Below are 57,671 nucleotides of genomic sequence, written 5' to 3'. Positions count from 1 at the left end.
CGACGCGTTCTCCGCCTCGTACCGCTGCTGGTAGGCGGGCACGCCGCTGGTCGGCTCGACCACGAGGTGGTACGAGGCCGTGGCGGACATGTTCGCCACCGGCACGGTGATCTCGCCGTTGGTGACGGTGTGGGTGGTGTTGGAGACAGTCGTCGGCGCGGACACGGTGGTGAAGCGCCCCGAGCCCGGCGTCGACTCCAACCGGACGCGGACGCTGCCGCCGAACCCGCCGAGGCCGGTGACGCGGACGTTGTTCGTGCCGGACTCGTCGCCGAAGACGACGTCGACGCGGCGACGGGTGCTGTCGTAGGAGGCGAAGCCGTCCAGGCCGGTCTGCGCGCGCGGGGTGGTGCGCACCATGTTGCCGGCCATGTCGCCGTACCACTTGTAGAGCCACCAGGACGCGGTCGGCTGGTTGTTGTGGGTCAGGCCGTTGACGGTGCCGTACTCGTACCAGAACGCCCGGTCGGCCGCCCAGACGCCGGCGCGCTCCAGCTTGGCGATGTAGTTGGTGACGCGGCCTGGCACGTCGATCTCGGCGGTGGTGGCGTACTCGTTGATGAAGACGCGCCGCGGGCTGATGCCCAGCGACGACTCCATGGCCCGGTACTCGGCCACGTGCGCGGCGATGCCGGAGCTGCCGGACAGCTCGTGCCAGACGACCAGGTCGGGCAGGGTGTTGGTGTTCTTGGCGTTGGTGAGGAAGGCCCTCATCCGGGTGGCGCTCCAGTAGGAGTCACCGGGGCCCGCGACGGGCGTGACGGTGTCGCGGGTCCGGATGCGCTGGACGGTGCGCGTCCACCCCGCGTTCCAGTCGCCCGCGGCGGCGGTGTTCCAGGTCCAGTCGGCCTCGTTCCAGATCTCGTAGGCGGTGATGTTGCTGACGGTGGTGGCGGCCAGGCGGTCGTTGACGATCTGGTCGACCTTGGCCAGCCAGTCGTCCCAGCCGACCCAGCGGTAGGGGAAGTCGCGGTAGATGTCGGGCATCCGGATGACCTGACCGGCGCCGACGCGGTCGGCCTGCGGCGCGACCAGGAGGGCGTCACCACCGGGCGGCTGGCCGTTGGGCGCCTGGCCGACCCGTGGCGGCGGCTGGGTCAGCGTGTGCATCTTGATGGGCAGCAGCATCGAGTCCGCGGGCCGGCTGTTCTCGGCCAACGCGTACAGGCCGCCGGACGCGACGTGCGTGACCGGCCGGAACGGCACGGCCGCGTCGACCACCAGCGTGCTGCCGGCCGCCTGGGCGGAGTGGAGGGGTATCGCCACCAGGGTGGTGGCGGCGAGGGCGGAGACCGCTATCGCGGTCCGCAGTGTCGGCTTTGGCACCGTGCACCTCGTTCGGGGTTCGGGAGAGGGATGGGTGTCATCCCGTGGTGGTGGTCGGGATCCAGACGCGCATCGGACCGGGCGACCGGTTGCCCCACAGGAAGTAGGGGACGGCGGTGAGGTCGATCGCGGCGGCGGCGTTCTCGGTGGTGCGGGTGCGGTACAGGGCGTCGTCGTCGGGCGGCACGACCACGCCGCCGGCGGTCAGCGCGACCGGGACGTCGGGCAGGTCGGTCCGCGTGCCGGACGTGGTCGGGTCGATCCGGACGTCCTCCAGCACCACGTCGGCGGGCAGGTCGGCCTGCTCCACGCAGTAGACGAGCGGGCCGCGGGCCAGCGCGACGCAGCCGCGCACGGCGTCCACGCGCGGGTGCGCGGTGACCACGCGGACCGGCATGGCCAGGTCGAGCGCGACGGTGGCGCCGGCCGACCAGTCGCGGTGCAACCGCACGTAGCCGCGGTCGGGCCGGACGTCGACCGGCACGCCGTCGACCAGCACGGACGCCTGCGCGCACCAGCCGGGCACGCGCAGCGCGAGCGTGAACGGAGCCGGCCCGGTCACGTCCAGCTCCACGCGCCCGTCCCACGGGTACTCGGTGCGCACCGTGATCTCACCGGCCGAGGTGCGCACCGCGCCCGCCGAGTACAGGTGCACCTGCACGCCCGTGTCGTCGGTGGTGGCGGCGTAGCCGTGCAGGGACGCGACGAGCCGGGCCAGGTTCGGCGGGCAGCACGCGCACGAGTACCACGGCAGGCGCTGTGACGGCGCGTCCTCGTGCGAGCCGTCGTGACCGGTGCGCAGGTGCAAGGGGTTGGAGTAGAAGAAGTGCGTGCCGTCCGACGACGTCGAGCCCGCCACCGCGTTGTACAGCGCGCGTTCGAGCTCGTCGGCGTAGCGGGACTCGCCGGTGGCCAGCAGCATCCGCCAGTTCCACTGCACGCTCGCGATCGCCGCGCACGTCTCGCCGTACGCCCGGTCGGCCGGCAGCTCGTACGGGTCGCCGAACGCCTCGTCGCGGTGCCGTGAGCCCTGCGCGCCGGTGAGGTAGGTCTTGCGCCCGAACGCGTCGTCCCACAGCCGGCGCGCGGCGGCGAACAGCTCGTCGTCCCCGGTCTCCACCGCGACGTCCACCATGCCCGCCAGCAGGTACAGCTGCCGCACGACGTGCCCGGCCACCTCGTCGGCCTCCCGCACCGGGACGTGGTCGACCAGGTAGGACGAGCCGAAGCGGTCGCCGTCGAGCAGGCCGTGCCCGCGCGCGTCGAGCATGCGCGCCGCCAGGTCCAGGTACGGCCGGTGCCCCGTGACCCGGTACAGCTCGACCAGCGCCGTCTCGATGCCGGGGTGCCCGTCGAGCGGGGTGGGCCCGTCCGGCGCGCCGAAGCGGTCCACCACCAGGTCGGCCACGCGGCGGGCGACCGCGACCAGCTCGGCGCCGACACCCGCCCGCGCGGCGGCGACGGCCGCCTGGATCAGGTGCCCGGCGACGTACAGCTCGTGGCTGTAGTGCAGTTCCCGCCAGCGCAGTTCCGGCTTCACCGCGGTGTAGTAGGAGTTCAGGTAGCCGTCGTCGCCCTGTGCCTTCGCCAGCAGCTCGGCGGTCGCGTCGACGAACGCCCGCAGCCGCTCGTCGTCCGGGTCCGAGGTGAGCTGCCACGCGGCGGCTTCCAGCGTCTTGTGCACGTCGGAGTCGGCGAACCACATGTTGCGGAACTCGCCGGTCGTCTCGCCGGTGACGAGCCGCAGGTTGTCCAGCGCGCCGGAGACCTCCAACTGCTCGACGCAGTGCGGCAGGGTGCCGGTGGCGTTGCGGCGCTGCCACCGGCCGAGGAAGCCGTCGGCGGCGAAGGCGACGCCGTCGAGGGCGACGGGGCGCAGCGCGGTGGTGGCGGTCGGGGTCGGCTGGACGGGGCCTTGGTGCGCAGTCATGGGTGGGGTGTTCCTTCCGAGCCCGTGAGATCAGCCCTTGAGGGCGCCAGAGGTGAAACCGCGTACGTAATGCCGTTGCAGCAGCAGGAAGACGACGACGCACGGCAGCGCCGACGTGACCACGCCCGCTTGCAACGCCTCGAAGTCGACCGACCCGAGGCTGCCGGACTGGAGGTTGAACAGCGCGACCGGCAGCGTGAACTTCGCGCCGTCGGTCAGGAAGATCAGCGGCGCGACGAACTCGTTCCAGGCGGCGAGGAACGAGAACAGGCCGACCGTGACGACGCCGGGCAGCACGCCCCGCAGCAGCACCCGCCACAACGCGCTGCCGGGCGTGCAGCCGTCGATCAGCGCCGCCTCCTCCAGCTCGCGCGGCAGCGCCTCGAACGAGCTGCGCATCATGAACAGCCCGAACGGCAGCTGGAACATCGCCAGCACCAGCCCGAGGCCGACCAGCGAGTTCTGCAGGCCGATCCAGCCGAGCAGGATGTAGAGCGGCACCAGGATGGTGGTGTAGGGCACCATCAGGATCGCCAGCGTGACGATGAACAGCAGGTTGTGGCCGGGGAACCGCAGCCGTGCCAGCGCGTACCCGCCCAGCGTGGTGGCCACCACGGTGACCGCGACCGCGACCACCGCCACCACCAGCGTGTTGACCAGGTACGTGCCCAGACCGCTGCCGTACTCGGCCAGCCGCTCGTAGTTGTCCAACCCCCAGCCCGGCTCGCCGTCGGCCGCACGCCTGCTGTTGACCGACGAGTACAGCGTCCACAGCATCGGCAGCAGGAACAGCACGGCCAAGGCCGCGCCCGTGACGTGGAAACCGGCCGTGCGCGCGCGTGACATGGCGCCCAATCTCCTTGCGGTGGGAACGATCACCGGCCGCGGCGCAGCAGCCGCAGCTGGGCGCCGTTGACGACGATGAGGACGGCGAGGATCGCCACGGACACCGCCGCGGCCCGGCCGAGGTCCTGGGACAGGAACGCCTCGCGGTAGACGCTGATGACCACGGTGGCGGTCTCGTGCCTGCCGCCGGTGAGGATGAAGAACTGGTCGAACGCCAGCAGCGAACCGGTCAGCGACAGCACCATGGTCAACGCGAGCGTCGGCCGCAGCAGCGGCAGCGTGACCCGCCACAGGATCTGCCTCCGGTTCGCGCCGTCGGCACGTGCCGCCTCGTAGAGCACCGGGTCGATGCTCTGCAGGCCGGTCATCAGGATCAGCATGTAGAAGCCGGCGAACCGCCAGGTGATCATCCCGACCGTGGACGCCAGCGCGTTGTCCGTCGAACCGAGCCAGTCGACCGGGCCGAGCCCGAGGAACCGGACCACCTCGTTCAACGGCGACGCCTCGGTGTTGAACAGCCCGTAGAACAGCAGGCTGGTGGACGCGAGCCCGACCACGCTCGGCAGGAACAACGCGGTCCGGTAGGCGCCGACGCCGGGTCGGGCCTCCTGCACCAGCAGGGCCAACCCGAACGCGACGAGACCGAGCACCACCGTCGTGACGGCCGTGTACTTCAGCGTGAACACGATCGCCCGCAGGAACAACGGGTCCTGCAACGCGCTGTAGTTCGCCACCCCGTTCGGCGCCGACGCGCCGAGCAGCGGCCAGTGGTTGAACGACATCCACACCATCAGCACCAGCGGGACGACGAACAGCACGACCACCAGCAGCGCCATCGGACTGGCGTAGAGGATGCCGAGCCTGCGCCGCGCGCCGGCGATGGTCGGACGACGTCGGTCCGGTGGCGCGGCGCGGGTCGGTGCGGGCGGCCGGGTCCGCGTGACGGTCGCCATCGTCAGCTGCCGGCCAGGGACTCGGTGATGGTGCCGTTGTGCTGCTTCAACGTGGCGCCCACGTCCTGCGAGCCGAACAGCGCGTCGGTGACCGCGGCCGTCCACGGGCCGTTGGTGTCGTTGAACGTCTTGCCGAAGTTCACCGAGATCGGCGTCTGGCCCTCGCCCGCGAGCAGGTTGAACACCCGCAGCCGGTGGTCCTGCTTGGCGTAGGCGTTGTCGGCGAGGTCGCTGCGCACGGTGATGTTCTTGTTCTTGGCCAGCACCTCGACCTGCGCCTGCTCCGACAACGTCCAGGAGATGAAGTCCCACGCCGCCGCGGCCTTGGTGGAGTTGGCGCTGATCCCCAGCACGTCACCGCCGACGAACGACGACCGCCCGCCCTTCGGCCCGGGGATCGGCGCGATGCCGATCTGCAGGTCGGGCCCTTCCTCCATGCCCTGCAACGCGGTCGCGCCCATCGGCTGGATGCCGATCTTGCCGTCGGCGAACAGCTGCGTCCACGTGGGACCGGACTCGTTCTTCGCCGAGGCGGGCACGATCCCCTCGGCGTACATCCGGCGCATCGTGCCGTAGACGTCGGCGGCGACGCCGTGGTCGAGCGTCGCGGCGGTGCCCTGCTCGTCGAGGACGGTCTCGCCGGCGGCCCAGATCATCGGCCACGTGGTGAACAGCATGCAGCCGGGGCACGCGCCGCCGAAGAAGTAGCCGTCCACGTCGCCGAGCGCGTCGACCTTCTTCGCCGCCTCGTAGAGGCCGTCCAACGTGGTCGGCGGGTTCTCCGGGTCGAGGCCGGCGCGGCTGAACAGGACCTTGTTGTAGAACACCGCGGACAGGTCGATGTCGTGCGGCACGCCGTAGACCTTGCCCTGGTGCGTCGCGGCCTCCATGTGGGCGGGCGCGAGCTTGCCCTTGAACGACAGCGTGTCCACCCGGGCCGTGAGGTCGAGGTACACGCCCTTGGCGGCGTAGTTCGGCGCGTAGACCACGTCGGCGGCGAGGATGTCGGGCAGCTGCTTCGCGCCCGTGGCGGTGCCCACCTTCTGCTGGTAGGAGTCGGCCGGGAAGACGGTCAGCTCGACCTTGTTCCGGTGGCTCGCGTTGTAGGCGTCGACCAGGGTCTGGCTGAACGTCGCCGTCGGCGACCTCGTCCACATGGTGACCGTGGTGCCGTCGTCCACGGCGGTGGTGTCGCCCGCCGACGCGGCGGGCGGGCCGCTCTGGCACGCGGTGAGGAGCAGCAGCGCCGCCGCGGCGGTGGCGAGCCTCCGGCGTGCGCGGGGCGGTGTGGGTGAACGCATCTGGCTCGTCTCCTCGTGCGACCACGCGCCCGGCTCGGGCAGGACGACGCGGTAAGGAAAATTAGGAAACCGGTTGCCTTGAGAACGTAGGGACGGCGTCGACCCGTGTCAAGAGCCGGTTTCGGGCCTGTGACGTGCTAATTCGTTGGTTGACTCAGCAGTGCGGGCAGCACGGGGTAACCTTCGCCCATGCCGCCGAGGAAAACGAAGGAAAACGCCGGGTCGCTGGGTCGCCCGGCCACGATCAGCGACGTGGCGCGGTTGGCGGGCGTCTCGGTCGGCACCGCCTCCAAGGCGCTCAACGGTCGCGGATCGCTGCGCGAGGAGACCCGGCGGCGGGTCCGGTCCGCCGCCGACGAGCTGGGCTTCCAGCCGAACACGGCCGCGCTCACGCTCAACTCCGGGCGCACCTACACCGTCGGCATGATCACCACCGACACCATCGGCCGGTTCAGCATCCCGTTGATGACCGGAGCGGAGGACTCGCTCGGCGCGGGCCGCATGTCGGTGTTCCTGTGCGACGCGCGCGACGACCCGATCCGCGAGCAGTACTACCTGCGCACGCTGCTCAGCCGCCGGGTCGACGGCATCATCGTCACCGGCCGCCGCACGCAGGCCCGCGCGCCCATCGGCGTGGACCTGCCCGTTCCGGTGGTCTACGCGTTCATCAGCTCCACCGACCCGCGGGACTGCTCGGTGGTGCCGGACGAGGCGGGCGGCGCGCGCAAGGCCGTCGACCACCTGCTGGCCCTGGGGCGGCGGCGGATCGCCCACGTCACCGGGCCCGAGCACCACCACTCGGCGGCCGTCCGGGCGTCGGCGGCGGTCCAGCGGCTGGCCGCGGCCGGGCTGGACCTGGTCGGCGCGCCGCTGTTCGGCGAGTGGAGCGAGGCGTGGGGCAGGCAGGCGACCGGCATCCTGCTCGGCGCGGCCGAGGAGTTCGACGCGGTGTTCTGCGGCAGCGACCAGATCGCCCGCGGCGTGGCCGACGCCCTGCGCGCGGCCGGTCGGCGGGTGCCCGACGACGTCGCCCTCGTCGGCTTCGACAACTGGGACGTCATGGCCCTGGCCTGCCAGCCGCCGTTGACCAGCATCGACATGGAACTGGAAGGGCTCGGGCGGACGGCGGCGGACCTCCTGCTCGCGGCCATCAACGGCGAACCCGCGCCCGGCAGGCACGTCAGCCCGTGCCGGCTGGTGCTCCGCGAGTCCACCGCCGTGTCGGTCCGGCCGGGCTCGACCAGGGTCGAGCAGGTCTAGCGCCACGGGCGCGGTCGTCTGCGCAAGCGAGTGGGCATCGTCGCCGCTCCTCGGGACGTCCGCACGGTGTGCCGTCGTGCGGGGTGACGCAGGTCTCGTCTGTTAACGTTAACAGACGCTGGTCGCTCGACTCAACCCCCCGATGGTCCTGACGCGGCGTTCCGACTCACCGCTCGTAGTCGGCGGGGTGTTAGCGATAACAGGTCACCCCCTCGTCAATGGTTGCGTCGGGCGGCGTGTCCGACCTCCGAACCGCGCGGGCGTTCGACCGGCGGGCCCATCCGAACGGGCGATTGCGACTCCGTGCAGTGGATCTTGCACGCGGAGTGGGCGAGGATGTGGCCCGACACGAGCGACGTGTCGCACCCGAGGCGGCCTGACGCCCTGGCACGAACGGCGAGCCACCATGACTTCTGTTGCGAGCACCCCGCTTCCGACGTCGGCCGACGTCGTCCCGTTCGGCCCGACGGCCGGGGACCGGGCGGCGGTGGCCGACCCCGGCGCCGGGCGCGGCCCGCGGTGGTTGGACGAGTGGCTCGACGCGAACCTCGAGCTGGTGGTGTCGTGGCGGCGCACCCTGCACGCGAACCCCGAGCTGATGCGCAAGGAGTTCCGCACCACGGCGACGATCGCGGACGTCCTGCGCTCGCTCGGCCTGCGACCGCGCGTGCTGCCGGTCGGGACCGGCGTGATCTGCGAGGTCGGCAGCGGGCCGCGGTGCGTCGCCCTGCGCGCCGACATCGACGCGCTGGCCGTGCCGGAGACCACCGGCGCGTCGTGGGCGTCGGGCGTGCCGGGCGTCTCGCACGCGTGCGGCCACGACGTGCACACCGCGATCCTGCTCGGCGCGGCGGCGGCGCTGGCGTCCGCGCCGGAGTTGCCGGGCCGGGTGCGGCTGCTGTTCCAGCCGGCGGAGGAGGAGCCGGGCGGTGCGCACGACGTGATCGCGGCGGGCGGGGTCGAGGGCGTCGAGCGGATCTTCGGCCTGCACTGCGACCCGAAGGTGCCGGTCGGCCGGGTCGGCATCAGGGTCGGACCGGTCACGTCCGCGTGCGACATGCTCGAACTGCGGGTGGGCGCGTGCGGGCCGGGCAGGCGCAACGAGCTGGACTGCGACGTCGTGCACGCGCTCGGCGTGGTGGCGACCGGGCTGCCCGCGATGCTGGCGCGTCGCGTGGACCCCCGGTCCGGGACGGTGCTGGCGTGGGGCCTCATGGACGCGCCGGAAACGCCCGACGGCACGCCGCGCGAAGGCGTGCTGCGCGGCACGCTGCGCACCGGTGACCCGGCGGTCAACGACCGGTTGCCCGCGTTGGTGCAGGAGATCGTCGGCGCGTTGCTGAAGCCGACGGGTGTGCGGTTCGCGCTCGACCACGTCCGGGCCGTGCCGGTGGTCGACAATGACCCGGAGAGCACCGCGATGGTGCAGCACGCGATCACCAGCGCGCTCGGGCCGCAGGCCGTCGCCTCGACCGGCCAGTCCACCGGCGGCGAGGACTTCGGCTGGTACCTGGAGCACGTGCCCGGCTCGTACGCGCGGCTTGGCACGTGGCCGGGCGAGGGCCCGCAGGGCGACCTGCACCAGCCGAGCTTCCACCCGGACGAACGCGCCCTGCCGGTCGGCGTGCGGACCATGGTCCACACCGCGCTCGCCGCCCTGTCGTGGCCGGTCTGAGGTCCTGGCCCGCCGCGTTCAGCGGGCGTTCAGCGTCTTGTCTGGACGTGGACTTCTCCTGTGTCGCGTCGGTCGGGGTCCGGTCAGGCCCCGGCGGGGCGGCGCGAACGGGGGGAAGCGATCGTGATGGCAGTGGATCCGGTCAGTGCCCGGAGCAGCACCGATTACGTGCTGCTGCTCAGACGCCGCAGGGAGGTCGCCGGGCTGTCCTACCGGCAGCTGGACCGGCGGGCGCGCCGGGACGGTGAGGCGTTGCCGCCGAGCACGGTGGCCACCATGCTGCGGCGGGCCACCCTGCCGGGCGTCGAGCTGGTCACGACCTACGTCCGGGCGTGCGGTGGTGACGACGCGGAGGTGGCCGCGTGGCTGGCGGCGCGGGCCCGCATCACGGTGCCCGACCCGGACGCGGGCGGCGTCGCGGCGACCGGGCCGCGCCTGCCGGTGCCGCCGCGCCAGCTGCCGCCGGGTGTCGCGGGGCTGGTCGGCCGGTGCCGGGAGTCGGTCGAGCTGGACGCGGCGACCAGCGGCCCGGAGCGCGGGCTGGTCGTGGTCACCGGTGGGCCCGGTGCGGGGAAGACCGCCTTGGCGGTGCACTGGGGCCACCGGTCCACGAGCCGGTTCCCGGACGGCCAGCTGTACGTCGACCTGCGCGGTCACGGCCCGGGTGGGCCGGTGAGCGCGGGCGCGGCGCTGGCGCACCTGCTGGTGGGGCTCGGCGTGCCGGCGGGCGCCGTGCCGACGGGTGACGAGCAGGCCGCCGCGCTGTTCCGCTCGGTGGTGGCGGACCGGCGGATCGTGCTGGTGCTCGACGACGCCGCTTCGGCCGACCAGGTGCGCCTGCTGAGACCCGGCGGGCGGGCCTCGTGCACGGTGGTGACGAGCCGCGACCGACTGGTCGGGTTGACCGTGCACGACGGCGCGCAGGTGGTCGACGTCGGCTCCCTCGACCGCGGGGACGCGGTGCGGGTGCTCGCCCAGTCGGCGGGGGAGCGGCTGGTGGCGGAGGAGCTGACGGCCGCCCGGGCGTTGGCCGACCTGTGCGACGACCTGCCGCTGGCGTTGCGGATAGCGGCCGGCGCCCTCGACCGGGACGCCCGGACGCCCATCGCGGACCTGGTCGCCGAGATGCGGGCCGACGGCGGGTTGACCGCGCTGGGCGTGCACGACGATCCGCGGGCCCGGCTGGACGTCTCGTTCGGGTACTCCTACGACGCGCTCGGCGAAGTCGAGCAGCGGCTGTTCCGCCTGCTGGCCGGCGCGACGGTGGCCGGCCTGCCCGCGTCGGTGGTGGCCGTGACGGCGGAGCTGGCGGTCGGGGCGGCGCGAGCGTCGTTGCGCCGGCTGACCGACGCGCACCTGGCGGTGCGGCTGTCGGGCGACCGCTACACCGTGCCGGGCCTGCTGGGTGAGTACGCGCGCACCCTCGGCGCGGCGAGCCACCACCTGCCCGCCAGGCAACTCCGCCACGCCGGCCCGGACGCCGCCTGACCGCCGCCTCCCGGCGGTCAGAACTCGAACCTGAACCGGTACCAGGGATCGTCGAACGGCTCGAACTTGTACCCGTCCCCCTTGGCGCTGACCGGCACGCGGTCCGGGCAGTGGGCCCATCCCGAGATCTCGCCCTCCACGGTGATCAACGTGCACCCGTCCGGCCGGTCCCCGCTGACGGTCACGGTGAACAACCCGACTTCGCGGTCCTCGATCCGCCTGCCCGGTGTCGCCTCGGCGACCACGGCTTCGAGGCCCGACCGGTGCGCGTCGAACACGGCGCGCGGCACCACGCCGGTGCCGGCCACCGCGTGGCCCGCGACCAGCACGGCCGGCGCCAGCAGGAACGGCCACAACCGCACGGCGTGCCGCAGTCGTGGCCGGGGCAGCATGATCACCGCGACACCGGCCATCGTCAGCCACGCCGTGCCCACCGCGAACACGGCCAGGTACGCCAACAGCAACGTCGAGAGGGAGCCGCCGGGTGGGATGGTCGCCCAGAACACCAGCGCCACCGGCACCGGGGACGCGACCGCGGTCCACCACGGCGACCACCACCACGACCTGCGTCCGACCATCGAACCCCCTTCGCCGATCAGGGGGACGTTCGGTGGACGCCCCCGGTTCCGCTGTCGAGGTAATCCTTGAACTGCACGGTGACCGCGTGCGTGTCCGACGGCCAGTCCGGCACCGCGATCGTCCGCGTCGCGCCGCCGCTGCCGCGCGCGGTCTGGGTGACGCGGATCGTGCCGCTGCCGTCGGCCCGCGCGGGCAGGTAGGCGTCGACACCCGTCAGGAACGGCAGCGTGGCGAACGGCGGCAGCGCGACGCCCGGCGTGGACACCTGGTCGCAGTTGTCGTCGAACGCGAACGCGGCGAGGACCTGCCGCAGCCGGGGCGAGACGGCCGGTTCGAGGACGTTGACGCCGTCGAGTTCGAGCCGGTCGCTGTCGGGCTGGTCCGACCACCACTCGCGGTTGCGGATGACGGTGAGGGCGCTGTGCGTCGGGCACCGGTCGATGTTGTCGGTGATGCCGCCGGGGCGTGACACCTGCAACCGCAGGAACCGGTCGCTGCGCTCGAACGGCTCGAAGTAGTTGTGGTAGGGCAGTTGGCCCTCGCGCAGGACCACCAGCTCGTAGTGCTTGCGGCCGTTGACGGGCAGCGGGCCGAACGCGCCGTCCGCGCCGGTCCGCACGCTGTACCGGGGCCCGCCGACCCGCGCGCCGGTGCGGCCGTCGAGTTCCCAGACCTGCACCACGCCCTCGACGCCCTCGTTCTGCGGGTAGTACGTCGCCCGGCCCGCGATCCGGACCAGCGACGGCAGCTCGGGCACCACGCGCGTGGTGAACGCGGGCCTGCCGCGCAGGAACCGGTGCATGTGGGCGAAACCGTCGGCCGACGTGGTGGTCTCGGTGTGGCCCAGGGTGGTCAGGTGGACGTTCGTCGCGCCGCCGATGGAGCCGTTGGGCTGCAGGCTGCCCCACAGCGCCAACGTCGGCACGCCGCCGGGTGGCGCGGCGCTGGACCGCCCGTCCACGTTGACGTACTTGCGCACCGCCGCGGCCCGTTCGGGCACGGACAGGTAGGCGTGCATGACCGTCGTGCCGCGCGAGTGCGCGATCACGTCCACCTGGGCCGCGCCGGTCCGGGCCCGGACGCCCGCGATGAAGGCTTCCAGGCCGGCGATGGCGTGGTCGTTGGTCGGGATGCTCGTGTCGTACTCGTAGGCGTGCAGCAGCGCGTCGGGGTAGCCGTTGCCGGAGAACCGCTTGGCGTTGGACTGCCACTGCTGCGCCGAGCCCTGCTGCCCGTGGACGAACACGATCGGGGTGAGCGCGTCGGCCCGGGCGGGCGCCGCCGCGACGGTCGACACCAGTGCGACGATCAGCGCCACCAGCGGGATCCTCATCGCGTGCCTCCCACTGCGTCGGCCAGGTTCTGCCGCGCGTCGGCGGGCTGGAGGTAGCCGGCGCGCACGTTCGCGGCGTCCGCTGTCACCACCTGCCGCACGTAGTCGGCGCGTTCGGGGTAGAGCCGGGCCAGCGTCGCCGCGTCGAAGGGCACGTGCGTGCCGAACAGGCGGCAGAACGTCTCACCGGAGTTGTCGCCGGTGTTCAACGCCCTGGGCGCGGCCAGCTGCGACAACCGGATGCCGCCGAGGGCGAGGCCGAGCGCGTCGCGCTTCTTGGTGACGCCGTCCGGTTCGAACTCCAGCGGCCGGGCGGTCGGCGGCGGCGTGCCGCGTTCGACCCAGCGGCGCAGGTGGTCGTAGGAGGCGGCGGTGACGTGGTGCATCGGGATCCGGCTGAACGGCGGCCGGTCGCAGTCGTACTGCGGCGCGCCGCCGAGGTCGCGCTCGGAGATCGGCGCGCGGTAGGCCTGGCCTTCGTAGCCCGAGTGCGCGGCGCCGGCGACCTCCCAGCGGCGGAAGCGGTCGGTGTCGGCCGGGCGTTGCGCGGTCCGCACGTCGGTCTCCGACAGCACCTGGAACACGGGTTCCGCGCCGACCCTGGTCGGGGCCGGGCCGACGATGAAGCCGTAGCCGTCGAACACCGGCTGCTGCTGCGGCAGGACCCGGTCGTACAGCACGGTCATCCGGCCGGCGGACTGCGAGGCGCCGATGGCCAGCAGCGACTTCGTGCGCAGGCCGCCCATGACCGCGCCGGAGTCGATCGCGCGGCCGGCCTGGGTGAACACGTCGTAGGACAGCTCGTCGGCGGTGAACCGGCCGCCGCCGGTCACGTCCAGCGTGCCGTACCGGGCCGGGCTCCAGGTCTTGAGCTGGTCCACGCCCACGCGCTGGGCGGACACGCCGACCCACGCGTGACCCGCGCGGACGACGGACTCGGCGTTCCACAAGGCGTCCAGGTCGTACCCGGCGGTGACGTTCTGCCACTCGACCAGCGTCGTGCCGGTGAACTTCCACGCGTGCGCGGGCCGCCGCACGACGACCCGGGTCGTGTACGGCACGCCGGTGGCGACCTTCGTGCCGTCGACCGCCCAGCCGTCGGCGGTGCCGGAGAGGTGGAACTCCTCTTCGACGTAACCGGCGGCGGCGAGGTCGTCGGGCGTGGCGAAGAACGGGTAGGTGTCCTCGATCCGCTCGGCCAGCCGGTCACCCGGCACGGTCCCGGGCAGCGGGCCGACGACGCGCGGCAGGGGACCGGGCGCGGCGGAGGCGGGGACGGACATCGGGAGGAGCAGACCGAGCGCGGCGGCGGCCAGGCCGAGGCGGCGCCAGGGGAAAGGTGACATACCGGCTCCCACAGCGATGGGGGATGGGATCATCGCCGACCGTAGCCGGCCGCGCACGGCGCGCACCAGGACGCGCGGCCATCGTGAGACCGCTGTCGCAGCAGGGGGAAATCGTCGGATCAGCGGTGTCGCAGCAGGATGGTGCGGGCCGCCGTCTCGGCCAGGTCGGGGTCCAGCGGCGCGCCGGTCAGCAGTTCGGCGTAGAGCGTGGACTCCACGATGCGCACGTAGAGGAACGCCACCTGGTCCAGGGCGGCCGTCGACCACGGGCCGTCGTCGACCTCGAGCAGGATCTCCTTCTGCGCCGAGACCGCCCGCCGGTGCACGCCGCCGGAAGCGTTGAACAGCACCCGCGCCGCCGTCTCCGGCTCACCGCGCAGGAACGCCCGGAACGGCTCGTCCGCGCGCAGTTCGGCGACGAACCGCCGCGTGACCTCCAGGACGCCCTCCACGCCGCCGTTCGTGCGCTCCTGCCGGGCACGGGCCAGCAGCCGGTCGGCCAGCACCCACAGCACGTCGGCCAGCAGCCCGTCGCGACTGCGCACGACCCGGTAGAGCGTGGCGCGGCTGATGGCGAGGCTCGTCGCCAACGCCTCCATGTCGACCCGGCCGTGCCGCCGGAAGAACCGGCAGGCGCCGCGCAGCACCTGGTCCTGGCTCACCACCCGCCGGGAGCCGGTCGCCACCACCGCCCGCCCTCGCTTCCGCCGGCTCGCCCGTCCGGCCCCATCCGCATCATCGCGCCCGGACGGGCCGTCCGCGAGACCCGTACCGGTGTGTGCGCCACGTCACTTCCGCCACCGGTCGTGGTGGACGTCCCACGCGGCGTTCGGGTCGGTGGTGGCCGCATTGCCGTCGGGCGCGCCGGAGTCGGCCTCGCCCTGATCGGCACGGCCCTGGTCCCGATGGCGGGCGGCGGCGGTCTCGGCGTGCTTGGGGCTGAGGCCTACTTCGAGGACGAGGCCGGCTCCTGGAACAGCACGGGCGGCGCGTCGTTGGCCGGGCGGGGCGCGGTCGGCTCGGGCCGGTGCGCCCACTCCTCGATGACGACCGGCTCCAGCTCGGGCGTGACCTCCTCGACCGCGGTCTCCGCGACCGGAGCGGCGGCCTGCACGGCGAGCTGCTGCTGGACCTGGCCGATCCACATCAGCCACATGGCCTCGTCGCGGTGACCGCGGTACTCGGCCTTCAGACCCGCCAACGCGCCGCGCACGCGGGCGGCGATCACGTTGTCCTCGCGCACGGCCGACCAGACGGCGCGGGCGCCGGCGTCACGGGCCTTGACCAGGAGGCGGACCTGGTCGGTCAACTCGGGCGCGGGCAGGTTCGCCCACGCCGCTGCGATTCTCTGTGCCTTGGTCACGGTGCCATCCTTGTCGAGCGGACGGCTCACGGTGGCCGTGACACGATGTTATCAACCTCTCGTTTTTCGAGGTCAGACCCAGGGCACTTGGTGACGTTCAGACACCGCTCGGATACGTCTCGGGTTCGAACACGTCGATGCGGGGCGTGTGCAGCGGTCGCAGCGCCCTGGTCTCGTCGAACCAGAGGAACGCGTCGTACCGCCTGCCGACGACCGTCGACGCGTAGTTGCCCCACCGTTCGCGCTCCGGGTGGTAGACGACGCCGATGGCGCGGTGGGGGAGCGTCGCGGTGAGCAGGTCCGGCTGATCTTCCTGCGGGAAGACGAACAGGGCCTCGCCGGGTGCGGTCCGGTGCAGCACGTCTTCCAGCGAACCGGGCCGGGCCGGGGGCACCGGCACCTCCCGCGTGCTCGCGCCCCACGCCTCACCCGCGATGACGGTGCCGCGGTGGGAGCCGAAGCCGACCAGCACCACCTGCTCGTGGCCGTAGCGCTCGCGGGCCAGTTGGCCGATGTTGACCAGCCCGGAGTCGGCCATCCCGGTGGCGCGGGCGTCGCCGACGTGGGTGTTGTGGGCCCACACGACCGCCTTCGACCCGGGCCCGTGGTGGTCGAGCAGCCGGTCGAGGGTCTCGTCCATGTGCCGGTCGCGGACGTTCCAGGACGACTGCCCGCCGACCATCGCCCGGTAGTAGCGCTCGGCACCGGCGACGACCTCGGCGTTCTGCCAGGCGGCGAACCGTCCCGCGCCGTCGCCCGCCGCCTGCCCGCGCAGCCGCACCAGCAGGTCGACCACCTCGTCCTCGCAGCCCGCGGGCACGAACCGGGTCGAGATCGCGTACTCCTGCGGGTCCTCGCCGTGCGGTTCGAAGCACCGGTAGGCGGCCAGCGCCGTCGGCACCTCCTCCGGGTCGTGCTCGCGCAGGTGGGTCAGGATCTCGCGCAGCGACTCCCAGAGCGAGTAGACGTCGAGGCCGTGGAACGCGACCCGCTCCTCTTCGGCCGACACCGCGTTGTGGGTGCGCAGCCACCGGCAGAAGTCCACGACCTCCTCGTTCGCCCACATCCACGTCGGCCACCGGTCGAACGCGGCCAGCGCGGCCCGCGGGTCCTCCGGCGCGCCGGGCAGGCCGCGCACGGACCGGTCGACCCGGTCGCACGCGGGCCAGTCGCCCTCCACGGCCACGAACGAGAAGCCCTTCTCGGTGATCAACCGGCTGGTCAGCGCCGCACGCCAGCGGTAGAACTCGTGCGTGCCGTGGCTGGCCTCGCCCAGCATCACCACCCGCGCGTCGCCGACGCGGTCCAGCAGCACGTCGAAGTCGCCCGCGTCGCGCAACGGCGCGGCCATCGCCGCGACCTCGTCCCCGTAACGGTTCATGGCTCCCTCCGCACCCGTCGGCCTACCCGACGTCCGCCGGGGCAAACCGCTCGGCGATCGCAAGGCAGTCGTCAGGTGCGGTCCGGCGGCGGGAGTGGGACGCTCGTCGGCGTGACGGCCGGCCACGACACGGTTGTCCTGGTCGTCCAGGACGAGGACGCGACCTCGCCCGAGGAGGTCGCCCGGTGGCTGCGCGAGCACCTGGCGGGCTGGTCGGCGTTCGACGTGCTGCTGATCGGCCTCGTGGTCGGCGAGCTCTACGACAACGCCCGGCGGCACGGTTCGCCGCCCTTCGTGCTCGAACTCGTGCTGGACCGGTGGCGCGAGGCGCTGGTGGTCAGCGTGCGCGACCGCGCCGTCGGCCGGGCCGCGCCGTGGCCGGCCGGGGCGGGGTTGCTCCTGGTGGACGGGCTGTCCACGCGCTGGGGCGTGCTGACCCACGCCCCGTTCACCACGGTGTGGGTCGAACTGGTCTTCGAGGGGGACGACGGCACCGGCCTACCGCCCGATCGTGACGCTTAGGTAGCCACTCGATCGGGAAAACAGGCACGGTGGAACTCCTCGGCATCGATCCCGTGCGCGTCGCCGGCGGCCTCGCCAAGGGCCTGGTCGGGCTCGCCCTGGCCCCGTTGGAGCAGACCGCCGTGCTGCGTCGTGACCGGCGCAAGGTCTGGTCGTGCCCGGGACGCCTGCACATCGAGGCGCACGGCGTGCACGGGCCGCGCGGCAAGCAGGTGGCCGGTCGGGTCGAGCGCGCCCTGGAGGGCCACCCCGGCGTGCGCTGGGCCAGGGTCAACGCGCCGTCCGCCCGGGTGATCATCGCCGTCGAGGACCCCGCGCCGCCGACGGACGACCTGATCGCGCTCGTGCGGCGGGCCGAGGCCGAGCCGGCCACCGAGGACGAGCGCCTGGTCGAGGACGAGCTGCACCACCCGGCGGACGGGCTCAAGGGCACCCGGCTGCTGCCCACGCTCGCCGCGGACGCCGTGGGCCTGGCGTTGGCCGCCATCACGAAGATCGCGCCGTGGGCGCCCGTCCCCGGCGAGCTCGGCGCGCTGATCGCCGCCGTCGACCTGCACCCCAGGCTGCGCGAGCTGGCCGCCGGGCGGTTGCAGGGCCGGGAACGCGCGGACACCGCCACGTCGGTGGTCGCCGCCCTCGTGCACGGCCTGGCCTCGCGCAGCGAAGGCACGTTGCTCGACATCGCCCAACGCGTGCAGCAGTGGCGTGAGGTTAACGCGCACGAGAAGGCGTGGTGCGCCGCCGAGGCCGACCTGATCGACGGCCCGGACGCCGCCGAGGCCGAGCCGATCGTGGTCGAACGGCCGCGCCCGTTCCCCGAAGGGCCGGCCGACCGCTACGCGCGGCGGGCGTTGGCGGCGGGTGCGGCGGCGACCGCGGGCGCGATCCCGTTCACCGGGTTGCGCCGGGCCGCCGCGCTGGGCGTCGCGAGCCTGCCCAAGGCGCCGTCGGTGGGCCAAGCCGCGTTCGCCGCGCAACTCGGCCGCGTGCTGGCCACCCGGAACGCGCTGGTGATGGACCGCTCGGTGCTGCGCCGCCTGGACGCGGTGGACGTGCTGGTGCTCGACGAGACCGCGCTCGGCTCGGGCCGATCGGTGCTCAGCGACCTCGTGCCGCTGCCGGACACGGGACCTGCGAACCCCGGCCCGGCGAACTCTGGCCCAGGGAACTCCGGCCCGGCTCACGCGGCCGAGGCGGTCGAGCGCGCGTTCGCCCTGTTCGACCCCGAGGACCCGACCGCCGCGCGCCGGGAGGGCGACTGGGCCATCGGCCCGATCGACCGCCTCGAACCGCAGGGGCGCAAGGGCGTGCGCGAACAACGCCGGCTGGCCGGTCACGCGGCGGTGCTCGGCCTGACCGAGGGCCGCCAGTTGCGAGCCGTGCTGGCGGTCGACGTCGAGACCCCGCCGGCGGTGGACGCGATCGCGTCGGCCGCACGGGAGGCCGGGTTGCGGGTGGTCGTGGCCACTGACCGCGACCACCCGCCGGTCCGGTTCGCCGACAGCGTCGTCCCGTCCGGGAAAGGCCTGGTCGGCGCGGTGCGCGAACTCCAGGGCGACGGGCACGTGGTGCTGCTCGTGTCCGACAACCGCCGCGCGCTCGGCTCGGCGGACTGCGGCGTCGGGGTACTGCGGGACGGCGGCCCGCCACCGTGGGGCGCGCACGTCGTCGCCCGTGACCTGGACGCGGCCGTGCTGCTGGTGGAGGCGGTGCCGGCCGCGCGCCGGGTCACCCGGGACGCGATCATGCTGGCCCAGGCGGCGAGCGGCATCGGCGCGGTCAGCGCGTTGAGCACGCGTGGGCCCGCGCCCGCCCGCAACGCGGCACGGGCGGTGGACGGCGCGTCCGCGCTCGCGTTCGTGGACGGCGTGTGGCGGGCGAAGCGGCTGCCCGGCGGCCGTGAGGCGGCCGCGCCGGCCACCTCGCAGCCGTGGCACCTGATGCCGGTGGCGACGGTGCTGGACCGGCTCGGCTCGGGCCGTGACGGGCTGTCCGAACGCGTGGCGCAGGGCAGGCAGCGCACGTCCGCCGGGCGGCAGGCGGTGGGCACGAGCCTGGGCAGCGCGTTCCTCACCGAGCTGGCCAACCCCCTGACACCGGTGCTCGCGGGTGGCGCGGCGGTCTCGGCGGCGGTGGGCTCGCCGGTCGACGCCGCGCTGGTGGCCGGTGTCGTCGGCGTGTCGGCGCTGATCGGCAGCGTGCAGCAGGTCGTCACGGACCGGGCGCTGGCGACCCTGCTCGGCCGGTCGGCGGTGCGCGCCACCGTGGTCCGCGACGGCCAGGACCGGGTGGTGACGGCGGACGAGCTGGTGCCCGGCGACGTGGTCCGGGTGGCCGCCGGCGACGTGGTGCCCGCCGACTGCCGCCTGCTCGACGGCGACGGGCTGGAGGTCGACGAGTCCTCCGTCACCGGCGAGTCCCTGCCCGTCACCAAGGACCCGGCCCCGGTGGTGGCCGCGGACCTGGCCGACCGGTCGTCCATGCTCTACGAGGGCACCACGATCGCCGCCGGTGAGGCGCTGGGCGTGGTCGTCGCGACCGGTGACGCCACGGAGGTCGGCCGCAGCATGGCGGCGGCCCGCCGCAACGCGCCGACCACGGGCGTGGAGGCGCGGTTGGCCGAGCTGACCCGCAAGACGCTGCCCGTCGCGCTCGGCTCGGCGGCGGCCGTGACCGGCGCGGGCCTGCTAAGGGGCGTGCCGCTGCGGCAGAGCATGGGCGCGGCGGTGAACCTCGCCGTCGCCTCGGTGCCCGAGGGCCTGCCGTTCCTGGTCAACGCCGCCCAACTGGCCGCGGCCCGGCGGCTGGCCGAGCACGGCGCGCTCGTGCGCAACCCGCGCACCATCGAGGCGCTGGGCCGGGTCGACGTGCTGTGCTTCGACAAGACCGGCACGCTGACCGAGGGCAAGCTGACCGTCAGCCGCGTGGACAACGGCCGCCGCGGCGCCGACCTCGACCAGCTGAACGACGAGCTGCGCCGGATCATGGCGGCCGCGGTCCGCGCCACGCCGGAGGCCGACGACCCGGACGACCTCGCGCACCAGACCGACCGGGCGGTGCTGACCGGCGCGCGGCAGGCCCGCGTCGGCCCCACGACCGGCGCCCGCGGCTGGAAGCTGGTCGAGGCGCTGCCGTTCGAGCCGTCCCGCGGCTACCACGCGACCGTGGGCCAGGTCGGGAAACGGCTGGTGCTGAGCGTGAAGGGCGCGCCGGAAACGGTGCTGCCGCGCTGCGACGCCGACCCGGGCGAGCTGCGCCGCCTGGGTGAGCGGGTGGAACGGCTCGCCGGCCGCGGCCACCGGGTGCTGGCGGTCGCCGAGCGCACCGGCGTCGACCACGACACGGTGACCGACGACGACGTCCAGGGCCTGACCCTGCTGGGGTTCGTCGCGCTGTCCGACCCGGTGCGCCACGGCGCGCCGCCGGCCGCCGCGAAGCTGCGCGAGGCCGGCGTGCGGATCGTGATGATCACCGGCGACCACCCGGCCACCGGCGAGGCGATCGCCAGCGAGGTCAGCGGCGACGACGACATGAGCGTGGTGACCGGAGCGCGGCTCGACGAGCTGGCCGACGACGAGCTGGACGCCCTGCTGCCGACCGTCGACGTGATCGCCCGCTGCACGCCGGCGCAGAAGGTGCGGATCATCGAGGCCTACCAGCGGCTCGGCCGGGTGGTCGCGATGACCGGCGACGGCGCGAACGACGCGCCCGCGATCCGGCTCGCCGACGTCGGCATCGCGTTGGGCAGGCGCGGCACGCCGGCCGCCCGTGCCGCCGCCGACCTGGTGGTCACCGACGACCGGCTGGAGACGATCATCGCCGCCCTGGTGGAGGGCCGCGCGATGTGGGCCTCGGTGCGCGAGGCGCTGGCGATCCTGCTCGGCGGCAACCTCGGCGAGATCGCGTTCAGCGTGCTGGGCTCGGCGCTGACGGGCCGGTCGCCGTTGACGGCGCGGCAGCTGCTGCTGGTGAACCTGCTGACCGACCTCGCGCCCGCGCTGGCCATCGCGTTGAGCAGGCCCGCCCGCGAGTCCGTGCCCGACCTGCTGCGCGAGGGACCGACGTCCTCGCTGGGCCACGCGTTGAACCGGGACATCACCGCCCGCGCGATCACCACCACGCTCGGCGCCACGGCGGCGTGGACGGCCGCGCGCCTCACCGGCCGCTCCCGCCGGGCGAGCACGGTGGCGCTGGCGGCCCTGGTCGGCACCCAGCTCGGCCAGACCCTGGTGACCGGCGGGCTGGACCGGTCGGTGCTGGCCGCGAGCCTCGGCTCGGCCGCCGCGCTCGGCGCGGTGATCCAGACACCCGGGGTCAGCCAGTTCTTCGGCTGCACGCCGCTCGGCCCGGTCGGCTGGGGCATCGCCCTGTCCAGCGCCACCGCGGCGAACGTGCTCGGCCTGGCGCTGAACCCGCTCGTCACTCGACGTGCTGAGTGACGGTGCCGCGCACGAAGTGCCGCTGCGCCACCAGGAACAGCAGGACCATCGGCACGGTCGCGACGACGCTGGCGGCCAGCACCAGCTCCCACTGCTCCTCGCCGCCCTCGCCGAACCGGTCGAGCACCGCCTTCAACCCGCGCGGCAACGTGTAGAGCTGCGGTTCGCGCAGGTAGATCAACGGCTTGACCAGGTCGGTCCACGCCGCCTTCAGCTCGAACACGAACACCACGACCAGCCCGGGCCTCGCCAGCGGCAGCGCCATCGAGGTGAACAGCCGCCACGCGCTCGCGCCGTCGACCTTCGCCGCGTCGAACACCTCGCGCGGCAGGCCGAGGAAGAACTGGCGGAGCAGGAAGATGTAGAACGCCGAGCCGAACAGGTTCTGCGCCCACAGCGGGATCTGCGTGGTGGCCAGGCCTAGCGCGTGCCACTCCAGGTACACCGGCACCATGGTCACCGCGGCGGGCAGCATCATAGTCGCGAGCACCACGCCGAAGAGCAGGTCACGGCCGGGGAAGCGGAACATCGCGAACCCGAACGCCACCAGCGCGCTCGTCGCGGTGGCCGCCGCCGCTGCCGCCAGCCCCACCGCGACGCTGTTGCCGATCCACGTCAGCAGCGGCACGGCCTGCCACACCTCGACGTAGTTGCCCGGCGAGAACGGCCGGGGCAGCAGCGCGTTGTCGAACACGTGCGCCCGGTCCTTCAACGAGGCGCTGACGAGCCACCAGAACGGGTAGCCGAACGCCACCGCGATGACGAGCAGCGCCGCCCACACCCCGACGCGCTTCACGACCGCTCACCCTCGTAGTGCACGTACCGGCGCGACAACCGCACCTGCACGGCCGTGATGACGGCGATCACCGCGAACAGGCCCCACGCCAACGCCGACGCGTACCCCATCCTCAGCGACCCGAACGCCTCCTGGAACAGGTGGATCACGTAGAACAGCGCCGCGTCGCCCTCGGCGGACTGCTTGGCCCGCGCGCCGAAGAACATCGCGTACGCCTCGGTGAACACCTGCAACGACGCGATCGTGTTGACCACCACGGTGAAGTACACCGTCCCGCTGATGCCCGGCAGCGTCACGTGCCAGAACTGCCGCCACGGGCTCGCGCCGTCCAGTCGAGCCGCCTCGTACCGCTCCACCGGCACGCGGGTCAGGGCCGCGAGGTACAGCACCGCCGTGCTGCCGACCGTCCAGAGGCCCATCACCACCAGCCCGGGCTTGATCCAGACCGGGTCGGTGGTCCAGTTCGGGCCCTGGAACCCGAACCAGCCCAGGAACCGGTTCACCGCGCCGTGCTGCCCGTTGAGCAGCAACAGGAACATCGCCGCCAACGCCACCGGCGGTGTCATCACCGGCAGGTACAGCACCGTGCGGAAGAAGCCGCTACCGCGCCCGGCCCGGCGCAGCAGGCTCGCCAGGCCCAGCGCCAGCACGATCTGCGACGGCACGTGCAGGGCGGTGAAGAACACCGTGTTCCACAACGCCGTGCCGACGCGTTCGTCGGCCAACGCCTCGCGGTAGTTCTCCAGGCCCACGAACGCGGGCGGCTTGAGCATGTCGTAGTGCGTCAGCGACAGCCAGAGGCTGAACAGCATGGGCCCGGCGGTGAACGCCAGGAACCCGATCACCCACGGCAGCAGGAACAGCAACCCCGCCCGCGACTCCCGTCCGCTCACCGTCACGGCCCTACCTCCCGCCCACCCGCTTGAGCGCCCGTTCCGCTTCGCGCTGCGCCTGGGCCATCGCCTCCTCGGGCTCCTGCTGCCCGACCAGCACCCGGTTCACCGCGCCCTCCCAGGCGCGCACGAGCTCGCTCGCGGCCGGGCTCGGCGGCAGCGCGAACGCCTTGTCCTGCAACGACAGCACCACCGGCACGCCCTGCTCCAGGATCGGGTTGCCCGCCGGGGCGAACACCTCGCGGAAGATCCGCTCGTCGGCGACCCGGTTGCCGGTGAACGTGCCGCCGTAGGGCCGCCCGGCCCCGGCCAGCGCGTCCCGGCGCGCGATCGCGGCGGTGACCCAGGTCCGCGCGTCGGTCATCGTGACCAGGAACCGGCAGGCCAGCTCGGGGTGTCTCGCGCCCTTCGGGATGGCCCACGCCTGCCCGCCGGACTCGGTGAGCACCTGCCCGTCGCGATCCGTGAACGGCGTGATCGTCACGTCGGCGTCGGGGGAGTTGGTCGCGAGCGTGTTGATGTACCAGGAGTCCATCGGCATCGCGGCGAGCCGGCCGGTCACGTACTGGTTGTCCGCGCCGAACTGGTCGAACGTGTCGCGGAACGCCTTGAACGACGCCCAGCCGCCCTGCCTGGCCACCAGGTCGGTGGTGTGGCGGACCGCCTCGACCACGCGCGGGTCGTCCAGCCGGGCGTCGGGCCCGATCAGCTCGGCCCCGTTCGCCTTGGCCCACAGCGGCAGGAACTCGGGCACCTTCGGGTCGAAGCCGATGCGCGCCACCCGCCCGTCGCCGACCCGCGCCAGCCGGTCGGCCACCTCGCCCATCCCGGCCCAGTCGGACGTGGACAACGCCGCCGGGTCCAGGCCGGCGGCCCGCACCACCGGGTTGTTCACGATCATCAGCCGGACGCTGGAGAACTCCGGCAGCCCGTACACCTCACCCTCGTAGGTGACCTGGCGCAGGGCCGCCTCCCGGAACACGCCCAGGTCGACGCCGTGCTCCCGCACGCACGCGTCCAGGCTCTGCACCGCGCCGCGCGCCGCGTAGCCGCCGAGCTTGCGCCGCTCGGCGTAGACCAGGTCGGGCGGGTCGCCCGCGGCGACGGCGGACAGGAACTGCTGCTCGTCGAACGCGCCCTCGCTGATCCGCAGGTCGACGCCGGGGTTGGCCTCCCGGAACACCGCCACGCGCGCGGTCGCGTGCTCGTCCGGGAGGCCGAACCCCATGGTGACCAGCGCGTCGGAGCGGTCGGAACCCAGACCGCCGCACCCGGCGGCGACGAGCACGGGCACGACCAGCACCGCGGTGAGCGGGAACCCGCGCATGTCGCCTCCCTGGACCGGACGTCACCGGGACGGTTCCCGCCCGGCGCCCCGTCCACACGCGGGTCGCCTGGTCGGCGCAACCGGTCAGCCGCGGAACTCCGGCAGCACCCAGTAGGTGCTGTCGTGCCAGGTGTCGGTCGGGAACCCGCCGCCCACGCCGTAGTGGTAGACGCCCGCGCCCGGCGGCGCGATGAACGGCGCCCGCACCAGCGTGCCGATGAAGAAGTCCTCCGAGGTCGCGTAGCCGCCTTCCGGCGTGTAGTACGAGATCACGTAGTCCCGCCCCGGCTCGACCGGGACCGGCGTCGGGAAGTCGATCTGGGCCATCAGCCCGGGGTGGTCCCAGGGCTGCTCGGCGAGCAGCACGCCGGCGTCCGACCACAGCCGCAGGGCGATCGGCCCGCGGTACGCGCCGCGACCGAGGGACGCGCCCAGCAGCTGCCCCGGTCGGTCGACCCGGAACCGCATGCCCACCTCGACCGGCTCGCGGTCGGGGTCGTCGACCGCGTCCTTGTAGTAGGTGCCGAGTTCGCACCGGGTCTCGCAGTTCACCGGCTGGGTGACGGCCACGCCGCCCACGTGGATGACGACGGGCGCGCCGATCGGGCCGGCGCCGGCGGCGGTGACGACCCGACCGGCGACCTCGACGTCACCGACCTGGTCGGGCGTGTGGACGTACCGCCAGTCGACCCGGGAGGGGTCGTGATCGCGCAGGACCTCGGCGGTCACCCAGGTGGCCCCGCCGTCGAACGTCAGTTCGGTGGCGGTGATCGCGACCGTCGTCGGGGCGATCGAGAGGCCGGTGACCAGGATCGGGACACCGACCTCGGCGGCGGAGCGGGTGGTCGGGGTGCCGATGACCACCCTGCGGTCGTCCTGGGCGTGAGCCGTGCCGGACAGGACCAGGGTCGCGGCGGCGATCGCCACCCACAACCGGGATAAGCGGGGCATGCGCCCTCCTTCGGGCATCGTGCGGAGCTACCTCCCGGGAGATCGTCGGCGACCGTGGGTTTCGCTACGCCCGCGCGCCGGTTGCCTTCGGCACGTCCGCGCGGGTTCCAGTTGAGACCCTCGGCTGACCGGAGCCCGCCCGCTGCACCAGAATCGGGCGCATGAGTCGCACCGCGTCACCCGAGGACCCCCGCCCGGCCGGTCGTTGGGTCCACACGTGGGTGTCCGCACCCCAGCCGACCGCGCCCGACAACATGCCGCCCGCGCCGTTCACCCGGTCGGGTCTGGTGCTGGCCGACGCCACGCTGCGGCAGACCGCGCGCGTCACGGTCGGCGGCGACCGGCTGCGGCTGCGGTTCTCGAACGCCTTCGGCGGCGCGGTGCTGCCGATCACCGCGGTGACCGTGGCTCGGCCCGTCGACGGCCGGGCGGGCGTCGGCGCGGTCGAGCCGGGCTCGGTCCGCCCGGTCACGTTCCACGGGCGGTCGGGGGTGGTCGTGCCGGTCGGCGCGCAGGTCGTGTCGGACCCGCTGGACTTCCCGGTCGAGCACGAGGCGAACCTGACCGTGACGGTGTACCTGGCCGACGGGCAGGCGTCCGAGGCCATCACCTCGCACCCCGGCTCCCGCACGACCTCCCACCTCCTGTCGGGCGACCACGTCGGGGCCGACGACCTGCCGGGCGCGACGACCACGGACCACTGGTACTTCCTCAGCGGCATCGAGGTCTGGTCCGAGCGCGCCGCCTCGGCCGTGGTCACGCTGGGCGACTCCCTCACCGACGGCCGCGGCTCCACCACCAACGGCAACGACCGCTGGCCCGACCGCCTGTCGGCCCGGCTCCGGTCACGGCCCGCGACCGCGGACGTCGCCGTGCTCAACCAGGGCATCGGCGGGAACCGGGTGCTCAGCGAGGGGATCGGCCCGAGCGGGCTGGCCCGCCTGGACCTCGACGTGCTGGCGCAGACCGGTGTGGCGTGGCTGGTGGTGTTCGAGGGCGTCAACGACATCTGCACGGCCGACGCCACCGCCGTCGCGCAGAAGCAGGTCGCGGACGACCTCTGCGCGGCCTACGAGCAGATCGTGGCCCGCGCCCACGCGCACGGCATCGCGGTGTACGGGGCGACGCTTGCCCCGCTGGGCGGCAACGAGGCGTACGACGACCCGGACGGCCACCGCGAGGCGGCACGTCAGGCGGTCAACGAGTGGATCCGCACCAGGGGCGCGTTCGACGCGGTGCTCGACTTCGACGCGGCGGCGCGCGACCCGCACGACCACCGACGCCTGCTCGCGGCCTACGACGAGGGCGACCACCTGCACCTGGCGCCGGCCGGCTACCGGGCGCTCGCGGACGCCGTGCAGCTGGAGCTGTTCGAGTCGCGCGGACAGGACGCAGTGTCCGGTTGAGACGGCGGAGCGGGAACCGTTGTCGCGCAAATGTTTCGCAGCGGTTCACCCACGTGAAAGTCGACAGTGGACGGCCGGTTTTCCTTGCCCGGGAATCGAAGGCGACATAGTTTGGCGTTGTCGCCCGTCCCGGACCTGGAGGACTCCCCACATGATCGGCGTGCACCCCGCGTGGCTACCGGCCTCCGCGTTCCGGTCGATCGGCTCACGGCGGGTCCGCGTCGTCGGGGACGGCCCGGTCGTCGCCACGGTCCGCGCCGAGGTCGAGGCGGCGGCGGCCGGGCACGGCGGCGCGCTGGTCGACGACGGTCCGGCGGACCTGGAGCTGGTGTGCGAGCCGGATGACGGCGAGACCGATCCCGAGGCGTTCGTGGTGGGCCGCGCCGGCACGACCACGGTGGTCCGCGCGATCGACGGCGTCGGCCTGCTCTACGGCTTGCACCACGTGGTGCGGCAGGGCGAGGCGGCGTTCACGGGCGAGGCGCGGCCGGGGCGGCACGCGCCGCGCCAGCCGATCCGCATGCTCGACCACTGGGACAACGTCGCCGTGCACCCGGTGATGGGCCAGGTCGAGCGCGGGTACTCGGGCGGCTCGATCTTCTACGCCGACGGCGCGGTCCGCGCCGACCTCTCGCGGGTCCGCGCCTACGCCCGGCTGCTCGGCTCGATCGGCGTCAACCGGGTCGGCCTCAACAACGTCAACGTGGGCCGCACCGAGGCCCGCCTGCTCACCGACCTGCTGCCGGACGTGGTGGGGCTGGCGGACGTGTTCCGCCCGCACGGGATCAAGGTGCACCTGTCGGTGAGCTTCGCCGCGCCGATCACCCTCGGGGGCCTGCCGACCGCCGACCCGCTCGACCCGGCCGTGCGCGACTGGTGGGCCCGCACGACCGCCGAGGTGTACGCGGCGATCCCCGACTTCGGCGGGTACGTGGTCAAGGCCGACTCCGAGGGCCAGCCCGGCCCGTTCGCCTACGGCCGCGACCACGCCGACGGCGCGAACGCGCTGGCCCGCGCCCTCGCGCCGTTCGGCGGCACGGTGTTCTGGCGCGCGTTCGTCTACGACCACCGCCAGGACTGGCGCGACCGGACGACCGACCGCGCCCGGGCCGCCTACGACAACTTCGCCCCGCTGGACGGCGCGTTCGACGAGAACGTCGTGGTGCAGGTGAAGGCCGGTCCGATGGACTTCCAGGTGCGCGAACCGCTGTCGCCGGTGATCGCGGCCATGCCGCGCACCCGGCTCGCGGTCGAGTTCCAGGTGACCCAGGAGTACACCGGGCACCAGAAGCACGTCTGCCACCTCGTGCCGCAGTGGCGCGAGATGCTGGGCTTCGGGCCGTGGGGCGAGGGCGAGCCGACGGTCGCGGACGTCGCCGCGGGCCGCGCCGCCGCGCCGGCCGGTGGCGTGGTCGCGGTGTCGAACGTCGGCGAGGACCCGTTCTGGACCGGCCACCCGTTGGCGCAGGCCAACCTGTTCGGCTTCGGCCGGCTCGCGTGGGACGAGCGGCTCGCGCCGGAGGCGGTGCTGGACGAGTGGATCGGCCTCACCTTCCCCGGCGACCCGACCGTGCGGGAGGCGTTGCACGAGGTGATGGACGGCTCGTGGCTGACCTACGAGCGGTACACGGCGCCGTTGGGCGTCGGCTTCATGGTGCAGCCCGGCCTGCACTACGGGCCCAGCGTGGACGGCTACGAGTACTCCTCCTGGGGCACCTACCACTTCGCCGACCGGGACGGCGTCGGCGTGGACCGCACGTGCGCCACGGGCACGGGCTTCGCCGGCCAGTTCCCGCCGCCGTGGCGCCACCGGTACGAGTCGGTCGCGACCTGCCCGGACGAGCTGCTGCTGTTCTTCCACCACGTGCCCTACGACCACGTCCTGCACTCGGGCGCGACCGTGATCCAGCACATCTACGACACGCACTTCGCAGGTCACGAGGAAGTGCGGCGGATGGCCGCGACGTGGGCCTCGCTGGAGGGACGCGTCCCCGACGACGTCTTCGGCCGCGTCACCGCGCTGCTGGCGGAGCAACTGCGGTGTGCGAAGGAGTGGCGTGACCAGGTGAACACCTACTTCTGGCGCAAGTCGGGCGTGCCGGACGCGCACGGCCGCACGATCCACTGAACGCGGAGCGGCCGCCGGGTCCGCGGACCCGACGGCCGTCGTCGGCCCGCTACGCGCAGCGGAGCACCAGGACCGCGGTCGGCGCGAGTTCCAGCTCGTCCCCGACCCGCAGCTCACGCCCGCTCAACAGGTCCGTGCCGGCCACCGGCGCGGGCACGGTCCGGGCCGCGCCGTGGTTCAGCACGAACAGGTACCGCGTGCCGTCCGGCACGACGCGCTCGGTGACCTCGACGTCCGGCACGTCGCCGAGCGGCCCGATCAACCCGTGCTCGGCCAACGCCGTGCGCACGACGGCGGCCACACCGGCGTCGTCCAGCAACGTCGCCACGTACCAGGCGTGGCCGCGCCCCCGTGCCGCGCGGGTCACGGCGGGCGTGCCCGCGTAGAAGTCCGCCCCGTAGGCGCCGAGCACCTCCGCGTCGTCCGGCACGACCACCTCGAACACGTGCCGGGCCTCGTACTCGGCGCCGAACAGCGTCACCGGGTTCACCACGTCGGGCTGCTGGGCGTCGGTCTCCTCGACCCGCAACCCGAGCAGCGACGCGAACGGCCCCGGCACGTCGGTCAGGAACGCGTTGTCGTCCTCGTCCACCCGACCCGACAGCGCCGTCGTCACGAACGTGCCGCCGCGCTCGACCAGCTCCGCCACCCGCTCCGCGAGATCGCCCTTCACCATGTGCAGCAACGGCGCGACGACCACGTCGTAACCGGAGAGGTCGGCCGTCACCGGCACCACGTCGAGCGGGACGTTCGCCTGCCACAACGCCCGGTGGTAGGCGGTCAGCACGTCCAGGTAGCGCACGTTGCGGTTGGGGCCGTCGGACATCTCGACCGCCCACCAGCTGTCCCAGTCGACGAGCAGCGCGGCGCGCGCCGGCGTGCGGCCGCCCAGCAGCGCGTCACCGACGCGGGCGAACTCGTCGCCCAGTTCGGAGACCTCGCGGAACACCCGCGTGTCCGTGCGGCCCGCGTGGTCGAGCACCGCGCCGTGGTACTTCTCGCACGCGCCCCGCGACTGCCGCAGCTGGAAGTACAGCACCGCGTCCGCGCCGTTGGCGACCGACTGCCACGACCACAGCCGCAGCACGCCGGGGCGCTTGACCGGGTTCACGTCCCGCGAGGCGGTCACCGACGGGGTCTGCTCCATGACCCAGAACGGGTCGCCGTCGCGCAGCCCGCGCATCAACCGGTGCGCCAACGCCATCCGCGCGGCCGTGCGGGCGGGCGACCGGTCCTCCGGCGGGTAGTTGTCCCACGACGCGAAGTCCAGGTGCGGCGCCCACCGGTGGTAGTCGATCGGCTGGTACAGGCCCATCATGTTCGTCGTCACGGGCGTGTCCGGCGAGTACTTGCGGATCGCGGCCTTCTCCGCCAGGAACCCGTCCAGCAGCGCGTCGGACATGAACCGCTTGTAGTCGAGCGTGATGCCCTGGAACGCGGTGTGGTCGGGCCCGCGCCAGTGCTCCGACAGCGCGTTCGGCGGCTCGATCTGCGCCCACTTGGTGAACGTGTGCGACCAGAACGCGGTGTTCCACGCGGCGTTGAGCCGGTCGAGGCTGCCGTAGCGCCGGCGCAGCCACCGGCGGAACGCATCGCCGCAGTTGCCGCACCAGCACGCACCGCCGTACTCGTTGCCGACGTGCCAGGCCACGACCGCCGGGTTGTCCCCGTACCGCTTGGCCAGGCGCTTGGCCAGCGCCACGGCCGCGCGGCGGAAGTCGGAGGACGACGGGCAGGCGTTGTGCCGCTGCCCGTACACGTGCTGCCGCCCCTCGAAGTCGACCCGGCACGCGTCCGGGTACTTCCGCGCCAGCCACGGCGGCATCGCGCCGCTGGGGGTGGCCAGCACGATCCGCATGCCCTCGGCGGTCGCGCGCTCCACGATCGCGTCCAACGTCGAGAAGTCGTAGCCGAACTCGGTGGGCTCGAGGTGGGCCCACGCGAACACGCCCACGGTGACGGTGTTGATGCCGGCGAGCTTGAACGCGGCGTAGTCGTCGTCCCAGACCTCACGGGGCCACTGCTCGGGGTTGTAGTCGCCGCCGTAACCGATCCTCCGGGGCACGATCTGCGGGGTCACGCGGTGAACCTCTCGGTGGCGTCGCGCAGCACCGGTTCGGCGTTGCGCAGCAGGAGCAGGGTGAACGGGGACGCGAGCAGCGCGAGCACCCAGTCGGAGGTGAGCACGACGAGCCCACCGGCCGCGACGAGCAGAGACAACGCGCCGAGCGCGCTCGCCGGCCGTGCGGCCAGGTAGTAGGACGCCAGCCGCGCGGTGTCACGGGTGCGCAGCGACAGCGTGGACGACAGCACCAGCGCCTGGGACGACCAGACCAGCACCGCCACCGCGACCACGATCAGCACCAGGCCGTACCCGGGCGGCACGCCGGCCAGCTCCAGGTTCGCCAGGCTGAAGCCGATCACGGTGAGCACCGCCAGCGCGGGCAGCCACCAGCGCAGCACGTCGAGCCAGTTGAGCCGGTAGCCGCGGCGGAAGTGCCGGGCGGGGGAGAGGTCGCGGTCGGCGAGGAACACCCGCCAGGCGTAGACGGCGGCCGACAGCGCCGGGCCCACGGGCGCGAAGCACAGCCCGATCAGGGGCGCGTTCCCCGCGCTGCGGTCCAGGAACAGCAGCGCGAGGAAACCGGGCGCCGTCGTCAGCACCAGCATGGCCTCGATGACGACGAACCAGTACACGACGGACGCGATGCGCGACAGGATGCCCGCACCGATCTCGGCGGCGGGATCACCCCGTCGTTCGGCCGCCACGGTCACGGCCCCTCGTGCGGCGCCACGAGCCGGTTGTCGGAGGCGCCGAGCAGCCGCCGGTCGTCCAGCCCTTCGTGCTCCTCGGCGCGCACGGGCGTGAGCTCGACGAACGTGACCTCGTGCCGGGCCAGCGCCAGGTCGAGCTCGACCCGCCCGTCCACGACCGCGGCCGACCGGTGCTCCAGGGCGGGCCGCGCGCAGTCGCGCAGCACGTCGAGCGTGCGGAGGTCGGGTGAGCGCGGACGTCCCAGCTCGCGCCACGCGCCGAACGCGTTGCCGTCGTGCTCGTTGACCCGTTCCCGGCGGACGAACGCGCGCGGACCCGTCATCGGGACCGACAGCCGCACCTCGTGCCGCGCGGGCGCGTCCGGACCGTCGGTGCCGCCGACCGGTTGCCAGGCCAGCACGGTGACCCGGCCGTCGTCGGTCGCGCACACCAGGTGGTCCGCGCCGCGCGCCAGCACGTGTGAGCCCATCCGGGCCATGAACGTGTAGAGGTGGTAGGTCGGCTTCGGCACCTGCCGGTGCGTGAGCAGGCCGAAACCGCCGTGGAACAACGAGGTCGGCACGTTCTCCTCCTCGAAGACGTCGCAGAACGTCCAGTAGGAGTAGGAGTCCACCAGGTCCGTGCCTCCGGCGAGCACCGGGGCCAGGTAAGCGGCGTGGTAGGCCGTGTCGTGGATCGGGTTGTCCGGCCGGTAGGAGCTGTTGAACTCGGTGATGTGCACCGGCAGCCCGGCCAGCGCGGTGCCCGCCAGGTGCTTGCGCGGCGCGTCGAACTGGTCCAGCAGCAGTTCCGGGGAGGTCAGCGTCTGGTAGGTGCCGAAGGGCACGTGCTGCGCCGGGCCGGAGGTGTAGGCGTGCCTGCTGACGAAGTCGATCGGCACGTCGCGGCGGGTGACGAACTCGGCGAACGGCTCCCACCACTCGTCCGAGCCGGGCGAGATCGCCGGGCCGCCCACCTGGAGCCCGGCGTCGACGTCCTTGACGGTCCGGGCGGTGAGCTCGTAGAGGCGGAAGTACGCGGCCTGGTCGGCGTCCTTCCAGAAGTTGACCAGGTTCGGCTCGTTCCACACCTCGATCGGCCAGGTGCGCACCTCGGCCAGGCCGTAGCGGTCGATCAGGTGGCGGACGACGGCGCGGACCAGCGCGGCCCACTCGTCCCAGTCGTTCGGCGGGGTGATGTTGCCCTTCCACCAGAACACCGTGTCCTCGCCCGAGGCGAGCGCGGTCGGCATGAACCCCAGTTCGACGAACGGCCGGATGCCCAGCTCCAGGAACCGGTCGAAGACCTGGTCGACGTAGGTGAACGAGTACCGGGTCACCCCGTCGCCGGACCGGCGGTGCACGCCCATGTCGTCGGACAGCAGCCCGTGGCCGCGGATGTAGCGGAAGCCGATGTCGCGCTGCACCCGGGCCAGGGACTCCTGGTAGTCGGCGCGCAGCGCGAGGTTGAGCCGGCCGGTGCCGACGCAGTGGCGCCACGACTCGGACAGGCGGCCGATCGGCTCGCCGGGGACGGTAACGCGGTTCACAACCCCTCCAGGGCCGAACGGCCTGCCGCCCGTGGTGCGGCGGCAGTCGAACACGGACGGGGGCCGGTCACGGCGTCGTGCCGCGACCGGCCCCGCGTGCGATCACCCGTTCTTTTCCTTGTAGCGCTTGTGCGCGCCGTTGACCAGCTCGACGAGGTCGTTCGAGCCCTTGGCCTCCAACTCCTTGACGTAGGCGTCCCACGTGGAGAGGTCGCGCTGGCCGAGGATGAACTGCAGCGTCGACTGCGTGACGAAGTCCTTGAGCGGGCTCTCCAGCAGTGCGGCGCGCTCGCGCTCGTCCTCGTTCAGCGGCGCGGGCGGCGGCAGCGCCTCGACCTTCTTGTCGGCCATCGTCTTCTGGAAGGCGACCTCCTCCTCGGTGAACATCGACTGCAGCAGCTCGGTGGAGCCGCCGTAGTAGAAGACACCGCCCTGGAAGCCGAAGTCGCGCTGGAGGTTCTTCGGCGCGCCGACGTTCATGCCGCCGAACGCCACCTCGGGCTTGAGCGTCCGCTTGCCGGAGGCGTCCTTGTCGTAGGTCGTGCCGTTCACGCCCCACTTGGTGAACTCCAGCGCCTCGTCGGAGTACCAGAGCCAGTCGATGAACTGCATCGTCGCCACGAACTTGTCGCTCTCGACCGCCTTCGCCGACACCATCAGGCCGTTCTCCAGGCGCGTGCCGCGGATGACGTTGCCCTTGGGCCCGGCGGGCAGCGGGATCTTCGCCACGGTCGCGCCGGGGATCTTGGAGACGTTCGGCCGGTAGTCGTTGATGATGTTCTGCGCGTTGCTGCTGATCGCGAACGACTTGCCGCTGGCGAACTTCTGGATCGCCGCGTCGTCCTTCTGCGTGAAGCTCTCCGGGTCCATCAGACCTTCGGCGACGAGCTTGTGGAAGAACTCGATCAGCTGCTTGTACTCCGGGGTCGCGCCGGTCAGCTCGTACTTCTGCGCGGACTCGTTCCAGATCGTGTTCTTGACGTAGCCCCAACCGGCCTGCGTGCCGAAGGTCTGGCCGGCGTAGTTGAGGATCGACTTGGCCTCGAAGCGGTCCGACAGCGGGTAGCTGTCCGGGTTCGCGGCCTTGATCGCCTTGAGGACGGTGTAGACCTCGTCCCAGTCCTTCGGCGCCTGCAGGTTCAGCCGCTTGAGCTCGTCGGTGCGGAACGCCAGCGTGTAGTCCTGCCACACCTTCTCGTGCATGCCGGGCAGCAGGTAGAACTTGCCGTCCTCCTGGCGCAGCGTGTTCAGCTCAGGCTGGAGCTTCCACCTCTCGACCTTGTCCTTGAAGTGCGGCATCAGGTCGATGTAGTCGCTCACCGGGAGGATCGCGCCGGAGGAGACGAACTGCTCCTCCTGACCCGGGTAGGTCTTGGAGATGATCGTCGGGGCGTCACCCGAGCTGATCAGCAGACCGCGCTTCTGGTCGTAGTCGCTGTAGGGCACGACCGTCGGCTTGATCGTGACGTTGGTCCGCTGGGTGATCTCCTTCCACAGCAGCCAGTCGTCCTTGATCGGGTAGTGCGACTGGTCGAGGTAGAGCAGGCTCACGTCGACCGGCTCGGTGGCCTTGAACTGCGCGCCTGCCTTGTAGTCGGCCATTGACGCGGTCTTCTTGCCGTCGAGGTTGACGCCACCGCCCGCGTCCCCGCCCTCCTCGCTGCACGCGGCCATGCTGATCACGAGGCTGCCGGCGACGGCAGTCAGAAGCGTTCGCTTCCATTTGGTTCGCATCGTGCTGTCTCCTCAGGTGGTTGACGCCGTCGTCAACTGGAGCGGATGCGCTACTGCTTGACCGCGCCGAGCATCACGCCCGACACGAAATAGCGCTGGATGAAGGGGTAAACGGCGACGATGGGCAGCACGGTCAGCACCATCGTCACGGCCTTGATGTTCGCGGAGATGGCCACCGCGTTGGTCTCGACCGCGCCGACCGACGTCGCCGAGGTGGCGCCGGCGATCATGTTCCGCAGGTACACCGTGACCGGGAACAGCTCCGAGCGGTCGAGGTAGAGGAAGGCCTGGAACCACGAGTTCCAGTTCGCCACCGCGTAGAAGAGGATCATCGTGGCGAGCACGGCCTTCGACAGCGGCAGCACGATCCGCAGCAGGATGCCGTAGGTGTTCAGGCCGTCGATCGCGGCGGCCTCCTCCAGTTCCGTCGGCAGGCTCTCGAAGAACGCCTTCATCACCAGCAGGTTGAACACGCTGATCGCGTTGGGCAGCACGATCGCCCAGATCGTGTTGGTCATCCCGAGCCCGTTGACCAGCACGTAGTTCGGGATCAGGCCGCCGTTGAAGAACATCGTGAACACCGCGATGCCGACCAGCAGGCCACGGCCCTTGAGCCGGTGCTTCGACAGCACGTAGGCGTAGATCGTGGTGAGCACGATCGAGATCGCGGTGGCCGTCACGGTGTAGACGACGGTGTTGAGGTAGCTGTTCCAGAACGCCGGGTCGGACGCGACGAGCTTGTAGGTGTCGAGGTTGAAACCGCGCGGCACCAGGTTGACCTGGCCGGTGCGGATGTAGACCTCGCTGCTGAACGACTGCGCCACGATGTTGACGAACGGGTACAGCGTCACCGCGACCACGCCGAGCAGCAGCACGACGTTGACGACGCGGAACACCCGGTAGCCGGGCGAGTCGTCCAGCGAGGTGCGGCGGGGCCCGGAGGGCTTGTCCAGCCGGTCGGCCAGGCGCGTCGGGTCGGTGGTCACCACAGGCTCGTCCCCACTGCTCGGCGCGAGATCGCGTTGGCGGACAGGATCAGGGTCAGGCCGATGATCGACTCGAACAGGCCGATCGCGGCGGCGTAGCTGAAGTTGTTGGACACCAGGCCGACCCGGTAGAGGTAGGTCGACACGACGTCCGCGGTGGGATAGGTCAGCGGGTTGTACAGCAGCAGGACCTTCTCGAACCCGACCGCCATGAACGTGCCGATGTTGAGGATCAGCAGCGTGATCATCGTGGGCCGGATGCCGGGCAGCGTCACGTGCCAGGTCTGCTGCCAGCGGTTGGCGCCGTCGATCCGGGCCGCCTCGTAGAGCTGCGAGTCGATCGTGGTCAGCGCGGCCAGGTAGAGGATCGTGCCCCAGCCGACGGTCTGCCAGACCTCCGAGGAGACGTAGATCGTGCGGAACCAGCTCGGGTCCTGGATGAAGGAGACCGCGTCGCCGCCGAACGCGCGGACGATCTGGTTGACCGTGCCCTCCAAGGACACCAGCTGCATGACCATGCCGGCCACGATCACGATCGACAGGAAGTGCGGCAGGTAGGACACCGTCTGCACGAACCGCTTGAAGTACCGCGAGCGGACCTCGTTGAGCAGCAGCGCCAGCACGATCGGCAGCGGGAACGCGAACAGCAGCGACAGCGCGCCGAGCACCATCGTGTTGCCGAAGACCTCCCAGAAGTTCGGGTCGTTGATGAACATCTTGACGTAGCGCAGGCCGACCCACGTCTCGCCGTAGATGCTGCCGCCCGGCACGAACTTGCGGAACGCGATCACGTTGCCGAGCATCGGCGCGTAGCGGAAGACCAGGAAGAACAGCAGCGGGACGCTGACGAGCGTGTAGAGCTGCCAGTCCCGCTTCCAGGCCTTGCGCCACGTGGTCTTGTACCGGGACGTCCTGGGCGGTTTGGGGGGCTTCTTCGGCGTCGCCTCGGCCGCCGGTTCGCTGATCTGGGTGGTCAAGCTCGTTCCACCTCCTCGTGGGTGACCGACACGGCGGTGAGCCAACACCGGGTGTGGTCGACTTCGCGCAGCGGGCCGACGAGCCTGAGGTCCACCGCTTCGTGCACGTCCGCGCTAGACCGGGACACGCGCAGCTGCACCGCGCCCGGTTCCACCACGCGCCTGCCGTCCCGGCCGGTGAACGACGTGACGTCGGCCGGCACGCGGAACGTGACGCGTGCCGACGCGCCACCGTCCAGCTCCACCCGCGCGTAGCCGATGAGCCGCACGACCGGGCGGGTCACCTGCGCGACGGGGTCGTGCAGGTACAGCTGCACCACGTCCGCGCCGGAACGCGTGCCGGGGTTGCGCACGTCCAGCTCGACCTCGACCTCGCCGTCGGTGGTCCACGGCCCGTCGCCGGGCACCAGGCGCACGGGCGACCAGGTGAACGCGTCGTAGCCGAGGCCGTGGCCGAACGGGAAGGCGTGCGTCGGGTCGACGTTGGACACCTCGGTGCGCCGGCCGAGCGGCGCCGACAGGTAGGTGCCGGGCTGGCCGGACGGGTCGTTCGGGATGCCGACGGGCAGCCGGCCGGACGGCGCGACCACGCCGGTCAGCACGTCCGCGAGCGCCCGCCCGCCGAGCTGCCCGGGGAAGAAGGCCTGCACGACCGCCGCCGCGCCCTCGGCCAGGTCGCCGATCGCGTACGGCCGTCCGGTGATCAGCAGCAGCACGACCGGCGTGCCGGTGGCGAGGACGGCGCGGACCAGGTCCGTCTGCGCGCCGGGCAGCCTCAGGTCGGTCGCGTCGCACCCCTCGCCCGACGTGCCGCGCCCGAACAGGCCCGCCCGGTCGCCGACGGCGACCACGCACACGTCCGCGTCCCGCGCCGCGGCCACCGCGGCCGCGATGTCGTCGGCGTCGGGCTCGGCGGAGACCTCGCAGCCCTTCGCGTGGGCGATCTCGCCGCCCAGCGCGTCGCGCAGCGAGGAGAGCACGGTCGGGATCTCCAGGCCGAGCCCGGCGTCCGGGTGGTGCACGCCGATGTGCGCGGGGAACGAGTAGCAGCCGAGCATCGCCATCGGGTCGTCGGCCAGCGGGCCGACCACCGCGAGCCGGACGTCCGGCCGCAGCGGCAGGACGCCGTCGTTGGCCAGCAGCACCACGGACTCGCGGGCCAGGCGGAGCGCGACGTCCTGCGCCTCGGGGGAGTCGAGCCGCAGGTCGTCGACGTGCTCCGGCAGCGGCGACCAGTCCGGGTCGAGCAGGCCGAGCTCGACCTTCTGGCGCAGCACCCGGCGCAACGCCCGGTCCACCAGGGCCTCGTCCACGTCGCCGCGCTCGACCGCCTCGCGCAACGGCGTGCCGTAGCAGCGCACGGTCGGCAGCTCGACGTCCACCCCGGCGGCGAGGGCCAGCGCGGCGGCGTGCGCCTCGTCCTCGGCCACGCCGTGCAGGGTCTGCAGGAACTTGATCGCGAAGTAGTCGGCGACCACCGTGCCGTCGAAGCCCCAGGTGTCGCGCAGCAGCGTGGTGAGCAGTCCGGCGTCGGCCGCGGACGGCAGGCCGTCGATCTCGGTGTAGGACTGCATGACCGACCGCACGCCGCCGTCGCGCACGGCCATCTCGAACGGCGGCAGGACCACGTCGGCGAACTCGCGCGGGCCGATGGCCACGGGCGCGAGGTTGCGCCCGGCGCGGGAGGCGGAGTAGCCGGCGAAGTGCTTGAGCGTGGCCACGATCCCCGACTGTTCCAGGCCGCGCACGTACGCCGTGGCGACCGTGCCCACGAGGTACGGGTCCTCGCCGATGGTCTCTTCGGTGCGGCCCCAGCGGTAGTCGCGGGTGACGTCCAGGACCGGCGCCAACCCCTGGTGCACGCCGGCCGCGCGCATCGAGGCGCCGATCAGGCCGGACATCTCGGCCACCAGGTCGGGGTCGAACGACGCGCCCCAGGCCGGCGGCGCGGGGTAGGCGGTCGCCTGCCAGGCGGCGAAGCCGGTGAGGCACTCCTCGTGCACCAGCGCCGGGATGCCGAACCGGTTGGCCTCGGCCACCTGCCGCTGCGACGCGGCCAGCGAGCGGGCGCCCGCCACCGGGTCGACCGGCCGGGTGCCGAACGGGCGGGTGAGCTGGCCGAGGCCGTGCGCGATGACGTCCGCCCAGACCACCGGCTCGCTGGTCATGTCGTGCTGGTGCGGTGCGACGCCGGCGCCGGAGGGGTCCGCGCCGACCCAGACGCCGACGAGCTGGGCCAGCTTCTCGTCGAGCGTCATCGCGTCGACCAGCGCGTCCACCCGTTCGGCGACCGGCCGGGAGGTGTCCCGCCACGTCGCGCTCGGCCGGTCGGCGGCAGTCGGGACGACGTCGCCTGCCGGCGTCGTCGCGACTTCCGTCGTCCTGTTCATCATCGACCAGGTACCCCCGCTCACGTCTTCGTGAAGACCGAAACTATCGATGTACTTTCCGACACGCCGATCTGGTGGGGAGACCGTAGGAGGATCTACTCAAGACGTCAACAGTCCGTGTCCTTCCTGTGTCTTCGCAGTTCACAGGTATGAACAGGGGCGAAAATCCGCCGGTTTACTGGACCGATCACGTCAAAGATGTACGCCGATAGCTGTCATGCTGGTGATCGGAAGGTCGAACCTTTACGCTCGGCCGTCGAAACTTTAGATCCGGTGCGGTGCGCGGACCGCGACGCGGACAGGGGGCAGCATGAGTTCGTCGACCGAGCGGGAGGCCGCCGGCGCCGTGCCGGAGAAGACGGTGAAGGGCGCGGCGTCGATCTCGTCCATCGCGGCCGAGGCGGGGGTGTCCATCCCGACCGTCTCGAAGGTCCTCAACGGACGGCCCGACGTCGCACCGGACACGCGTGCCCGCGTGGAGAGCATCATCGAACAGCACCGGTACCGACGACGACGAGCGCGCCAGTCGTCCCGGCCCGCGCTCATCGACCTGGTGTTCCACGAGATGCACTCGGCGTGGTCGACCGAGATCATCCGCGGCGTGGAGCTGGCCGCGGCGAACGAGCGCGCCGCCGTGGTGCTGTCCGAGCTCGGCGGCGAGCACCGGCCGCGCCGCGAGTGGTTCGACGACCTGCTGGCCCGCCGTCCGCTCGGCGTGATCCTGGTGCTGGCGGGGCTGGACGACGAGCAGCGCCGCCAGCTCGCCACGCGCAACATCCCGTTCGTGTTCGTGGACACCGCGGGCGAGCCGCCGCCCGGTGTGCCGACGGTGGGTTCGGCGAACTGGGCGGGCGGCCTGGCCGCGACCCGGCACCTGCTCGGGCTCGGCCACCGCCGGATCGCGGTCATCTCGGGGCCGACGACCATGCTGTGCAGCCGGGCCCGGGTCGACGGGTACCGCAGCGCGCTGGAGGACGCGGACGTCGTCGTGGACCCGGATTTCGTGCGGTACGGCGACTTCTACGTCCAGGGCGGGTACGGGCACGGCATGGAGCTGCTGAGCAGGCCCGACCCGCCGACCGCGATCTTCGCGGGCTCCGACTTCCAGGCGCTGGGCGTGATGCGGGCGGCGCGGGAGCTCGGGCTGTCGGTGCCGGACGACCTGTCGATCGTCGGTTACGACGACCTCTCGGTGACCGAGTGGATAGGGCCTCCGCTGACCACCGTGCGGCAGCCGTTGCGCGAGATGGCGACCACGGCCGCGCACATGGTGTTCAGCCTGGCGCGCGGCGAGCGTCCGCCGAACGAGCGCATAGACCTCGCCACGGAACTCGTGGTGCGGGAGAGCACCTGCCCGCCGCGGGCCCGCTGACCACCGACGTCGGCCGGCCGAGGTTCGCGGCCGGCCGTGAAGGCGCGTGGACCGCGTCCGCCGTCACCCGGTGCCGGACCGGCCCGCGCCGTCCGGCGCCTCGGCCTGCCCGTCCGCTTGGCCGAGGGTCTCCAGCAGCCGCGCCCGGGCCGCCTCCAGCCGGGCGGCGTAGTCCGGTGCGAAGACCTCGACCAGCGAGGTCTCCAACGTCCCGGCGATCCGGTGCAGCGGCGACCAGACCGCGCGGTCCTGGTTCACCAACCCGTCGAACGCCGCCGTGCCCATCATCGTGTCCAGCCAGTCCGACAAGACCAGCGCCTCGTCACGGCTCAGCCTGATCGTGAACTCGTCCTCCGTCACCGCACGGACGTTATCCCGGATCGAGGCGACATCCGTGCTCGGAGCGGTCAGCGCAGTGGCGTGTGCGCCGGGTCGACCCGTTCGCCGTCGCGGACGGGTCCCGGCGGCGTGCCGTCGCCGAAGGGCCGCCCGCCGAGCGCTTCGCGGCCGTGCGGCGTGACCCAGCCGGACAGGTCCGGCCCGGCGGGCACGATCCCGCTCGGGTTGATGTCCTTGTGCACGACGTAGTAGTGCTGCTTGATCTGGGCGAAGTCGATCGTGTCGCCGAAGCCGGGCGTCTGGAACAGGTCGCGGGCGTAGGCCCACAGCACCGGCATCTCGGCCAGCTTGTTCCGGTTGCACTTGAAGTGGCCGTGGTAGACGGGGTCGAAGCGCGCCAGCGTGGTGAACAGGCGGACGTCGGCTTCGGTGATCGTGTCGCCGACGAGGTAGCGCCGGTCGCGCAGCCGGTCCTCCAGCCAGTCCAGGGCGTTCCACAGGCGGGTGTAGGCCTCGTCGTAGGCCTCCTGGGTGCCCGCGAACCCGCACCGGTAGACGCCGTTGTTGACCTCGGTGAAGACGCGCTCGTTGACCGCTTCGATCTCGTCGCGGTGGCGCTGGGGCAGCAGGTCCGGCGCACCGTCGCGGTGGTGCTCGCGCCACTCGGTGGACAGGTCGAGCGTGATCTGCGGGAAGTCGTTGGTCACCACCGCGCCGGTCGTCGTGTCGACGATGGCCGGCACCGTGATCCCGCGCGGATACTCGGGGTCCCGCTTGAAGTACGCCTCCTGCAACCGCTCGATCCCCAGCACGGGATCCCGTCCACCGGGATCGAGGTCGAACGTCCACGACCGCTCGTCGTGCGTGGGCCCGGGCGTCCCCAGTGAGAGCGCGTCCTCCAACCCCAACAACCGCCGCACGATGATCGACCGGTTCGCCCAGGGACAAGCCCGAGCCGCCACCAACCGGTAGCGCCCACCGACGACCGGAAACCCGTCCCGCCCGTCCGCCGTGATCCGGGTCGTGATGTACCGCGTGTCGCGGGTGTACTCCTTTCCCTTGACGGAGTACGTCCCACCTCGCCGGTGCTCGGGATTCCCGCCGGTCGCCGAAGTATCGCTCACCTTCCCGAGCCTACGTCCCCACCGCGCCCCCGTCTTGTCACGCGGGGTGGACCGTGAGGGTGGTCAGGGAGGCTTGGCCCGGATGCCAGTCGGCGGTCGCCACGGCGACGTACCTGGCCGTGGTGTCGAACGTCAGGTGGGCGCGGTGGTGGCGGGGGATCGGGGTCGGTTCGGCGTACGTACGGCCGTCGGTGCTCGTGGAGATGGTGCAGGCGGGGACTTGGCCGGCGGTCCAGGTCAGGGCGACGCCGGTGATCGGGTGGAGCGCTCCGAGGTCGACCACCATCCGGCCCGCCGGTCCCGGTGTCCAGGCCGTGTCCGGGTCGTCGTCCACGGCGGCGGACGGGTCCGACATGCCCGGTGGCAGGGGAGAGGTGGGGTAGGTGGTCCGGCCCAGCGCGAGGTCGGTGAGGGGGTAAGGGCGGGCGTGCGGGATGGTCACGTCACGCCGCACGCGTGGGGGCAGGGTGATCGGGACGCGGTGGCCCTCGGCGGACACCAGGGTCAGCCGGGCGACCCGGCCGGAGCCGGTCAGGGTGAGCTGGGCGCCGTTGTGCACGACCGCAGTCACGCCGATCGGCACGTCGCCTTCCAGGGTGAACCGGGGCGGTTCGACTCGGGCGGTCGCGGGGGCCAGGTGCAGGTCGTAGTCGGTGCCCGTCGCGGTCACGACCTGGTGGCCGACGTAGAGGCGCAGCGCGCCGAGGTCTTGGCGGAGGGACACCTTGCCGGCGGCCGGCGCGTCGGAGAGGTTGAACAGGCTCAGGTAGCCGTCGGCCGCACTGGCGCGGACGGTGGCGGGGGAGCAGACCGGTGCACCCGCCGCGGCCGCCGCGGGCAGGTCGGGCGGTCGGACGTAGCCCTCGACCACCATGCCGGCGGCCGGCCCGTCGGACAGCACCACGGTGTCACCGGTGACCGTGATCGGGTTCGGCGACCCGTGCACGACGAAACCCGCGCGCCCGTCCACGTCCAGCCAGCCGCCCGTGCTGCGCAGGTCCGGCCTCGGGTACTCCGCCACCGTCGACCACGTCACGCCGTCCGCTGACGCCTCCACCCGGTACGCCCGCCCGGCCGCCGCCTCCCAGTACAGCCGCACCCGGTCCACCGCCACCTGGCCGCCGAGGTCCACCGCGAGCCGGCTGTCGGCCCGACCCCGCTCCGCCCGCGACACCGCCCACCGCGTGGTGTGGCTGCCGTCCGTGGCCGACCCGGGCTCACGGCCGGTGTCCCAGGACGATGCCGTCGTGGCCCGGCCGCGCGCCAGGTCCGGCCCCTCCCCGGCCCGCACCTCCAGCGTGAACAGCGAGTACCCGTAGGTCGGATGGGGCGAGACGCCGACCACGCGCACGTGCCGCGCGGTCACCGGGCCGAACACCAGGTCGTCCACCCGCGCGACGCCGGCGACGCGGGAGTCCGCGGACGCCACGGTGACGGCACCCTCGGCCGCCCGGTACGTGCGGGAACCGTCGAGCCCCGGCACGCCCGGCATGGTCAGGTTGTGCACGTCCACCCGACCCTCGCCGGCCGCCAGGCCCGACGTCGCGTAGACGACCGTGCCGGTGGGCAGGGTCGCGGCGCCGACGTGACCACCGGCGAACGCCAGCAGGCTCGCCGTGCCGTCGAACCCGTCGCGAACCCGTTGGTACACCACGACCGAACGCCCGCGGACGGCCGACGACGTCGACGGCACGAGCATGGGCGTGTCGCCGCTGACCACGAACAGCCAGTCGTCGTGCCCCGGCTGCCAGGCGACCTTGACGTACCCGGCCTTGGTGACCGTCCCAGCCCACGCGCGGGCCGCCTGGTGCGCCACCAGACCGGGCCCGACGCCGTAGTCCGCGACGCCGGCCGCCGCGGCGAAGAACTCCTCCTCCGACACCGGCTCCACCACCGGCCCGGTGCGACCGCGCCACTCGTGCAGCAGGTAGCTGATCGCCAGCTCCGCCCGCGCCTCCGGCTCGTACTTCGCCTCACCGGAGAACTTCGCCAGCCGGTGCACCGGCGGGTAGGCCTGGTACGCGACCAGCCGTGACGCCAGCGCCGCCTCCGCGCGGGCCGCCAGCCGGTCGCCCAGCACCTGCGAGCGGAACGCCAGCGGGATCACGTCACGGCCGTAGAGGTGTTCCCGGTCGTCGACCATCGGCATCAGCGGCTCGCCCGCGTCGCTCATCGTGGCCAGGATCGTGCGCCACAGCCGCTCGCCGTTGGGCTGCGCGGTCAGCACCTCCGGCAGCGGCGTGCCGGCCAGCAGGAAGTGCACCGCGTTGCGGCCGGACGTGCGCCACAGCTCTTCCTGGTAGTGCGGCCCGTACGAGCCGTGGTTCTCCACGATGAACGTGTCGTGCGCGTTCGCGGCGGTGTTCGCCGAGACCGGCACGCCGTCCACCACCGACGGGTTGGCCAGGTCGGCGGCCGGCAACCCGGCCTCGTTGCGGCTCCACCGGCCGAACGCCTCACGCCACGCGCCGGCGCCCGGGTCGTCGGCCGCCCACGCGAGCCCCGGTGCGAGGGCCTGCGTGTAGACGCCCATCTCCTCGAGCTTCGTGTCACCCCGGTACCCGCCGGTGAGCCCGTTGGGCGTCCACCCGCCCGAACGCGGGTCGTTCCCCGTGCCGAGCGCGGCCGTGTACGCCGCCTGACCACGCGCGATCACGTCGACGGCGGCACGCGTCGCCGGGTCGAGGTCGGCCCACAGCAGGCGTGCGGCGAGCACGAAGTAGGACTGGAACGTGGTGTCCCAGAACAACGTCTTGCCCCACTCCGCGCCGCCCGCCAGCACGTTGCTCGCAGCGAAGTGCCGGATCGTGTCCACGGTGTGCGCGTGCAGCACCGACTTCGCCACGCCGGTGAGCTCGGCGTCGTAGTCGCCCCTGGTCAGCAGGACCGCGTTGCCCAGCACGACGGCGAACCCGAAGTCCGTCCGCCGGTACCGGCCCGCCACCGGGTCGTACTGCTGCTCGGCCCACCTCGTGTGGCGCGACAACACCTCGTAGTACACCCGCGCCACCGAATCGACCTCGACCGGGGACTCGGCGAACGCGAGCCGGGGCGCCAGCGTCAACGCGCCGCCGACACCCACCGCCCGCAGCAACTGGCGACGGTTGATCCTCATGCCCGCAATCCCTCTCACGCGCAGGCCAACCGGGCGTCGGCCCAGTCGGCGTGGTCGAAGTTGCGGCCGTCGCCGCCGTCGGTCACGCGGAGTTCGAGCATCCGGACACCGGCGGTGTCCACCGTGATCGGCCGGCCCGGGTCCCCGCCGCGCAGCACGCCGCTGTCGTGCAGCAGCCGGTCGTCGCCGAAGACCTGGAACACCACCGAGCCCGGCGACGTGGTCTCGTCGTCCAGGCCGATCACGGCGGTCAGCGTCCGGCACCCGCCGCCCAGGTAGACCGACAGCGCGGACGGCGCGTGCACGCCGACGCCCTTGCCGTACACGACGCCGCCGATGGTCAACGGGTTGCCGTCACCACCGGCGTTCTCGCCGTTGGACCGGTCCCGCTCGACCGGGCCCCAGCCGTTGCCCTCGCTCATGAACGGCAGGTCGCTCACGTACGGCTCGCCGGTCGGCACGGGCGGCGGCACGAACGCGCGCACCGCCCGCTCCACGTGCACCCGGGCGTGCCCCGGCGCGCGGAACTCCGCGAACACCGGCACGTCCACCGCGCCCACCGGGCTGTCGTCACCCACCCGCACCGTCCACCGACCGGTCAGCGCCTCGCCCGGCCGCAGGGCGCGTCGCTCGACCGGCGCGCCGGTCACGGTCCAGCCCTCGGGCGCCGCCGCCGTCAGCACGACGTCCTCGATCGCGGCCTCGGCCGTGAAGGTGCCCGTGACCTCGAACGTCGACCCCTTCACCGCGTCCACGACCTCGGAAGGAGTGACCGCGAGCGTGGTGGCGGGCACCGGCACGACCGGCCGGTCGCACGTCAGCATCCCCGGCAGGTACGGGCAGATCACCGCCGCGAACCCGCCGTTGCGCGGCACCGCGACCTCCAGCGCCGCGGACGACCGCGCGATCCGGGCGTCCCGCCGCACGTCACCGCGGCCCTCGCCGTCCCGCACCACCTCGACCAGCCACTGCCCGCCGCCCAGGAACCCCAGTGACGCCCGCAGCGTGCGCGGGTCACCGGCCGCCACCGCGCCGACGAACCAGCGGTCGCCGGACCGCCGCGCCACCACCGCGTGATCGGACGGGTCGCCGCCCAGCACGCGGGTCTCGTCCCACACCGTCGGCACCTGGCTCAGGTACCGCAACGCCTCCGGGAACCGCTCGTAGGCCTCCGGCTTGTCGGCGAAGTGCGTCCACCCCGACTCGTACAGCACCGGCAGCGCGACCTCGTGGGCGACCGACGCCTCCTTCGTGCCGACCTCCAGCGACACCGGCGTGTAGTCCATCGACCCGACCGCGTTCCGGGTGAAGAACTGCACCGGGTTGTTCGCCGCCGGCGGGAAGTTCTCCGCGCCGCGCACGGCCTCCATCGTCATCACGTGCGGCCACGTCCGGGCCAGGCCGTGCGGGATGGTCGAGCCGTGGAAGTTCACCATCAGGCGCAGCTCGGCGGTCTTCGCCAGCACCGCGTCGTACCACTGGTAGCGGGCCCGGGAGTCGGACTCCATGAAGTCGAGCTTCACGCCGCGCACACCCCACTGGCGCACCCTGGGCAGCACGGTGTCGCGCTCGGCCTCCGTGTCCAGCGCGGTCCAGTGGAACCACAGCAGCACCTCGACGCCCTTGGCGCGGGCGTACCGGACCAGCTCCGGCACCCACGCGTCGCGCCACCCCTCGTCCACCAGCACGTACTCCCAGCCGTGGCGGGCGGCGAAGTCCACGTACCGCTTCTGCCGCTCGAAGTCGCCGGGGCTTCCGTGCTCGCTCAGCCACGACCACGCGACCTTGCCCGGCCGCACCCACGACGTGTCGGTGAACCTGGCGGGCGAGGCGAGGTCGTCCACCAGGGTCGACTCGCCGACGGTCGCGAGGGAGCCCACGATCGCGGTGCGCCAAGGCGTGCGCGAGACGTCCGCGACCTGCTCGTCCGCGAGCACGACCCGGTAGTCGGGCGACCCGGCGGCGTGCCGCAACCGGCTGCCCGGGTACCGGCCGTCCACATCGGACTCGGTGAGCAGCGCGTAGTCGTCGCCCACCCGGAACAGCGAGGGGTAGCCGTACTCGCCCTCCGCCGCGCCGGCGGCCGTCGTGCGCACGCGGTTGGCCTCGTACCAGGCGTTGTAGGGCAGCAGCCAGGCCGGGGCGTCCGCCGGCAGCCGGAACGACGACGCCTCGCCGGTCACCGTGACGGTGTCCGGCACGACGTACCGGTAGGCCACGCCGTCCGCCGCGACCCGCACCACCAGGTCCAGCCGCGCCCCGCCGGCGCCCGCGAAAGTCAGCACGGTCTCGGTCATCCGGGTCTGCCGCTGCAGCCGCTTGCCGGTGGTCATCGCGTACCGCTCGGTCACGAGCCGGTCCGCGCGGCCGACCGCCCGCAGGTCCCTGGTCAGGTCGGCCTCGCTGGTGCGCAGCCCGATCGGTGACGGTGCCAGCACCGTGCGGCCCTGCCGGGAGACGGCGAACGCCAGCCCGCCGGTGCCGGGGTCGAGGGTCACGTGCGCGGCCACGGCGGCGGAGCCGGGCGCGGTGATCACCCACTCGCCGGGCGCCGCCGACGCGGGCGCGACGGGCACGAGGACCGAACCGAGGACGGCGAAGAGGGCCAAGAGCCGCACCGTGATGACGCGGCGAAGCGATGACATCGTTGTCAACTCCCAATGCTGGTCGCGCCGGATGACTGGGACCGCCATCGTCAGTGCCCGACGAGAGAGCGGTCAAGGTCATCGACCGGACAGGTTTTGTCCTGGTGCGGGCCTTGACACGGGGTGGGGCGGCACGCTGCGGGCGGCCGGCTCTGGCAGGCTGCCGCACAGGCGCCGCAGGGCGCGACGCGGTGGAGGGATGGGGAGACGTGAGCGCTGAAGACCGCCGCTGGACCGATCGCGGTCAGGCCGTCGGGCACGGGGTGACCTGGCTGGCGCGGTGGAGCGCCCGCTTGGCGCTGGTCGCGATCGGCTTCTGGCTGCTGTGGACGCTGATCGGCAGGCTGTGGGTCGTGGTGATGCCGGTCCTGCTCGGCCTGCTGATCACCACCGTGCTGTGGCCGCCCGCCCGCTGGCTGCGCTCGCGCGGTGTGCCCGCCGCGCTGGCCGCCACGATCGTGCTGCTCGCCGGGCTGATCGTGCTCGGCGGCGTGGTGGCCCTGATCACGACGTCGATCGCGTCCGGCGTGCCCGAGATCGCCGACAGCGCGACCCGCGCCCTGCAACAGGCCCTCGACTGGGCGGCCGGCCCGCCGCTCAACATCGGCGAGGGCCAGCTCGACCAGTTGCTGCAACAGGGCATCGACCAGTTGCGGTCCAGCGTCGGGTCGATCGCGAACAGCCTGCTCACCGGGGTCGGCACGGTGACCTCCGGCCTGGTCACCGGCATCGTCGCGCTGCTGCTGGCGTTCCTGTTCGTCAAGGACGGGCCGCGGTTCACGCCGTGGCTGCGCGGCGTGATCGGCGAGCGCGCCGGCGGGCACGTGACCGTCGTGCTGGAGCGGGTCTGGACGACGTTGGGCGACTTCATCCGCACCCAGGCGGTGGTGAGCCTGGTGGACGCGGTGCTGATCGGCCTCGGCCTCGTGGTGCTCGGCGTGCCGCTGGCCGTGCCGCTGGCGGCGTTGACGTTCCTCGGCGGGTTCGTGCCGATCGTCGGCGCGTTCATCGCGGGCGCCCTGGCCGTCCTGGTCGCGTTGGTCAGCAACGGCCCGACGACCGCGCTGATCATGCTGGTCATCGTGGTGGTGGTGCAGCAGGTGGAGGGCAACGTGCTCCAGCCGGTGCTCCAGTCGCGGAGCCTGCGCCTGCACGCGGCCGTCGTGCTGCTGGCCGTCACGGCGGGCAGCACCCTCTACGGCATCGCGGGCGCGTTCCTCGCCGTGCCGGTCGTGGCCGCCGTGGCGGTCGTGCTGCGCTACCTGGGCGAGGTCATCGACCGGGGTTCCGCGCCGCCGCCCGCCGTCCCGGACCGACCGGACGAACAGGACCGCGAACAGGACCGCGTGCCGGACGCGGAGCCGCCACGATCCTGAACGCACGGCCCGCTGCGGCACGCCGCAGCGGGCCGGCCTCCCTCCGTCGGCCGAGTGGGTGGTGTTCCGCCGCGGTGAGGTCCGGGTCGGACGCGTCGCCGTTCGCGATCTCGCGGTCGGCCCCCCGACGAGCGGTATCCGCGGCGAACACCGTCGCTATCATGCGCGGATGCTCCGACGCACATACGACGACCAGGTCTGCTCCATCGCGCGCGCCCTCGAGGTCGTCGGCGAGCGCTGGACGCTGTTGATCGTGCGGGACGCGGTGGCCGGTGTCACCCGCTTCGACGGGTTCCTCCAGCGCATGCCGATCGCGCGCAACGTGCTCAGCGACCGCCTCACCGGCCTGGTCGAGCACGGTGTGCTGGAACGCGTGCTCTACCAGGACCGGCCGCCGCGCCACGAGTACCGGCTCACCGCCAAGGGACGTGAGCTGACGCCGGTGCTGCTGTCGCTCATGGAGTGGGGCGACCGCTACATGCCCGAGGCGGACGGACCGCCCGCCGTGACCGAGCACGCGGGCTGCGGCGGCGTCGTCCACACGCGGATGGTCTGCGACCGCTGCGAGCAGGAGGTCGCACCCGGCGTGGTGGTCAAGCGGTCAGACGGCGCTGCCACAGCACCAGGACCGGCGGCACGATGAGCTCGATCGCCAGCAGGACCAGCATCATCGCGTGCGGCTGACCGACCGCCAGCCACGACGCGACCCGCGCCAGACCGCCGACGAACACGGCCGCGCTGACGAAGCGCAGCACCGTCGTGGCCTCCCGGACGCGCGGCACGACGGACAGCAGCGCCACCCCGATCGCCAGCCACATCGCGGCGAAGAACCGGTAGTTGCTGTCCAGCGTCGGCTCCGGCCGCGGGCCGCCCGGCAGCAGCACGGTCGGACCCAGCACGACCTCCAGCAACCCGGTGCCTGCGACGAACAGCCCGAGCACCACCAGCACCGCTTGGAACGCCTTCATCCCGACCCCCGTCGCACCTGGCGCGTGAACCCTCCGCCGGACCTCAGGACACCGTGCGGCGACAGCGGATCCGCGCTTGGACGATCAAGCCCCCGGCGCGACGGTACCACCGGGTAACTTAAAGGGCCGGTCGTGTCGATCAGGTGGCGCGGAGTGACGATCCGGTGCCCGCCCGGCACGCGGCCGCGTCTAGGATTCGGTCCGCCGAGGCGTGGACCGACGGTGTCCGGCTGATGACGGGCGTGCGTTCGGCGTGCGTGACGGTGGGGGTTGGGTGTGACGAGCCGGTTCGGCGCTCTGCTGCGGCGCTGGCGGCAGCGGGCCGGGTTGAGCCAGGACGACCTGGCCGAGCGCGCCGGGCTCGGTGTCCGCACCGTCCGCGGCCTGGAGACCGGACAGCGCGGCAACCCCCAGGTGCGCACGGTGCGGTTGCTGGCCGACGCGTTGAGCCTGGACGGCGCCGAGCGCGCCGAGCTGTTCACCGCCGCCGGCCACGCCGAGCCCGCCGACCCGGACGAGGACGTGCCCGTGCGGGTCGGGCACGGCGGCGGCACGCGCCGGTCGCCCGCGCCGACCCTCGGCGCCGATCCGCTGGTCGAGGCGACGGACGCGCTCGCGTACGCCGTGCACGCCCGGTGGCGACGGGAAGAGGAGCAGCAGCAGGTGCACGACCCCGTGCCGCTGCCCGTCCGCTGGCGACCGGCGCCCGACGCGTTGCGGGACAGCTGGGCGAACATCCGGCTGGCGCAGCCCGGCCAGACCGCGCGCCCCCTGGACCTCTCCGGGCGGATCGACCAGGTGGTGGAGGTCTACCGGCGGATACCGTCGTCCCGGCTGATCGTGCTCGGCCGGGCGGGCGCGGGCAAGACGATCCTCACCACGCGGTTCGTGCTCGACCTGCTGGCCGTCCGCGCGCCGGCCGACCCGGTGCCGGTGATCTTCGGCCTCGGCTCGTGGAACCCGGTCCGCACCGAGCTGCGGGACTGGCTCGCCGAGCAGCTGGTGCGCGACCACCCCGGCCTGGCCGCGCCGGGGCCGAGCGGGTCCACGCTGGCCGCCGCGCTGGTCGACGCCCACCGCGTGCTGCCCGTGCTGGACGGGTTCGACGAGGTGGCGGGCGGCCTGCACCGGGCGGCGCTGGCCGCGTTGAACGCCACCACCCTGCCGCTGCTGCTGACCAGCCGGGTCGACGAGTACCGGGCGGCGGTGCGGGCCACCGGCGTGCTCCGGGCGGCGGGCGCGGTGGAGCTGGTCGACCTCGCCCTCGCCGACGTCGCCGACTACCTGCCGCGCACCACCGGGCAGGCCGGCGACGCCGGCAACGTCTGGCAGCCCGTGCTGGACCACGTGCGGGACCAGCCCGACGGAGCCCTCGCGGCCGTGCTGACCACACCGCTGATGGTGGCGCTGGCCCGCCGGATCTACAGCGACACACCCGGCCACGACCCGGCGGAGCTGGTCGACGCGGACCGGTTCGGCGGCCGTGACGCGATCGAACGGCACCTGCTCGGCGGCTTCGTGCCGGCCGTCTACCAGGAACGGCGCGGCGTCCGGGCCTACGACGTCGAGCACGTCCGGCACTGGCTCGGCCACCTCGCCGACCACCTGACCCGGCTCGGCACGCACGACCTGGCCTGGTGGCAGCTCGGCACCTCGATGAGCCGGCGCGTCAGGGCGCTGGTGGTCGCGCTCGTCGTGTTCGCCGGTGTCTGGCTGGGCGACGTGGTGGTCGAGGGCGCCGTGATCGGGTCGGTGTCCGCCGAGCTGCTGGGCCTGGGCGTGGTGGTCGCGCTGCTCGCCGGTGTGCCGTTCGGGCTGGTGCACGGGCACCTGGCGCGCGTCCAGCCGCTCGAACCGGTCCGGTTCCGACTGCGGCTGCGGGCGGGTGCGGGGGTGAAGTGGCCGCGGGTGCGGCTCCGGGCCCGGATGGGCCTGCTGTTCGGCGCGCTGGTCGGCTGCTCCTACGGCACGGTGATGATCCTGGTGAAGTGGCTGGTCAGGGGCTACCCGGTGACACCGGCGATGGTCCTCGTCGATGCCGGCGTGTTCACCGTGGTCTTCGGGTCCGGCGCGGCGCTCGCCTTCGGGCTGATCGCCGCGGGCGAGTCGCCGCAGGACATCCGTGCCGCGGCGAGCCCGGCCGGCCTGCTCGACGCCAACCGCAGGACCGTGCTGCTGCAGCTCGCGCTGTTCGGGCCCCTGTTTGCGGTGTTCTTCTCGGCCACGAGCTGGCTCATCGCGACGGCGTTGATGTCGCTGCCGGGCGGCGGGCCGTTCGAGATCGTGATCAGCTGGCCCGGCTTGGCGGGTCTCCTGTTCGGTCTCGTCGGCGGGTTCGGTGGCGGGCTCGGCTACTTGATCAGCATGACGGCGTGGGGCCAGTGGGTCGTGTTCGCCCGCATCTGGCTGCCGCTGACCGGTCGAGTGCCCTGGGCCGTGCGCGCGTTCCTCGACGACGCCTATCGGCGGGGTGTGCTGCGCCGTGCGGGCGCGGTCTACCAGTTCCGCCACGCCCGTCTCCAAGATCACCTGGCCGAGGTCTACCGCGACCGTTCTTGACCTTGAACGGTCTGTTTTCCCAGCTCACAGGTACCGGCCATAGATGGCCGCTCCACGGCCTGTCGATGGCCGCCCCCGTGTCGCCAGCATGGGCGTCGTCGGCGGGACCGACTGTGGGAGGGGGACGAGCGGATGTCCGAAGAGGAACCGACGCCGACGACGGGCGCGGTGAACTGGGAGGCGTACAGCCACGAGGAGCTGTACCGGATGCTGTGGCAGGACGCGGACGTCGGGGACGTCAGCGTGGTCGCCACCGAGTGGGCGCAGCACCGCGTCGCGTTGGACACGCACGCCCAGGTGTTGCGGGAGCAGCGGGTCGCGCTGCTCGACGGCTGGCACGGCCCGGCGGCGGAGGAAGCGGCCGACCGGCTGGCCGCGCTGGCCGCCCGGGTGGAGAAGATCAGCGAGCTGGCGCACGCGGGGCAGCGCGCGGCGCAGGAGGCCGCCGACGCGCTGGCCAGGGCGAGGGCCATGATGCCGCCACCACCGGCCGCGCCCGCCGACCCGTCGGCCGGTGACCAGCCGGCCTCCGATCAGGGGACCACCACGCGGTCCGCGTTCGCCACGGCGTTCCCGGGCTTCGCGCCGCCGACGATGCCGACCGCACCGCCGCTGCCCGCCGTGCCGCCGCTGCCGCCCGCACCGGCGCCGCCGGCCTTCCCGACGGCGCCGGCCGCGTTGACGTTCCCGACCGGGCCCGCCGGGTCGACGTTCCCGACCATGTCGTTCCCGCCGCCGCCACCCGTACCGACCTTCACCTCGTCGATACCGACCTTCACCTCGTCGGTGCCGAACTTCGCCACGATGTTCGCCCCGACCGGGACCACCACAGCCTCCAGCACGGGCACCGCGTTCGGCGCGGTGGGCGGGGCCGGGTTCAGCTTCTACTTCGGCGCGTCCACTCTGGACCAGCAGAAGGCCGACGCGGTGCGCGCCATGCAGGCCTACGAGTCGAGCCTCGTCGGCGGCAGCAAGCTGATCGACGGGGCACGGGGCGCGATCCCGCCCGCCTCCCAGCTGACCAGCGCGAGCGGACCGGCGGCCGGTGGGGTGCCGCCCGGCCCGACGACAGGCGCGCGTGGCGCGGGTGTGCCGTGGACCCGTCTCCTCGGAGGCGGCGGCTCGGGGGTGGCGATCGGGGCGGGCACGGGTTCGGCCCTCGGTTCCGCGCCGTCCGCCGGTCACGGCGTGCCGCTCGGTCCCGGTGCGCGGGTCGGTGTGCTGCCCGGCGCGGCCGGTGCGCTCGGCGTGCCGGTCGGACCGCTCGCCGGCGACACCGCCGCCCGCAACACGACGCAGGCCGCCATGGCGCCGCCGGTCGGTGGCCGCCCGAACGGCGGCGACGACGAGCCGCACGAGAACCGGATGCCGACCATCGACCACGGGCTGTTCACCGTGGACACGCCGGTGAGCCCGGCGGTCATCGGCCAGACGACGGGAGCACAGCCGTGAACGCGGGCCAGGGGTACCACGTCGAGCTCGACCTCATCGAGGACCGGATCGCCACGCTGACCAGGTTGGGCGACCTGACCGGCGACCTGGTGACGGCCGTGAGCCGGCTCGCCGAACGCCAGCCGATGCTCGGCACCGCGCCGCCGGCGGTGGAGCTGGCGTCACGGCTGCGCGCGGCGGCGGGGGAGTCCGGGCTGGCCGGCGAGGTGAGCGCGGCGCAGCGCGAGGTGGTGGCGTTCCGGCAGCTGCTGGCCGACGCGAAGGCCGCCTACACCGAGGTGGACGACGACGCCGGGTCGGCCGTGTGCGCGGCGGGCGAGCGGTCGGACGGGGCCGCGAGGTGACCGCCGCGATCGAGCACGACGCCGTCTTCGAGCCCGTCGAACTGGACCTCCTCGCCACCCACGCCGGCGTCGCCTTCCCGTTCCCGCTGCGGGTGCCGTCGGTCGGCCGGTTCGCCCACGAGCGCGACGAGCTGCTGGCCGCCGCCGGGCGCGCGTTGTGCGACCGCGGCCTCGCCACCGCGACCGGACCGGTCGGCGTCGCCGAGGAGCTGGTCACCGCGCTGCGGGAGTACCGGGGCGCGGTCGACCTGGTGGTCGTCGGCACGGACGAGGTCACCGGCGCGGTGGCCATGGTCTACCGGGACCGGGCGGTGGTGTGCCGCCAGACGCCCCTCGACGAGCGGGGGAGCGCGGTCCGCGTGACGGCGGTGCCCGCCACCGGGCTGGCCGACGAGCTCGCCGGTCTGATCCCCGAGGTGCGGGCGGCCTCGACCATGCCGATCACGTTGCCGCCGGGCGTCGTCGAGGACGCGTTGCGGATGTTCGGCGACCCCGAGGGCGACCCGGTCGCCCGGAGGCACGTGCGCGAGCTGGTCCGCGCCCGCGGCGGCGACGAGGCCGTGGTCGACCGGCTGGTCGCCCTGTTCCCGGCGGTGGCGGGCCGGGGACAGCTCGGCGTCGTCCGCCGGACCGGCGACGCCGTCACCCGGCCGCACGAGGTGTCGTGGCTGGACGGCGTGCGCGGTCGGCTGCGGGTCGATCGCGGCGACGCCGGCTGGGTGAGCGTCAACCCGCTGCGGCACGGCGAACTCGTCCGCCTGCTCGGCGAGACCGCGTCGGTCGCCCGCGCCTAGTGGCCGGGCCGACCAGCAGGACCACCAGTAACCGAGGGAAGGGGAGGACCATGGATCCGACGCAGTGGCTGGCGGACTACCGCGAGCGCCTCGAACGCGCGGCGCACGGCGCCCGTGCGGCGAGCGCGAGCCTGCGCGAGGTGGGCGCGACCGCGACCTCGCCGCGGGGCGAGGTCAGCGTGACCGTGAACGCCGGAGGGGTGCTCGACGACGTCACGGTGACGCCCGCGGCACGCAGGCTGGAGGCGGACGCCCTGTCCGTGCTCATCGTCGCCACCGCGCGCGAGGCGCAGCGGCTGGCCGGCGCGCGGATGGCGGAGGTGATGTCCGGCTACCTCGGCGAGGGCGAGGCGCTGGAGCGGATCACCGAGCACCTGCCCGCGGAGGTCGTGCGATGAGCCAGGGCGACTTCACCGTCGACCCCGAGCAGCTGCGCGGGCACGCGGGCAGGCTCGCGGGCTACGCCGACCGGCTCGCCGCGTCGGGCACCCGGTTGCCCGACGCGCTGGGGGAGCAGTCGCTCGGCTCGTTCGCCGGGTTCCTCACCGCTGGGCTCGGCGGCGCGATGGCCACCACGCTGGACGCGTTCGGCCACGTCGCGTCCGCCGTGGACCAGGTCAGCGGCGGCCTGCGGCAGGTGGCCGAAGGCTACCAGCGCACCGACGACGACAGCTCCGCCGTGCTGACCGGCATCGGGACGGAGGTCGGCCAGTGGTGACCGCACTGCCCCGCACCGAGGCCGAGGCGCCGTCGCCGGACGCCGGCCGGATCGCCGCGCTGCTGGCCGAGCTCCGGTCCGTCAGCGCCGCCGTCGACAGCAAGGAGTGGGTGTCGGGCGGGCTCGCCGGCGACCCGGACGCGCCGATCGGCACGATGAACTCCACCGAACGTCCGCTGTCCGCCCTGGACGGCGCGGGCGTCGGGTTCCTCACCCCGATGATCTCGTTCCTGGAGGAGCCGCTCGACCAGCTGCGCGGCGACCCGGACGCCGTCTCCGCCGGGGCGGGGGAGTTCGGCTCGGCCGGCCAGGACGCGACGTCCGTGGCCGAGGAGTACCGCTCGTCCGCGCGACAGGAGACCAGCGAGTGGTCCGGCCAGGCCGGGACGGATTACCTGAAGGCGGGCACGGAGCTGGCCGACGGCATCCTCTCGATCGGGGAGACCGCGCTGACCTCGGGCAAGGCGATGATCGCGGCCGGCGAGGTGGTGGCCAAGGTCGTCGCGGCCGTGACCCAGCTGATCACCGAGGCGATCGCCAAGATCACGCCGATCATCACCCAGGCGCTCGCCGCGGCGCCGGCCACGTTCGGGGGCAGCCTCGCGGCGGCGATCCCGCAGTGCGTGCAGATCGCCGTCGAGTACGGCGGGAAGATCGCGGGCAAGCTGGCCGAGCTGCTGGCCAGCGGCGAGAACCTGATCAAGCTGGTCGAGGGCGCGCTCGGGGTGCTCAAGGTCGTGAAGGAGGTCGTGTCGTTCATCGGCGAGCAGAGCCAGGCGGGCGCGTCTCCCGGCGCGAAGCCGAGCGGCGGGTCGGACAAGACCGCCGTGCCCGACGACGAGGAACCCGCCCTGACCACGTCGGCCACGTCGACCACGGAGGAGCTCGCATGACCGGCAAGCCCCGTCGCCTGCTCACCGGCGTCGCCGGCGGTGTCGTCCTCGCCGTCACGGCCGCGATCACCACGCCCGCGACCGCCGTCGCCGCGCAGGACGACCACGCCGCGACCCAGGCCGTGCTCGACCGCTACCAGGCGCAGGCCGGACCCGGCGTGGCCGTTCACGCCGGTGACGACACGCAGGCGTGGACGTTGAGCAGCGGCACCGCCAAGATCGGCCAGAACCGCCCGATCACGTCCACCGAGCACTTCCGGATCGGCAGCCAGACCAAGACGTTCACGGCGGCGGTGGTGCTGCAGCTGGTGGAGGAGGGCCGCGTCGCGCTGGACGCG

45 protein-coding genes (2 of these 45 cut by a window edge) are annotated in these 57,671 nt (G+C 73.1%); 18 read left to right on the top strand and 27 right to left on the bottom strand.

Features of this window, described 5'->3' with window-relative positions:
• The 5 genes in view from AB0I91_RS25410 to AB0I91_RS25390 are tightly spaced (at most 37 nt apart) and all read right to left on the bottom strand, a layout consistent with a single transcriptional unit that may run on beyond the window.
• Window positions 1–1,326, bottom strand: partial view of a carbohydrate-binding protein gene (locus AB0I91_RS25410; protein ID WP_499639155.1) — the 5' portion only. Its footprint begins 375 nt before the window's first position; only the first 1,326 of its 1,701 coding nucleotides appear in the window; its start codon is at window positions 1,324–1,326; its stop codon lies off the left edge, out of view.
• Between the two features lie 37 nt (window positions 1,327–1,363).
• Window positions 1,364–3,256: a glycoside hydrolase family 127 protein gene (locus tag AB0I91_RS25405; RefSeq protein ID WP_498780267.1), complete on the bottom strand. Its 1,893-nt coding sequence runs from the start codon at window positions 3,254–3,256 to the stop codon at window positions 1,364–1,366.
• Between the two features lie 30 nt (window positions 3,257–3,286).
• Window positions 3,287–4,102, bottom strand: a complete 816-nt coding sequence (locus AB0I91_RS25400) for a carbohydrate ABC transporter permease (protein WP_498780266.1) — start codon at window positions 4,100–4,102, stop codon at window positions 3,287–3,289.
• A gap of 29 nt (window positions 4,103–4,131) precedes the next feature.
• Entirely contained in the window at window positions 4,132–5,055 is a 924-nt protein-coding gene (locus tag AB0I91_RS25395) for a carbohydrate ABC transporter permease (RefSeq protein WP_499617963.1), read from the bottom strand.
• A gap of 2 nt (window positions 5,056–5,057) precedes the next feature.
• Window positions 5,058–6,356: an ABC transporter substrate-binding protein gene (locus AB0I91_RS25390; protein ID WP_499639152.1), complete on the bottom strand. Its 1,299-nt coding sequence runs from the start codon at window positions 6,354–6,356 to the stop codon at window positions 5,058–5,060.
• A 189-nt stretch (window positions 6,357–6,545) separates the two neighbouring features.
• Between AB0I91_RS25390 and AB0I91_RS25385 the strand changes: the two genes are divergently transcribed.
• The 3 genes from AB0I91_RS25385 (at window position 6,546) to AB0I91_RS25375 (ending at window position 10,779) form a co-directional block, all read left to right on the top strand.
• Window positions 6,546–7,616 carry a LacI family DNA-binding transcriptional regulator gene (locus AB0I91_RS25385; RefSeq protein WP_498780260.1) on the top strand — a complete coding sequence of 357 codons (1,071 nt, stop codon included), beginning with the start codon at window positions 6,546–6,548 and terminating at the stop codon, window positions 7,614–7,616.
• Window positions 7,617–8,022: 406 nt separating this feature from the next.
• Entirely contained in the window at window positions 8,023–9,291 is a 1,269-nt protein-coding gene (locus AB0I91_RS25380) for an amidohydrolase (protein ID WP_498780259.1), read from the top strand.
• Between the two features lie 168 nt (window positions 9,292–9,459).
• Window positions 9,460–10,779, top strand: a complete 1,320-nt coding sequence (locus AB0I91_RS25375) for a hypothetical protein (RefSeq protein WP_499639150.1) — start codon at window positions 9,460–9,462, stop codon at window positions 10,777–10,779.
• 17 nt (window positions 10,780–10,796) lie between these two features.
• Here AB0I91_RS25375 and AB0I91_RS25370 read toward each other — a convergent pair whose 3' ends face one another.
• The 6 genes from AB0I91_RS25370 to AB0I91_RS25345 form a co-directional block, all read right to left on the bottom strand.
• Entirely contained in the window at window positions 10,797–11,357 is a 561-nt protein-coding gene (locus AB0I91_RS25370; RefSeq protein WP_498780255.1) for a hypothetical protein, read from the bottom strand.
• A 17-nt stretch (window positions 11,358–11,374) separates the two neighbouring features.
• A complete protein-coding gene (locus AB0I91_RS25365; RefSeq protein WP_499639148.1) occupies window positions 11,375–12,691 on the bottom strand; it encodes a hypothetical protein in 1,317 nt (438 codons plus the stop codon).
• Complete coding sequence (locus AB0I91_RS25360) at window positions 12,688–14,037, bottom strand: alpha/beta hydrolase domain-containing protein (RefSeq protein WP_499639146.1); 1,350 nt, start codon at window positions 14,035–14,037, stop codon at window positions 12,688–12,690. Before AB0I91_RS25360 ends, AB0I91_RS25365 begins: the two co-directional genes overlap by 4 nt.
• A 119-nt stretch (window positions 14,038–14,156) precedes the next feature.
• Window positions 14,157–14,723: a QsdR family transcriptional regulator gene (locus tag AB0I91_RS25355; RefSeq protein ID WP_498780249.1), complete on the bottom strand. Its 567-nt coding sequence runs from the start codon at window positions 14,721–14,723 to the stop codon at window positions 14,157–14,159.
• A 260-nt stretch (window positions 14,724–14,983) separates the two neighbouring features.
• A complete protein-coding gene (locus AB0I91_RS25350) occupies window positions 14,984–15,400 on the bottom strand; it encodes a hypothetical protein (protein ID WP_498780247.1) in 417 nt (138 codons plus the stop codon).
• A 97-nt stretch (window positions 15,401–15,497) separates the two neighbouring features.
• Window positions 15,498–16,781, bottom strand: coding sequence for an erythromycin esterase family protein (locus tag AB0I91_RS25345; protein ID WP_498780245.1), 1,284 nt, complete (start codon window positions 16,779–16,781; stop codon window positions 15,498–15,500).
• 111 nt (window positions 16,782–16,892) lie between these two features.
• Between AB0I91_RS25345 and AB0I91_RS25340 the strand changes: the two genes are divergently transcribed.
• Together AB0I91_RS25340 and AB0I91_RS25335 are read left to right on the top strand one after the other, a co-directional pair.
• Window positions 16,893–17,303 carry an ATP-binding protein gene (locus AB0I91_RS25340; protein WP_498780244.1) on the top strand — a complete coding sequence of 137 codons (411 nt, stop codon included), beginning with the start codon at window positions 16,893–16,895 and terminating at the stop codon, window positions 17,301–17,303.
• A 29-nt stretch (window positions 17,304–17,332) separates the two neighbouring features.
• The gene (locus tag AB0I91_RS25335) at window positions 17,333–21,742 is read left to right on the top strand and encodes a cation-translocating P-type ATPase (RefSeq protein ID WP_499639144.1); all 4,410 of its coding nucleotides are present in this window, start codon (window positions 17,333–17,335) and stop codon (window positions 21,740–21,742) included.
• Here AB0I91_RS25335 and AB0I91_RS25330 read toward each other — a convergent pair.
• From AB0I91_RS25330 to AB0I91_RS25315, 4 genes are all read right to left on the bottom strand, one after another.
• Entirely contained in the window at window positions 21,723–22,538 is an 816-nt protein-coding gene (locus AB0I91_RS25330) for a carbohydrate ABC transporter permease (protein WP_498780241.1), read from the bottom strand. The two genes, AB0I91_RS25335 and AB0I91_RS25330, sit on opposite strands and share 20 nt — an antisense overlap.
• Window positions 22,535–23,437 carry a carbohydrate ABC transporter permease gene (locus AB0I91_RS25325; RefSeq protein WP_498780239.1) on the bottom strand — a complete coding sequence of 301 codons (903 nt, stop codon included), beginning with the start codon at window positions 23,435–23,437 and terminating at the stop codon, window positions 22,535–22,537. Before AB0I91_RS25325 ends, AB0I91_RS25330 begins: the two co-directional genes overlap by 4 nt.
• A gap of 4 nt (window positions 23,438–23,441) precedes the next feature.
• Window positions 23,442–24,758 carry an extracellular solute-binding protein gene (locus AB0I91_RS25320; protein ID WP_499639142.1) on the bottom strand — a complete coding sequence of 439 codons (1,317 nt, stop codon included), beginning with the start codon at window positions 24,756–24,758 and terminating at the stop codon, window positions 23,442–23,444.
• Window positions 24,759–24,842: 84 nt separating this feature from the next.
• On the bottom strand, window positions 24,843–25,709 hold the full coding sequence (locus AB0I91_RS25315; RefSeq protein WP_498780235.1) for a DUF4082 domain-containing protein: 867 nt from the start codon (window positions 25,707–25,709) through the stop codon (window positions 24,843–24,845).
• Window positions 25,710–25,870: 161 nt separating this feature from the next.
• Between AB0I91_RS25315 and AB0I91_RS25310 the strand changes: the two genes are divergently transcribed.
• Entirely contained in the window at window positions 25,871–27,115 is a 1,245-nt protein-coding gene (locus AB0I91_RS25310) for an SGNH/GDSL hydrolase family protein (RefSeq protein WP_498780233.1), read from the top strand.
• A gap of 151 nt (window positions 27,116–27,266) precedes the next feature.
• Complete coding sequence (locus tag AB0I91_RS25305; RefSeq protein ID WP_499639140.1) at window positions 27,267–29,243, top strand: alpha-glucuronidase; 1,977 nt, start codon at window positions 27,267–27,269, stop codon at window positions 29,241–29,243.
• Between the two features lie 49 nt (window positions 29,244–29,292).
• Here the strand turns inward: AB0I91_RS25305 and AB0I91_RS25300 are convergent, their stop codons facing one another.
• The 7 genes from AB0I91_RS25300 to AB0I91_RS25270 all read right to left on the bottom strand — a co-directional run bounded on the left by AB0I91_RS25300 (window position 29,293) and on the right by AB0I91_RS25270 (window position 39,634).
• Window positions 29,293–31,323 carry a beta-galactosidase gene (locus tag AB0I91_RS25300; protein ID WP_498780230.1) on the bottom strand — a complete coding sequence of 677 codons (2,031 nt, stop codon included), beginning with the start codon at window positions 31,321–31,323 and terminating at the stop codon, window positions 29,293–29,295.
• Window positions 31,320–32,018, bottom strand: coding sequence for a DUF624 domain-containing protein (locus AB0I91_RS25295; RefSeq protein ID WP_499617977.1), 699 nt, complete (start codon window positions 32,016–32,018; stop codon window positions 31,320–31,322). The genes AB0I91_RS25300 and AB0I91_RS25295 overlap by 4 nt, the downstream gene beginning before the upstream one ends.
• Window positions 32,015–33,547 (bottom strand): GH39 family glycosyl hydrolase, encoded by a 1,533-nt coding sequence (locus tag AB0I91_RS25290; protein ID WP_498780227.1) that lies wholly within the window; start codon window positions 33,545–33,547, stop codon window positions 32,015–32,017. The genes AB0I91_RS25295 and AB0I91_RS25290 overlap by 4 nt, the downstream gene beginning before the upstream one ends.
• 102 nt (window positions 33,548–33,649) lie before the next feature.
• Window positions 33,650–35,281 carry an ABC transporter substrate-binding protein gene (locus AB0I91_RS25285; protein WP_499617751.1) on the bottom strand — a complete coding sequence of 544 codons (1,632 nt, stop codon included), beginning with the start codon at window positions 35,279–35,281 and terminating at the stop codon, window positions 33,650–33,652.
• Between the two features lie 50 nt (window positions 35,282–35,331).
• Window positions 35,332–36,267 (bottom strand): carbohydrate ABC transporter permease, encoded by a 936-nt coding sequence (locus AB0I91_RS25280; RefSeq protein ID WP_498780224.1) that lies wholly within the window; start codon window positions 36,265–36,267, stop codon window positions 35,332–35,334.
• Window positions 36,264–37,244 (bottom strand): ABC transporter permease, encoded by a 981-nt coding sequence (locus AB0I91_RS25275; protein ID WP_499639137.1) that lies wholly within the window; start codon window positions 37,242–37,244, stop codon window positions 36,264–36,266. Before AB0I91_RS25275 ends, AB0I91_RS25280 begins: the two co-directional genes overlap by 4 nt.
• Entirely contained in the window at window positions 37,241–39,634 is a 2,394-nt protein-coding gene (locus AB0I91_RS25270; RefSeq protein ID WP_499617749.1) for a beta-xylosidase/alpha-l-arabinosidase, read from the bottom strand. The genes AB0I91_RS25275 and AB0I91_RS25270 overlap by 4 nt, the downstream gene beginning before the upstream one ends.
• A gap of 310 nt (window positions 39,635–39,944) precedes the next feature.
• On the opposite strand from AB0I91_RS25270, the gene AB0I91_RS25265 reads away from it, so the two are divergent.
• Window positions 39,945–41,006 (top strand): LacI family DNA-binding transcriptional regulator, encoded by a 1,062-nt coding sequence (locus AB0I91_RS25265; RefSeq protein ID WP_498780219.1) that lies wholly within the window; start codon window positions 39,945–39,947, stop codon window positions 41,004–41,006.
• A 63-nt stretch (window positions 41,007–41,069) separates the two neighbouring features.
• Here AB0I91_RS25265 and AB0I91_RS25260 read toward each other — a convergent pair whose 3' ends face one another.
• The 4 genes from AB0I91_RS25260 to AB0I91_RS25245 all read right to left on the bottom strand — a co-directional run bounded on the left by AB0I91_RS25260 (window position 41,070) and on the right by AB0I91_RS25245 (window position 48,229).
• Window positions 41,070–41,366, bottom strand: a complete 297-nt coding sequence (locus AB0I91_RS25260; protein WP_498780217.1) for a hypothetical protein — start codon at window positions 41,364–41,366, stop codon at window positions 41,070–41,072.
• Window positions 41,367–41,413: 47 nt separating this feature from the next.
• On the bottom strand, window positions 41,414–42,373 hold the full coding sequence (locus tag AB0I91_RS25255; RefSeq protein WP_499617752.1) for a glutathione S-transferase family protein: 960 nt from the start codon (window positions 42,371–42,373) through the stop codon (window positions 41,414–41,416).
• A 133-nt stretch (window positions 42,374–42,506) separates the two neighbouring features.
• Window positions 42,507–45,584 (bottom strand): discoidin domain-containing protein, encoded by a 3,078-nt coding sequence (locus tag AB0I91_RS25250; RefSeq protein ID WP_499639135.1) that lies wholly within the window; start codon window positions 45,582–45,584, stop codon window positions 42,507–42,509.
• A 14-nt stretch (window positions 45,585–45,598) separates the two neighbouring features.
• Window positions 45,599–48,229, bottom strand: coding sequence for an NPCBM/NEW2 domain-containing protein (locus tag AB0I91_RS25245; protein ID WP_498780213.1), 2,631 nt, complete (start codon window positions 48,227–48,229; stop codon window positions 45,599–45,601).
• Window positions 48,230–48,438: 209 nt separating this feature from the next.
• On the opposite strand from AB0I91_RS25245, the gene AB0I91_RS25240 reads away from it, so the two are divergent.
• Both AB0I91_RS25240 and AB0I91_RS25235 read left to right on the top strand, forming a co-directional pair.
• Window positions 48,439–49,605 carry an AI-2E family transporter gene (locus AB0I91_RS25240; RefSeq protein WP_498780211.1) on the top strand — a complete coding sequence of 389 codons (1,167 nt, stop codon included), beginning with the start codon at window positions 48,439–48,441 and terminating at the stop codon, window positions 49,603–49,605.
• A gap of 169 nt (window positions 49,606–49,774) precedes the next feature.
• Window positions 49,775–50,248, top strand: a complete 474-nt coding sequence (locus AB0I91_RS25235; RefSeq protein WP_498780209.1) for a winged helix-turn-helix transcriptional regulator — start codon at window positions 49,775–49,777, stop codon at window positions 50,246–50,248.
• On the opposite strand, the gene AB0I91_RS25230 is transcribed toward AB0I91_RS25235, so the two are convergent.
• The gene (locus tag AB0I91_RS25230; protein WP_499639133.1) at window positions 50,199–50,573 is read right to left on the bottom strand and encodes a DUF4345 domain-containing protein; all 375 of its coding nucleotides are present in this window, start codon (window positions 50,571–50,573) and stop codon (window positions 50,199–50,201) included. The genes AB0I91_RS25235 and AB0I91_RS25230 overlap by 50 nt on opposite strands.
• Window positions 50,574–50,849: 276 nt before the next feature.
• Between AB0I91_RS25230 and AB0I91_RS25225 the strand changes: the two genes are divergently transcribed.
• From AB0I91_RS25225 to AB0I91_RS25190, 8 genes are all read left to right on the top strand, one after another.
• Entirely contained in the window at window positions 50,850–53,132 is a 2,283-nt protein-coding gene (locus tag AB0I91_RS25225; protein WP_499639131.1) for an XRE family transcriptional regulator, read from the top strand.
• 132 nt (window positions 53,133–53,264) lie between these two features.
• Window positions 53,265–54,584 (top strand): hypothetical protein, encoded by a 1,320-nt coding sequence (locus tag AB0I91_RS25220; RefSeq protein WP_499639129.1) that lies wholly within the window; start codon window positions 53,265–53,267, stop codon window positions 54,582–54,584.
• Window positions 54,581–54,928, top strand: a complete 348-nt coding sequence (locus AB0I91_RS25215; protein WP_499639127.1) for a hypothetical protein — start codon at window positions 54,581–54,583, stop codon at window positions 54,926–54,928. The genes AB0I91_RS25220 and AB0I91_RS25215 overlap by 4 nt, the downstream gene beginning before the upstream one ends.
• Window positions 54,925–55,722, top strand: coding sequence for an ESX secretion-associated protein EspG (locus tag AB0I91_RS25210; RefSeq protein ID WP_498780201.1), 798 nt, complete (start codon window positions 54,925–54,927; stop codon window positions 55,720–55,722). Before AB0I91_RS25215 ends, AB0I91_RS25210 begins: the two co-directional genes overlap by 4 nt.
• 50 nt (window positions 55,723–55,772) lie before the next feature.
• Window positions 55,773–56,120 (top strand): YbaB/EbfC family nucleoid-associated protein, encoded by a 348-nt coding sequence (locus AB0I91_RS25205; protein ID WP_498780200.1) that lies wholly within the window; start codon window positions 55,773–55,775, stop codon window positions 56,118–56,120.
• On the top strand, window positions 56,117–56,440 hold the full coding sequence (locus tag AB0I91_RS25200; RefSeq protein WP_499639125.1) for a WXG100 family type VII secretion target: 324 nt from the start codon (window positions 56,117–56,119) through the stop codon (window positions 56,438–56,440). Before AB0I91_RS25205 ends, AB0I91_RS25200 begins: the two co-directional genes overlap by 4 nt.
• Entirely contained in the window at window positions 56,437–57,333 is an 897-nt protein-coding gene (locus tag AB0I91_RS25195; RefSeq protein WP_499617740.1) for a WXG100 family type VII secretion target, read from the top strand. Before AB0I91_RS25200 ends, AB0I91_RS25195 begins: the two co-directional genes overlap by 4 nt.
• Window positions 57,330–57,671, top strand: partial view of a serine hydrolase domain-containing protein gene (locus AB0I91_RS25190; RefSeq protein WP_499639123.1) — the 5' portion only. The gene runs 780 nt beyond the window's last position; only the first 342 of its 1,122 coding nucleotides appear in the window; its start codon is at window positions 57,330–57,332; the stop codon falls past the right edge of the window. Before AB0I91_RS25195 ends, AB0I91_RS25190 begins: the two co-directional genes overlap by 4 nt.

The organism is Actinosynnema sp. NPDC049800 (assembly GCF_040656635.1).
In the GTDB taxonomy this organism is placed as follows: Bacteria; Actinomycetota; Actinomycetes; order Mycobacteriales; family Pseudonocardiaceae; genus Actinosynnema.
This window is presented reverse-complemented; position numbering and strand designations above follow the sequence as displayed.

What these genes read in the sequence shown, in the direction of transcription:
- AB0I91_RS25405 (WP_498780267.1), bottom strand. Translation starts at nt 3,256, where the DNA reads ATGACTGCGCACCAAGGCCCCGTCCAGCCGACCCCGACCGCCACCACC.
- AB0I91_RS25400 (WP_498780266.1), bottom strand. Translation starts at nt 4,102, where the DNA reads ATGTCACGCGCGCGCACGGCCGGTTTCCACGTCACGGGCGCGGCCTTG.
- AB0I91_RS25395 (WP_499617963.1), bottom strand. Translation starts at nt 5,055, where the DNA reads ATGGCGACCGTCACGCGGACCCGGCCGCCCGCACCGACCCGCGCCGCG.
- AB0I91_RS25390 (WP_499639152.1), bottom strand. Translation starts at nt 6,356, where the DNA reads ATGCGTTCACCCACACCGCCCCGCGCACGCCGGAGGCTCGCCACCGCC.
- AB0I91_RS25385 (WP_498780260.1), top strand. Translation starts at nt 6,546, where the DNA reads ATGCCGCCGAGGAAAACGAAGGAAAACGCCGGGTCGCTGGGTCGCCCG.
- AB0I91_RS25380 (WP_498780259.1), top strand. Translation starts at nt 8,023, where the DNA reads ATGACTTCTGTTGCGAGCACCCCGCTTCCGACGTCGGCCGACGTCGTC.
- AB0I91_RS25370 (WP_498780255.1), bottom strand. Translation starts at nt 11,357, where the DNA reads ATGGTCGGACGCAGGTCGTGGTGGTGGTCGCCGTGGTGGACCGCGGTC.
- AB0I91_RS25365 (WP_499639148.1), bottom strand. Translation starts at nt 12,691, where the DNA reads ATGAGGATCCCGCTGGTGGCGCTGATCGTCGCACTGGTGTCGACCGTC.
- AB0I91_RS25360 (WP_499639146.1), bottom strand. Translation starts at nt 14,037, where the DNA reads ATGTCACCTTTCCCCTGGCGCCGCCTCGGCCTGGCCGCCGCCGCGCTC.
- AB0I91_RS25345 (WP_498780245.1), bottom strand. Translation starts at nt 16,781, where the DNA reads ATGAACCGTTACGGGGACGAGGTCGCGGCGATGGCCGCGCCGTTGCGC.
- AB0I91_RS25320 (WP_499639142.1), bottom strand. Translation starts at nt 24,758, where the DNA reads ATGCGCGGGTTCCCGCTCACCGCGGTGCTGGTCGTGCCCGTGCTCGTC.
- AB0I91_RS25315 (WP_498780235.1), bottom strand. Translation starts at nt 25,709, where the DNA reads ATGCCCCGCTTATCCCGGTTGTGGGTGGCGATCGCCGCCGCGACCCTG.
- AB0I91_RS25310 (WP_498780233.1), top strand. Translation starts at nt 25,871, where the DNA reads ATGAGTCGCACCGCGTCACCCGAGGACCCCCGCCCGGCCGGTCGTTGG.
- AB0I91_RS25305 (WP_499639140.1), top strand. Translation starts at nt 27,267, where the DNA reads ATGATCGGCGTGCACCCCGCGTGGCTACCGGCCTCCGCGTTCCGGTCG.
- AB0I91_RS25285 (WP_499617751.1), bottom strand. Translation starts at nt 35,281, where the DNA reads ATGCGAACCAAATGGAAGCGAACGCTTCTGACTGCCGTCGCCGGCAGC.
- AB0I91_RS25270 (WP_499617749.1), bottom strand. Translation starts at nt 39,634, where the DNA reads ATGAACAGGACGACGGAAGTCGCGACGACGCCGGCAGGCGACGTCGTC.
- AB0I91_RS25265 (WP_498780219.1), top strand. Translation starts at nt 39,945, where the DNA reads ATGAGTTCGTCGACCGAGCGGGAGGCCGCCGGCGCCGTGCCGGAGAAG.
- AB0I91_RS25250 (WP_499639135.1), bottom strand. Translation starts at nt 45,584, where the DNA reads ATGAGGATCAACCGTCGCCAGTTGCTGCGGGCGGTGGGTGTCGGCGGC.
- AB0I91_RS25245 (WP_498780213.1), bottom strand. Translation starts at nt 48,229, where the DNA reads ATGTCATCGCTTCGCCGCGTCATCACGGTGCGGCTCTTGGCCCTCTTC.
- AB0I91_RS25235 (WP_498780209.1), top strand. Translation starts at nt 49,775, where the DNA reads ATGCTCCGACGCACATACGACGACCAGGTCTGCTCCATCGCGCGCGCC.
- AB0I91_RS25230 (WP_499639133.1), bottom strand. Translation starts at nt 50,573, where the DNA reads ATGAAGGCGTTCCAAGCGGTGCTGGTGGTGCTCGGGCTGTTCGTCGCA.
- AB0I91_RS25220 (WP_499639129.1), top strand. Translation starts at nt 53,265, where the DNA reads ATGTCCGAAGAGGAACCGACGCCGACGACGGGCGCGGTGAACTGGGAG.
- AB0I91_RS25205 (WP_498780200.1), top strand. Translation starts at nt 55,773, where the DNA reads ATGGATCCGACGCAGTGGCTGGCGGACTACCGCGAGCGCCTCGAACGC.
- AB0I91_RS25200 (WP_499639125.1), top strand. Translation starts at nt 56,117, where the DNA reads ATGAGCCAGGGCGACTTCACCGTCGACCCCGAGCAGCTGCGCGGGCAC.